The sequence below is a fragment of the Shewanella sp. WXL01 genome, assembly GCF_012263345.1.
In the GTDB taxonomy this organism is placed as follows: domain Bacteria; phylum Pseudomonadota; class Gammaproteobacteria; order Enterobacterales; family Shewanellaceae; genus Shewanella; species Shewanella maritima.
This window is the reverse complement of the sequence record NZ_JAAIKQ010000005.1, coordinates 115,343-173,013: the sequence shown is the minus strand read 5'-3', so window position 1 is coordinate 173,013 and position 57,671 is coordinate 115,343. Positions and strand designations below refer to the sequence as shown.

The following is a 57,671-nucleotide window of genomic DNA, read 5'->3' as shown; positions in this document are numbered from 1 at the left end:
CTAGGATAGCTTTGGGCTAACTCAGAATATAACTGAGTGTTGGCGCCTTGAAGCGTACCATCACGACTAATGTCGGTAACTAGCGCGTGTTTAATCCCGACCTGGCTATATTCAGCAACTAGTGATTCGAGTGATTTACCGCCGCCGGTTTGCCAGCCTGACACTGCGACAATCTTGTTCCCGTCTAGATCAATATTGACATCAAGGGCTAAACAAATTGCATCGCTGCCATATTTTTCAAACCAGCTTTTCACAAGCTCAGGTTGCTTAACGGCAAGTGAGCCGATGACCACACGTTTGACGCCCGCATCGAGTAGCTCTTTTACTTGCTCTTCTGAGCGAATACCGCCGCCAACTTGAATATCCACTTCAAGTTCACTTACAAGCTCAGATATAAGCTTAGTTTGCCTTTTATCTGGATCTTTGGCGCCAGTTAAATCAACTATGTGCAGCAGTTTAGCCCCTTGCTGCTGGTAAGATTTAAGCTGCGCCAGTGGGCTTAAATCAAACGTGGTTTGTTTGCCGTAGTCGCCTTGAAACAGCCTAACCACCTGACCGTCGATTAAATCAATCGCTGGAATAATCATGCCGTTTCTTCCTTATTCATATTTAAAAAGTTTTGCAGTATTTGCGCGCCAATTTTGGCGCTTTTTTCTGGGTGAAATTGCAGGCCTATAAAGTTGTCTTTAGCAATGGCGGCGCTAAAGGTTTCGCCATAGTCGCAACTGGCAATGGTGTAGTCACTTTGTGGTGCGCGATAACTGTGAACAAAGTACACATAGCTACCATTTGCAATGCCAGTAAATATTGGGTGGCCGCTCACATTAATTTGATTCCAACCCATGTGTGGTAGCGGCAAGCCTTGACTATCTAGCTCTTCAACTTGGGTTGGGATGACGCCTAAGCAATCAATTGACTCAAGCTGGCTTGCTCCGCGCTCATTTGAAACCTTAGTCATTAACTGCATGCCTAAGCATACGCCAAGCACTGGTTGCTCTAGGCTTTGAATTAGCGTGGCAAGGTCGCGCGCCTCAATTGCCTGCATTGCTGCAGCTGCAGTGCCAACGCCGGGCAATACTACACGGGCGGCGCTGCGAATAACTTTATGATCTTTACTCACAACCACATTGGCGTTTAAGCGCTCGAAGGCGAATTTTACTGAGCTTAAGTTGGCGCAGCCGGTATCAAGTATCACAGTCATATTTTGCTCGCTTGATTTTTCATTGCAAGACTGCTGCTCTGTTATCAGGTCTGAATTTGTCATAAAGCGCTATAACACTCCCTTGCTTGATGGCAAGATATCGCCCTCAACTTTAACTGCTTGACGTAGGGTGCGGCCAAGCACTTTAAACAATGCCTCAACTTTGTGGTGATCGTTTTCACCCTCGGTTGATAGGTGCAAGGTGCAGCGCAGCCCATCTGCAAACGAGCGGAAGAAGTGAGGCACCATTTCAGTCGCCATTTCACCCACCATTTCACGATCAAAGCTGGCATCAAACTTAATAAACGGACGGCCTGAAATATCCATCAAGCATTGGCCGTTGGCTTCATCCATAGGCAAACTAAAGCCAAAGCGGGCGATACCTCGTTTGTCACCCAGTGCCTGACGGATGGCATCACCAATGGCTAAGGCGGTATCTTCAACGCTGTGGTGGTCGTCAATTTCTAAGTCGCCATCGACTTTGACATCAATTTTAAAGTTACCGTGGGTTTGAATTTGATCCAGCATGTGGTCAAAAAAGCCGATGCCTGTGTCGATGTCACCTTTGGTCTGGCTATCTAGGTCAATGTTAACGCGAATGTCGGTTTCTTTAGTGGTACGTACAACCTGAGACTTGCGCCCTTGGTTTAGCAGTGCATCGACTATCATGTCCCAATTAAGTGTTTCACGTTGGTATTGGAAGCTATTAATGCCCATGGCGTTGGCAAGTTCAACGTCGGTTTGGCGATCGCCAATCACAAACGATTGGGTGAAATCAATTAACCCTTGGGTTAGATACTCTTTCACCAGTCCTAATTTGGGTTTGCGGCAACTGCAGTTATCTGAGTCAAAGTGAGGGCAAATTTGAACATCATCAAACTTAACGCCTTGGCTTTCAAAAATTGCCATCATCATATTGTGGGGCGCGTCAAAGTCAGCTTGCGGGAAAGACGAAGTACCAAGTCCGTCCTGGTTACTTACCATCACTAACTTGTAACCCGCTTTTTGTAGCTTAAGCAGGGCAGGGATCACTTGCGGCTCAAATACCAGTTTATCTAAACGGTCTAGCTGTTTATCGATTGGCGGCTCTTCGACTAGGGTGCCGTCACGATCAATAAAGAGGATTTTTTGCTGCTTGTTTTGTTTCATGTGCTGACCTTAATTCTTTATATTCGCAAGTTACCTTGCTAAATCTGTTCAGTTGCTGAGTTTGTTCTAGTGCTTTTTTTGTTACTGAATCGCTAACTCAGCGCCCGAATAATCGCCTGGGTTTGTGCCTCATTAGCAAAGCTAAAGCGAATGGCATCTTTTAAGCGCGGATCGCCATAAGCGCGGGCAACAATGCCTGCTTGTGTGAGCTTTTGCTTGATTTGTTCGACAGTGTCAAAACGTGCCAGTACAAAGTTGCCATTAGGCGAGATAACGTCACTGGCAATTGTGTGTAAAAACTCGGCTAGTGCAGCACCTTGCTCATTTAGTTGGCGCACCTGACCTTGCATTGTTGCAATGCCCTTTAGACTTAACGCATTAGTCGCGGCTTTTGCAACGGGCAGCGGCACCGGGTAGGGCGCAATCACCCGCATAACAAGTTCAATAATCGCTTCACTGGCTAGCATGAAACCACAGCGCGCACCCGCTAACGCAAAGGCTTTAGATAAGGTTCTTAACACCACCAGGTTTGGGTACTTAGCCAGCAGTCTTGCTGCACTTTGCTGCGGGCAAAACTCAATATAGGCTTCATCAACTACCACTATGGCATCTGGGTAACTGGCAACTGTGGCTTCAATATCGTCAATATTGATAATGCTGCCAGTTGGGTTATTAGGGTTACAGATGAATACCAGCTTTGGAGCACCGACTTGCTGCTGCCAGTTATTAGGCAGTTGAAAATCACTGGTGAGTTCAACTTCGGTTGTTGCTACGTTAAAGGTAGATGCTGATATTTTGTACATGCCGTAGGTTGGGCCAAAAATCGCAATGCTATCTTTACCCGGAATACAAAAAGTACGAATAAGTAGTTCTATCGCCTCGTCAGCGCCGCGGCTGGTGACTATGTTGCGTGCTGCCACTTGGCTGTATGCACTGTATGCGTCAATCAACTCTTGTGGCTGACACTCAGGGTAGCGATTTAAGCCGTCAAGCTCGCTGTTATTAAACGGTGATTCATTCGCGTTAATCCAAATATCACCGTTGCCGCCAATGCGTCGCGCACTTTGATATGGCACTAGATCCAAAAGCTCAGGTCGTGCTAGTGCTTGTGGGTTGAATGTTGGGGCGCTCATTATTCACCCTCCTTAGCAAGTGACGTTAAACGAATTGCTACCGCGTTTTTGTGAGCGTCTAGCTGCTCGTTGCTAGCTAGGGTCATCACAGTGTCGCCCAAACTAATTAGCCCAGATGGGGTGAGCTCTTGCACTGTGAAACGGCGGCTAAAGTCAGCAAGTGACAAGCTTGAATAGTTACGACTGTAGCCATAGGTTGGCAGCACGTGGTTAGTGCCGCTAGCATAATCGCCGACCGACTCTGGCGTGTAAGGACCTAAGAATACGCTGCCAGCAGCGCGAATGTTTTTGAGTACGTCACGTGGCGCGCGGGTTTGAATGATTAAGTGCTCAGGCCCGTACTGGTTGGATAGCTCAGCAGCTTGGTCCATATCATCAACAATAAAGCTGCGAGAATATTTCAGCGCCGCTGCGGCGACATCTTTTCTCGGCAGTTGTTCAAGCTGCGTTGCAAGCTCGTTAGAAACTGCATTTGCAATAGCTTCAGAGTTGGTAACCAATATCACTTGCGAGTCTTCACCGTGCTCAGCTTGTGATAGTAAATCAGCGGCAACAAATGCAGGGTTGGCAGCTTCATCTGCAATAACTAATACTTCTGATGGCCCTGCAGGCATATCGATAGCAACGCTAATGCGACTATCTTGGGATACTAAACGCTTGGCTTCAGTGACAAAGCGATTGCCAGGGCCGAAAATCTTATCAACCTTAGGTACAGACTCAGTACCAAAGGCCAGCGCAGCAACAGCTTGTGCGCCGCCTACCTGATAAATATCTGTGATCCCACAGGCTTTGGCAGCGTAAATGATGGCATCGTTAATTGGTGGTGGGCTAACCAGTACCCGTCGACGACAAGCAGCAATTTTGGCCGGTAGCGCAAGCATCATAACGGTGGAGATAAGCGGCGCCGTGCCGCCTGGAATGTACAGGCCAACACTGTCAACCGGCTCATTTCTCAACTCGCAGCGCACGCCAGGCATGGTTTCAACATCGATAGCACTAAAAGCTTGCGCCTGGTGAAACTTGCTGATGTTGCCCATTGCTTGTTCGATAGCTTGCTTCAGTTCTGGGCTAACATTGCTGCAGGCGACGTCAATTTGCTCATCGCTGAGTCTAAGCTCGGCAGTGATGAAGTTGTCAAACTTCTGATTAAACTCAATTAGCGCTTGATCGCCACTTGCGATTACCTTTTCGATAATGCCGCTAACACTGGCCTCAACACCTTGGTCATTAATTAAGGGTGAGCGTGCTAGTGCTTGCTCTCTAGCATCTTTATCAAGCGCTGCCCATGTGATTGGCTTCATTAATTGCTGCTCAGCCATGATGCGTTACCCCATCATCTTTTCAATTGGCATAACGAGTATCGAGCTTGCGCCCAACTCCTTAAGCTGCTCCATAGTATCCCAGAACAAGTCCTCACTAGATACTGCGTGGATTGCTACGCGGTTGCTGTCGTCGTTAAGCGGTAATACTGTTGGGTTTTCCGCGCCAGGCAGCAGCGAAACGATTTGCTCTAAGGTTTCTGTCGGCGCGTGCAGCAAGATGTATTTACTCTCGCGTGCGCTGATAACACCGTTCATGCGTGATAGCAGTTTATCGATTAATGCTTGTTTAGCTGGAGTTTGCGGCGCTGCTGACTGGATAAGGCAGGCTTTAGAACGATAGATAACGTCGGTTTCATAAAGCCCGTTGGCTTCTAGCGTGGCGCCAGTCGATACAAGATCGCAAATGCCATCAGCAAGGCCTGCGCGCGGCGCTACTTCTACAGAGCCTTTTAGCATACAGTCGCTGTAGGTGATGCCTTTTTGCTGCATATAACGGCGCAGTAAGTTCGGATAAGAAGTGGCAATACGCAAACCTTCCAGTGAGCTTGCATCCTGGTAGCTAAACTCTTTTGGAACAGCGAGAGATAGGCGGCAACCACCAAAGTCGAGTTGACGCAGCTTATTGTACGCCGCTGGCTTACCGAGTGTTTCGCGCTCGATTTGCTCTTCTTCAAGTACATTTTCACCAATAAAGCCTAGATCAACCACGCCATCCATGACTAGACCAGGAATATCGTCATCACGTACGCGAAGTAGGTCGATTGGCATATTGTCAGCGTGGGCAATCAGGCGCTGCTCATTAACGTTAAATTTTACTCCGCAGCCTTTAAGCAGCTTCTGCGACTCTTTCGATAAGCGACCTGATTTTTGAATCGCGATGCGTAAACGGTTTGAATCAGTCATTTGTACTCTTCCTTTAACTATCTAAATTTAAAATTCTTTAAAATTCAGGCATTAAAAAACCCCTGAAATTCCTTCCAGGGGTTTAAGTGATCTTTATTCACCACCGGAAGGACATGAACCTCCGGCAGTAAGCATCCGAAGGCTACCGCATATGATGGTGATGATGGATTGAAATCAATTGGATGCTCATAATAAAAACTGTCTCTAATTCGTCTTGTTCAGGCAACTCATGCGATAAAAATCAAGTTGCTTTGTTTACTTGCTAAACACGTTAACCCGAGGTTAATTTGATTGCAATAGCCAAACAGCACAAATTTAGCAATTAAATAAACCTGTGGGTTATAAGATATATTTATGCAGCTAAGGTGGTGGGTTTGATAACGGGATGATTGGTTGTCTAGTTGGGGGTTGAAAGGTCTTGTCGCGTAAGGAATGGAGCTGCATTTTTATAGTGCGCTAGTTTTAATGAGTTTTCTCGTTATCTATATCTGTTTGTGAAGTTTGCATTTATCCTAACTCAAGCTAGATTTTCGGTAATTAACTAATGTGGCGCCACCCTGCTTGGGTGAATACTTATTCGTAATTTACGCTGAATAATGTGACTGTTGTTCGATTCATTTAGAATGTCTTTAGTGCTTTACCCTTCATTAAATTGTTATTTGCTCGATAAATGACCCATCCGCTAGTTTTTGCGCTTTGTAGTTTCTGCGCTTTCCCCTTGTATGACATAATTCGCCTGATGAGCACCAATAGCACTGCTAGGTAAAAGTCGTAATCGCTCAGTTTTTTTGTTAGTTCTAACACCCGAAATTTACTGTATTAAGCGCTAATGTGAGCGTTAGAGGACATCCGTGAGTTTATCTTTAGCCAATCTTGTCGCTGATATATTTAAGCCAAACGGTGCGCTTTCGAAAAGTATTGGCGTATATCACCAGCGTGATGCTCAGCTGCAGATGGCTATTGAAGTCGCAAACTCAATTTCTGCTAAGTCAAATCTTGTACTTGAGGCGGGAACGGGTGTGGGTAAAACCTTTGCGTATCTTGTACCTGCGCTGCTTAGTGGTAAACAGGTGGTGATAAGTACGGGAAGTAAAAATCTGCAAGATCAGCTGTTTGTTAAAGATTTACCGACTATCTTGTCGATGCTCGACATTCATCAACGTGTCGCCTTGCTTAAAGGGCGTAATAATTACTTATGCCAGTTGCGGCTTGATAACACCATGGCTGATGCCGCTCGATATCAAGCCGATTATTTGGACGATTTATTAAAAATCAATCAATGGGCATCGCTCACTTCAGATGGTGATTTAGGCAAGTTGACCACAGTGTCTGAAAACTCAATTGTGCTGAATGATGTAATGAGTACCAAGGAGTCTTGCAAGGGCAAAAAGTGTGATTTTTATGATGCTTGCTTTACCCGTAAGGCAAGGGTAAAAGCCATTGAAGCGAAGGTGATTGTGGTTAACCATCACTTGTTTTTTGCAGACCGCCTGCTAAAAGACACGGGCTTTGCTGAGCTGCTTCCCGACCCTGATGTAGTGATATTCGATGAAGCCCATTTATTACCAGATACCTGCATCAATTATTTTGGCGATAACATTTCTACACGGGAAATCGACCGTCAATTATCTGCGCTTATCTCAATCCATAAGGAAGAGGTGCGAGACTCTATTCAAATTGAGCAACTGAGTTACCGCTGTTTATCGTTACTTGAGCAGTGGCAGCAAGGCTTGATTGAGCAGCAAATTGATAATTACCGCCATGTATTAGCTAACAAAAAGTTAGCAGGACTTGGCTGGCAGTTAATTGAAGAACTTAATGCCCTGCAAACAGTGCTCAGTGCTCATGTTGGCCGTTTTGAATCCCTCGATGAAGCGCTGGAAAAACTTGATAGGCTCAATGGCAGATTGGTGAGCTTTTTTGAGTGTAATGACCCTAATTCAGCCTACAGTGTGGATATTGGTCTTAACCAATTAATGCTGCGAGTGGCACCGATTAATATCGCCAAACAGTGTGAGGCATTGTTTGAGCCATCAACAAGTTGGGTATTCACTTCTGCAACCTTGCAAGTGAATCGTGAGCTTTCTCATTTCACCCGTGAAATGGGGATAGCAAGTGCCAAGCAGGTTATTTTAGACAGCCCATTTGATTATCCTAATCAAGCTATTTTATGTGTGCCACGCTATTTAGGTAAGCGTAACGCATCTATGCCCGATGCCAGCAGCGATATGAGCCAGTCTTACTATATTCAGCAGCTTGTTGACGTGTGTGTGCAGGCGATAAATGCCGCCAAAGGGCGCACCTTTATATTATTTACCAGTCATCACATGCTCAACTTAACGGCACAGTTGCTCGCCACCAAGGTGCGTTATCCGCTGCTGGTACAGGGGCAGGGCAGTAAACAGAATTTGCTGAACAAATACCGGCAACTAGGTAATGCGGTGCTATTAGGAACCAGTAGTTTCTGGGAAGGAATTGACGTAAAGGGCAAATTACTGAGCTGCGTGATCATCGACAAGCTGCCGTTTGTTAGCCCTGACAATACCTTGTATAAAGCGCGTGCGGCGAATATTGAGCAGCAACAGCAAGATCCGTTCAGTCATATTTCATTGCCCCAGGCTGTTATTGCATTAAAGCAGGGTGTCGGGCGATTGATACGGGACGAGAAAGATTGCGGCGTGCTGATTTTGTGTGACAACCGTATTGTCAACCGAGATTACGGCGCCGCGTTTTTGCAGTCGCTGCCGCCTATGTACCGTACCCGTGAGCTTGATGTTGCTTTAGAATTTTTAAAAGCAATTAATTGATCCACAAATACTTGCACATCTAGTCGCACATTTATTCGCGTGTTCTTGGCGAATGACTGCGCTTTTTTATCGATAGGCTATCAGGTATCATAGCGCTAATTTTTACTAGTCGTTTTTGATACATGAATATTCTTGCTCTTGATACCTGCACCGAGGCTTGCTCGGCTGCGCTTAGTTCTCAACAACAATTGTTTTCTCGGAGTGCTGATGCGCCGCGCGAACATAGCCAACGCCTATTGCCTATGGTTGATGAAGTTTTGCAAGATGCTGAAATTACCATTGCAGATGTAGACTTAATTGCCTATGGTCGTGGGCCAGGTAGCTTTACTGGTATTCGTATCTGCACTAGCATGACCCAAGGTTTAGCCCTTGGCCATGATATACCTGTTATCGGTATTTCAACCCTTGCCACCATGGCGCAAATGGCGATCAACATCCACGGCGCAAAGCAAATCCTTTGTTGCATTGATGCGCGAATGAATGAAGTGTATTGGGGGCAGTACATCAATCAAGATGGTGTTGCTGTGCTAGTGGCAACCGAGCAGGTAAGCTCCCCAGATGATATGGTTATTGCGCTAGATACTGAGCAGGAGATTATTGCTTGCGGCACGGGTTTTGATGCGTACCTTGAGCTGCTTGAGCGTGCCCAAGTGATTTCACTGTCTGAGCAGGTGAAATATCCTGACGCAAGCGCTATGATTAGCTTAGCTAAAGTGGGTTTTGACGCTGGCGAGCATACCAGTGTCGATGAACTTGCACCTGTTTACTTACGTGATACTGTTACCTGGAAGAAGCTACCGGGACGCGAATAGGGCTTTATGCAACTTAACTCGATTAACCAAGCCAGTAATTTCACTCAGCCAATCAGCTTATCTCAAGCCGTGGCGGGTAACCGTGCGCCTGAAGTCAAGGCGACGGTAGATGTGAAAGCGGTTAATAGGGCTAACCAGGCTCAATTTGCTAATCAAGCAGATATCATTGAGGGCGAGCTAAGCAAGTCGCAATCAGCCAAGTCGCAAAATAGCTCTGCAGAAGCTGAGCGCGGTAACTTTGAGTTAACTCAGGCGCTTAAAAGTCAGCTTGACGAGCTAATGTCTGCATCAAACGGTGCCAATCTAGCTTATGATGATCCATCAAGCACTCAGCGCGGCGCCATTAGCGAATACCTGACGACTCAGCACAGTGCAAAACGCGAAGAGATTCAACAAATGGTTGGAATAGACATTTATGCCTGAATCAGGTCTTACGCCAAACTCATCAAAACTTTCATCACACCTTTCATCACAGTCTGCGGTTCCTTCTCGGAGCCGTTTTGTTATTGAGCTTTTAGTGGCCTTAATTGTCACCAAATTGCCCTATGTTAGCGTGCCATTTAAGTGGTTCGAAAGCTTCTTCCATGAAATATCCCATGGGATCGCAACCCTAATTACCGGCGGTATGGTAAATAGTATTCAGCTATTTCCAAATGGTGCAGGCCTTTGCACTAGTCAAGGTGGGAATGCCATCTTAATTGCCTTTAGCGGATACCCAGGTGCCGCCTTGTGGGGCTACCTTATTTTCTTGTTAGCTACCTGGCGTGCAGGTATTCGTTTTACCTTGTCATTGCTTGGGCTGATAGTCATGGCAAGTTCGTTGTTTTGGGCAAGAGATATGTTGACTATCATTATCTTGCTTTGTTTAGCCGGACTTTTTTTGTTACCAATTAAGTTAAATAACAATAGTCTTTTAAATAGTTTACTGCGTATATTAGGCCTTATGATTATGCTCAACGCCGTGGCAAGCCCCACAGTGTTGTTTGGTCTAAGCGGTAAAGGTGATGCGAATATGTTGTCGCAAATGACCTGGCTACCTGCTTGGATATGGATTTTTATTTGGCTAGCGTTCAGTGGATTAATGTTGTGGCTGAGCTGGTCGAAGGTGAATGTTAACAAGGGAGTAAAACATGAAGCTTAAGTATCTTGCAGCTGCTGTAATAGGGCTGTCGCTAACCACTACTATGCCAGTTACTGCTGGGCACCACAAAGCGGGTGAACATGCACAGGTTAATGCGCAGCTAAAGTCTGCGCTGAAAAGTGACTTTCGCAGTGAATCAAATGCTAAGCGCGATAAATATCGTAATCCGGGTGCAACCCTCAGCTTTTTTGAGGTGACGCCTGAGAAAACCGTTATTGAGCTTTGGCCTGGTGGTGGTTGGTATGCTGAGATCTTAGCGCCTTATCTGGCTGATAAAGGTCAGTATGTAGCGGCAAACTTTGAAACCAATCCAAGTGAAGATAACCGCCGTACTCGCTACTACGCTAAAGCGGGTAAGAAGTTTGAAAAGTGGGTAGAAGATAACAAAGCTGTAGTGAAGAACGTAGGCTTTGCCACGCTAAACCCACCTGAGAAGACTAAGTTGGGTGAAGATAATAGTGCTGATGTGGTGTTAACCTTCCGTAACCTACATAACTGGGCAATGGCGGGTAACCTAGAGTCAGTATTTGCTGGTGCTTATGCAGTGTTGAAACCCGGTGGCGTGTTTGGTGTGGTAGAGCACAGAGCTAACCCTGGTATGCCAGCGGATAGCGGCTATATGGATCAGGCTGAGATGGTCAAGCTTGCTGAAAAAGTTGGCTTTACCCTAGCTGAAGCGTCAGAGATCAACGCCAATGCAAAAGACACTAAAGATTACCCTAAAGGTGTTTGGACGCTTCCTCCTCGCTTAGCGATGGAAGATCAAGATAAAGACAAATACCTTGCGATTGGCGAAAGCGATCGTATGACACTTAAGTTCGTCAAAAAGTAATTTGTTGAATTGATATAAGTGTTACATGAATCGATAAATAAAGAGATAAGGTGTGAAGCTATCACCTTATCTCTTCCGCAAATTGAGCTTGCTGGCATCAGTTATGGTGACGCAACAAAGCCTATTCTCTTATGTTTACATGGTTGGTTAGACAACCTAAATAGCTTTATCCCTCTGGTAAATGAGTTAAGCCTTCAAGGCATCTTGTCTCATTATCAAATTATCTGCATTGATTGGCCTGGCCATGGCTTATCTGCCCATCGACCCGGGATTTATCCGCTTCATTGGGTTGATTATATTTACGATCTACATGCGACAATCGCACAGTTAAAGCTGCGCAACAGTAGCGTTAGCATTATTGGGCATTCTCTCGGCGGTATTATCGCATCTGCTTACAACGCCGCCTTTGCTAATAGCATTGATAAGTTGGTGTTAATTGAGGCGTTAGTGCCCATGTTTGAATCAGAGCAAAATATCCGGTCGCGATTAGTTAAAGGTATTGAAGCTCAAAGTCGATTTGCTAGCAAACAACTTAGTCAAAGCGCTAAAACGGTTGATATCAATACTGCGGTGAGTGCACGTCATCAATTGACCAAGTTAGATAAGCCTTGGTGTGAATTAATCACCGAGCGTAATTTGCGCTCAACTGAGGTGGGTTTTGTATGGCGAAGCGACCCCAGACTCAAGCTAGACTCCTTGTATCGCCTAAGTTTTAGTCAAGTTGAACAACTAATGAATGCAACTGGTACGCCCAGTTTATTAGTGTTAGGAACTGACGGCTATAAACAGCTAAAATCCCTGCCGCCAAAGGCTAAGCGCTGGTTTAATGATTTGAAAACCGTGTTATTGGAAGGCGATCATCATCTGCACATGGGCAGTGCAGAACAAGTAGCGACGCAGATTCGAGCTTTTATACTAAATTAAGCCTAGATTGTTACAAAAATACTAGGTTTTTTGTTTCGAGTATGTGATTATGGGCACAAATTAAAACGCTCGTATGATTTTGTCGTAGAGTCAATAACAAAGATTTTTGGACATTTTTCAACCACAATTAAAACTCTAATTGGAAGTTGTCCCTTGCTACTGACATAGCAATGCTATGGAGTAGGATTTAATTAGGAGATTCCCGTGGACCAGCCTTGGATTAATCACTTACCTGCTGACGTGCCAGCAGAAATTAACCCTGACCAATTTACCTCGCTTGTGGACATGTTTGAGCAAGCTGTCAACAAGTATGCAGATACACCAGCGTTCATCAACATGGGCGCAAAGATGACCTACCGTAAGCTTGAAGAGCGCAGCCGCGCCTTTGCGGCGTACTTGCAAAATGAGTTAGGTCTAGAAAAGGGCGATCGCGTTGCGTTAATGATGCCTAACTTGCTGCAATATCCTATTGCGCTTTTTGGAGTACTACGTGCAGGTATGGTTGTGGTTAACGTGAATCCACTATATACCCCACGAGAGCTTAAACATCAGCTGGTGGACTCTGGCGCTAAGGCCATTGTTGTTGTGTCTAACTTTGCGCGTACCCTTGAAGAAGTGGTTGACCAAACACCTGTGCAGTCAGTCATTATTACTGGTCTTGGCGATCAGCTAAGCGCGCCTAAACGCACATTAGTTAACTTTGTCGTTAAGTACATCAAGAAGATGGTGCCTAAGTATCACTTACCTCATGCTCGCTCATTTAGAGATAGTCTGTCGAAAGGTCGCCGCCAACAGTATATCAAGCCTGAAATCACTAACGATGATTTAGCATTCTTACAATATACCGGTGGCACTACTGGTGTATCAAAAGGGGCAATGTTGACTCACCGCAGCGTGGTAGCCAATGTGCTGCAAGCAAATGGTGCTTATGCGCCAGCGTTGCAAGATGGCAAAGAGCTAGTGGTGACCGCATTGCCGCTATATCATATTTTCGCGCTGACAGTTAACTGCTTATTGTTCCTGCATAAAGGTAGTCAAAACTTATTAATCACTAACCCGCGTGATATTCCAGCCTTTGTTGCTGATTTAAAGAAATACCCATTTACTGCGCTTACGGGTGTGAACACCTTGTTCAACGCACTAGTTAACGATGCTGACTTTAAAGCGCTAGATTTTTCTAAGCTAAAACTGTCAATCGGCGGCGGTATGGCAGTGCAGAAAGCCGTTGCTGATAAATGGCAAAGCATTACCCAAACTCGTTTACTTGAAGGCTATGGTTTAACTGAAGCATCACCGCTAGTGACCTGCTGCCCGTACGACCTAGACGGATACAACGGCTCAATCGGTTTCCCCGCGCCATCAACCCTTATCCAGGTGCGCAGTGAAGAAGGTGAAGTACTCCCGCAAGGTGAAGTGGGTGAGTTATTTGCTAAAGGCCCGCAGGTTATGCGCGGTTACTGGCAGCGTCCAGAAGAAAGCAGCAAGGTAATCGATGAAAATGGCTGGTTAGCTACTGGTGATATTGGCTACATGGATGAAAAAGGCTTCTTCTACATTGTTGACCGTAAGAAAGACATGATTTTAGTCTCTGGCTTTAACGTATTCCCAAATGAAGTGGAAGATGTCGTCGCTCTGCACCCTAAAGTGATTGAGGTTGCAGCTGTAGGTGTACCTCACGATGTCAGTGGTGAGTTAGTTAAAATTTTCGTGGTAGCCAAAGATAAGTCCGTGACTGAAAAAGATTTGATTAAGCATTGCCGCGAACATTTAACAGGATATAAAGTACCAAAACTGGTAGAATTTAGAGACGAGCTACCCAAAACCAATGTGGGTAAAATTTTACGCAGAGAGTTAAGAGACGAGGCGAGCAACGCTTAAACGAGCAATGCATATGTCTGAGTTTGACTCTTCTGTAAAAAGCCGGCCTAGATAGCCGGCTTTTTGATGGAGTATTTAGTGTTAACTTTTGAGTATATTAAAACCGATGAACAGCTGAGTGAGCTTGTGGCTCAGTATCAGCAATCTCCATTGCTAGTGATCGACACTGAGTTTGTGCGTACTCGCACTTACTATGCAAATCTTGGGCTTATTCAAGCTTATGATGGTAAAACCCTCGCGCTTATCGACCCTGTTGCTGTTAGTGATTTATCGTGTTTTTGGCAGCTGCTGACGGATGAAAGCATCGTTAAATTGGTGCATTCATGCAGTGAAGATCTAGAAGTGTTTGCCCATTATGGAAAGTGCCAACCTAAGCCACTGTTTGACAGCCAAATCGCCGCCAGCATGGGTAATATGGGTTATGGACTTGGCTACGCTAAGCTAGTGCAGCAGTGCCTAGATGTGGAAATTGATAAAGGCGAATCGCGCACCGATTGGATGAAGCGCCCGTTAACCAATGCTCAGTTGCAATACGCTGCCAACGATGTGTTCTACCTTTATAAGCTGTATCCACAGCTAAAACAAAAGCTTGAGCAGATGGGGCGCAGTGAATGGTTATTTGAAGAAGGTGAGCGCATTACCCAAGGGCGTTTAGATGCGCCAGATCCAGAAACCGCTTACCTTAAAGTTAAGAATGCCTTTCAGTTAACGCCTAAGCAGCTGGCTTGTTTAAAAGTGCTAGCGGCATGGCGCCTGCAGAAAGCCTTGAGCCGCAATTTAGCACTGGGTTTTGTCATTAAAGATCATGCCTTAATTGCTTTGGCTAAAAAGCAGCCGCAAAGTGTTACTGCCCTCAACAAGTTAGTTGACCTTACTGATCACGAAAAGCGTTTTCATGGTAAAGAGCTGGTCAAACTCATTACCACTGTCGACTTTAGCGACTTGCCTGAGCAGATAGATGTCATTGCGCTACGCCCAGGTTATAAGTCTACCTTTAAGCAGATCAAAAATACTCTGGTCGAGCTGTGTGAGCACAAGCAAGTGGCAACTGAGTTTATTGCGTCTAAACGCCTTATTCATGAGTTTATGCTGTGGCTGTTTAACAATAAACAAGGTGAAACGCCGCTGTTATTGTCAGGCTGGCGTGGTGAAGTGGTAGGCTCGGCGATTGATGATGTGAGCTTTTCTGGCTGAATATAACTTAAACAAGACTGCCAAAAGCATGCATAAAAAAGGATAGCCATTGGCTATCCTTTTTTAGTTTGAGCGAGCAAAGGTGTTAACGCCTGCTATTTACCATCAGGTAAGGTCACGTTTAGCTCTAATACAGACAAGTTATTATCATCTTGGTCAAGTTGCACGTTCACTTGATCTTCATTGACATGCACGTATTTACGGATGACTTCAATAATCTCTTGTTTCATCTGCGGAAAGTAATCAGGGGCATCACGTTCAGCACGTTGGTGCGCAACAATGATCTGTAGACGGTCTTTGGCTAATGACGCGCTCGCGGCTTTTTTATTGCTTCTAAAGTAATCAAGTATCGACATAATTAGCTACCAAAAATCCGTTTTAGGAATCCTTTTTTCTCTTCTTCAGTAAAGCGAAGTGGTACATCATTACCCAGTAAACGCTCGATTGTATCACTATAAGCTAAACCAGCATCGCTATCTTGGTCAATAATCACAGGCACACCTGAGTTCGATGCTTTAAGCACAGCTTGTGACTCTGGAATGACGCCAAGCAGTTTAATTGCAAGGATTTCTTCTACATCTTCCACGCTTAGCATCTCACCCGTTTTAACGCGAGCAGGTGAGTAGCGAGTCAGCAATAACCATTCTTTAATTGGCTCAAGGTTTTGCTCAGCGCGGCGTGAGCGGCTTTGCAGCATGCCAAGAATACGATCTGAGTCGCGCACTGAGCTAACTTCTGGGTTGGTAGTGACGATAGCAACATCAGCGAAATACAGCGCCATCATTGCGCCTTGCTCGATACCTGCTGGCGAGTCACAAATAATAAACTCGAAGTCTTTAGCAAGATCGTCTAATACCTTACCCACACCTTCTTTGGTTAGGGCATCTTTATCGCGGGTCTGCGAAGCTGGCAAGATAAACAGGTTCTCGCAACGTTTGTCTTTAATCAATGCCTGGTTTAAATTTGCTTCACCATTGATAACATTAACAAAATCGTAAACAACGCGGCGCTCACAACCCATAATTAGGTCGAGGTTTCTTAGGCCGATATCAAAATCAATAACGACAGTTTTGTGACCTTTTAGCGCAAGGCCTGTGGCTATTGCTGCGCTAGAAGTGGTTTTACCAACGCCGCCTTTTCCTGAGGTGACAACAATAATCTGTGCCATGTGTAATATCCTTTTTGATGCCTAATTTAAGGCAATGATTCTACAGAAAGGCTGCTACCAGATAAGCGTACGCAACCTCTGTCTTCAATTTGGTGTTGTTGTATATGTTCTGCAAGCCAATACTTGCCGGCAATTGACACTAATTCGGGATGAAGTTTACTGGCGATAATCACACTTTGATCGTCACCACTTGCACCAGCCATTGCCTTACCGCGCAGCGCTCCATAGATATGAATGCTACCATCTGCGATGACCTCAGCGCCATTACCAACCGCGCCAAATACAACTAAATCGCTATCTTTGGCGTAAATTTGCTGACCTGAGCGGACATTTTGCTTAACTATTTTGGTGCTGCGTTTAGGTAGCTCAGGTGTCGGTGCTTGTTTGCCAGACTTAACCACAGCTAGGCCGCAGCGTTTTGCTTGTTTAACAATGTCTTCACTCGCTTCTGTTACCCCAACAATCACAAGTTGGCGCGAATTGAGAATGGTTTTAATGGCAAGTAAATCGACTTGAACGTCGTTTAGCGCTGATAAATTCAAAATGAGCGGTGCACCTAAGAAAAATTGCGGTGCCTGGGCAAGCTTTTGATCTAATTCCTGAGTGATAACGTCCAGATTATCTTGATGAATATATAAAACGGATAAGGTAAATGATGTGGCTTTAAGCTCTAAATTTGGTTTGGCCATCCCGGCGCAATCTCCAACATTCCAGCTGATAAACTGATTTTTAAAATTATTTTAGTGCGCTCCATGTTATAGTGTGCGCTGTTGACTATCAAGCATGAAACCTGGGAAAAGTGATACAAAAATGATTTGTGCAGTATATAAAAGTAGCCGTAAGCCAGACACCTATCTATACGTTGAAAAACGCGATCAATTTGATGCTGTGCCGCAGCCTTTGATGGATATGTTTGGTGCGCCAACATTTGTGATGTTACTGCCGATAGAGAAGACCAAAAAACTGGCTCTAGCTGATATTGATAAGGTTAAATCTGAGCTGAAAGACAAGGGTTTTTATCTGCAATTACCACCGCCAAGCGAGAACCTGTTAGAGCAGCATCGTCTTGACTTGGGCTTAAGTGAAAAAGTAGACCCAGATACTGTGTTTGCTCGCAATGCAGAAGATAAATAACCGCCATGGCTTTTTGGGAAGAACTTAGCCTTGAGCAAATGAACAATGAGCAATGGGAGCTGTTGTGCGACGGTTGCGGCAAGTGTTGTTTGAATAAGGTGATTGATGATGATACGGAAGAACTGTATTACACCAATGCTGCGTGTCATTTATTAAGCCACAAAACAGGTAGCTGCGATAAATACCCAGAGCGTTTTAAGCATGTACCTCAGTGCACTGCAATTACTAAAGATAATATCGCTAGTTTAGATTGGCTGCCCGATAGCTGCAGTTACCGCCGCCTGCATATGGGTAAAACGTTGCCAAGTTGGCACCCGTTACTGACAGGCTCAAAAGCGGCGATGCATCAAGCTGGTATGTCTGTGAAAGGTAAAGTGGTCGATGAGCGCAAGATTAAATATCTTGAAGATCATATTGTGCTTTGGCCGCTTGTTTCAAAAGATTAAACATAGCAATGTTAAATACACAAAAGGGCGCATCTGCGCCCTATGTTTTGTTTGTTACTTTTTATCCCAATGGATATTGAGTCTAGCTTTTAGCCGCTGGTTTAAGCGCAGGTATCAGCATTAGAACCAAAGTAAGTAGATAAACCAAAAAACCTAACATCATCCACTGGGTCATGGTCACGCCCATAAATGACCAAGGGATGTCGCTACACATGCCGCGAGGTTCGAAGAAAAATGGCATCCATTTATCTAATGGCATGAAATCAGGAAACTCGGCAAAAAACGAGCAGGTAGAAAATGGGTTCGGGTTGACTTGCATTTCGTTTAGTTCATTTGCAAGTTTAAGGCCCCAGGCTGCAGATACTGCCCAAGTCACTAGCCCAACCAACCTAACCAACCACACTTTGGGTGCAATCATACCTATTAGACCTGCAGCCATGATCCCAAGCACAGCCACGCGGATATAAATACACATGACACATGGGTCTAAGTGCATCACATATTGAAAAAATGCCGCTGCTAACTCTAATGCTAGGCCTGATATAAACAGTATTGTCCATGATTGGCGAGACTGACTAAAGCGTGTGAGAAAACCCAAAACTACCTTCCTTTAAATATAAAAAAACACCCTCAAACAGAGGGTGTTGGCAGTATATATAAGTCAATCCTGAATGTTAAGGGCAATCCTAGTGATGGCCGCCTACAGCTTCAGTGATTTCTTTAGCGCTGTGATGCTCAATCCAGTGCATGTTGTATAGCACTTCAGTCATGTCGGTTAAGAAACCTGACTGAATAGTCATGATACCGACAATCGACAATACGATGGTGTACGGTAACGCCATCCACACCATACGGCCGTATGATAGGCGGATAAGTGGAGCAAGTGCAGATGTTAACAAGAACAGGAATGCAGCTTGGCCATTTGGTGTTGCTACAGACGGTAGGTTGGTACCAGTGTTAATCGCTACTGCAAGTAAGTCAAACTGATCACGGGTGATTTGCGCATTCACTAACGCAGCTTTTACTTCGTTAATGTATACCGTACCCACGAATACGTTATCACTTACCATAGATAACAGGCCGTTTGCGATAAAGAAAATTACCAGCTGCATGTTGCCTTCAAAGTGCAGAGCCCATTCAATTACAGGCGCAAACAAACGCTGGTCGATAATCACACCAACAACGGCAAAGAATACGGCTAGCAGCGCGGTGAATGGCAGCGCTTCTTCAAATGCTTTACCTAGTGCATGCTCATCAGTGACACCATTAAATGCAGTTGCCAGAATGATAACTGAAAGACCGATTAGACCAACAGATGCCAAGTGGAAAGCAAGACCAATAATAAGCCACACGCCAACACACGCTTGTACGATAAGCTTCATTTTATCTGCTTTAGTACGGTTAGTGTCTTCGTATTCTGCGTAGTCACTTAAGATTGTGTGGACACGTTCTGGTAGTTGTGCGCCGTAACTAAATAGCTTGAATTTCTCAACCATGAAACATGTTGCCACACCCGCAACAAATACTGGCATGGTTACAGGGGACATACGAATAAAGAACTCTGCAAAGTTCCAGTGTGCTTGAGCTGCAATAATTAAGTTTTGCGGCTCGCCGACCATAGTACAAACACCACCTAGTGCGGTACCAACGCCAGCGTGCATAAGTAAGTTACGTAAGAATGCACGAAAATCTTCGAGCTCTTGATCGTTTAGCTGACCAGATTGTTCTGAAGTATGGTCGTGAGATTTGTTGCAGCTGAAGTCTTTACCTGATGCGACCTTGTGGTAAATCGAGTAGAAACCAACCGCAACAGCAATGATTACTGCGATTACAGTTAATGCGTCAAGGAAAGCAGATAAGAATGCTGAAGCAACACAAAACATCAGCGATACAACAATCTTTGAACGCACCTTGGTTATCATTTTGGTAAATACAAAAAGCAGTAACTGCTTCATAAAGTAAATACCGGCGACCATAAAGATAAGTAGCAGGAGAACTTCTAGGTTAGCTTCAATTTCATGAAGTACTTGTGAAGGAGAGGTCATGCCGATAAAAACGGCTTGAATGGCGAGCAAACCACCAGGTTGTAGTGGATAGCACTTAAGAGCCATTGCTAGGGTAAAGATAAACTCGATAACTAATACCCAGCCAGCAACAAACGGGCTAACCAAAAAAAACAGAATAGGGTTAATTACTAAAAAAGCTAAAATTGCGTATTTATACCATTTTGGTGAATTTCCCAAAAAGTTATTAAAGAACGCTTGACCTGTGGTTGCAGGCATAGTGCCTCTCCAATTTATAGTGTTGTTGGTACTTCACATACTCAAATGTGGATACAATCCGTTGAGCAGAGGTTAAATATTGAACTGTCTGTTCAGTCAGCAAACTAACTTTACTTAACATGTAGGTTATTCAATATTATCCAGCGGCGTCGCGGTGCAACGCGCTAACCCAGACTGCATGGGCTGCTAACACCTTGGCATGTATGTTTAAAATTCGGGGTAGTTTAGCTTAAATTAATCTTAATTGTAATATTACAAAACGAGGGCTAGGTTATACTTTTAACTAAAAATCATATTGTTCGGTGAATTTTTATGCGTTAGGTCTTGTCGCTGAAATGGATTGTGAGCAGGCTGTTGATTGTAAATATTTCGGTGTGATTTAGCGCAAATTTTACGCCGTCATTCCCCTTTACCAAAGTCGCCGGCTTTTAGCGGATAATCATTGGATTTGAACGATAAACGGTAGAGTATAGAAAAGTGCTTTGTTGGTGATTCAATGGTATCTAGGTCACTGAATACATCATTATATATTTCACTTCATAAGCTATAGGCGCGAAGTTCATAAAGTAGTAGCGTTTAGGCAATTGTGTCACTCGTTCACAAAGTCAAATTAGCATCCATTTAAAACTTACTATCTTTCGGATTAAGAATTTGACCAGGCTTATCAATCAAAGGTTTTTATTTTCTTGTTGTCTGGTATGATCAGTGCAATTTTGTCGCCATAGGATGTTTTAGACTGATGATTATCAATGCCAAAGGGCCCGCAAGCTTTGCTGAGAAATATATTGTGCGCTCAATTTGGGAAAATAAATTCCCGCCAGGGTCTATTTTACCGGCAGAACGCGAGTTGTCAGAGCTAATTGGTGTCACCCGAACAACATTGCGTGAAGTACTACAGCGTCTTGCTCGTGATGGCTGGTTGAAAATCCAACACGGTAAGCCGACTCAGGTAAATAACTTCTGGGAAACATCTGGACTTAATATTCTTGAAACCATTGCAGATCTAAATCCTGATGGTTTCCCTACGCTGGTTGACCAATTGATGTCAGCTCGTGCCAATGTCAGTCAAATCTATTTTAGAGCGGCATTTCGCTATAACCCGGAAAAAGTGGTTGAGGTTTTAGAGACAATCAAAGATCTACCCGCAGAAGCTGAAGCCTATGCAGATTTTGACTACAAACTGCACCACACGTTAGCATTTGCATCGGGTAACCCACTATATGTGCTTATCCTTAATGGTTTTAAAGGCCTATATAGCCGCGTTGGTGGTTACTACTTTGAAAATCAGGAAGCACGCGATCTTGCATTTAAGTTCTATGAAGACTTAGCAGTATTAGCCAAAGACGGTAATTACCAAGACGTGCCAGCCTTGATGCGCGAAAACGCTATAGCAAGTGGCGCAGTATGGCAAAAGCTGCGTGATGATATGCCAGCAGACATTGCGCTAGATAATAACTAAGGTCTGTTGTCAGTCTAAAAGAAAAGCCAATCAAATGATGATTGGCTTTTTTTGTCGATGTGATTCGTAATAGCTTGTTTTGAAGTCGATAACTAGATAATCACTGACGTGGCAGGCGAGGGCGTTTCAGTTGACTCTGGCTCTTTCGGGCATGTGGCGATGATGCTTGCGTGCCCTGTATCACTCACTTGCTCAAGCGTCACTTTAAACCCCCATAGGCGATGTAAGTGCTTTAGTACTTCTTCCTTGCTATCTGCAAGCTGTATTCGGTTATGGGGCGTGTATTGCAAGGTTAAAGATCGGTCGCCATTGACTTCAACCTTTGTCACTTGAATATTGGGTTCAAGGTTTGACAAGTTATATTGTTGCGAGAGTTTTTCTCGAATATCTTGATAGCCTTGCTCATCATGGATTGCTGATACAGTAAGGTGATTTTTCACGTCATCGTCAACAACTCCAAATAGTTTAAAGTCGCGAATAACTTTGGGTGACAAGTACTGACTAATAAAGCTCTCGTCTTTAAAGTTCTCCATGGCAAACTGTAGAGATTTAACCCAATCGCTGCCTGCTAAGTCCGGAAACCAGTATTTATCTTCCTCGGTTGGGTTTTCGCAAATCCTACGAATGTCGACAAACATGTTAAACCCAAGCGCATATGGATTAATGCCACTATAGTATTGGCTATTGTATGGTGGCTGCGCAACGACGGCAGTATGGTTTTGCAGAAACTCAAGCATGAACCTATCGGTGACTTTTCCGTCATCATAAAGGTGGTTCAAAATGGTGTAGTGCCAAAAGGTTGCCCAACCTTCATTCATTACCTGAGTTTGTTTTTGTGGGTAAAAATATTGCGCCATTTTTCGGACGATGCGCACTATCTCTCTTTGCCAGGGGGCGAGCAACGGTGAGTGTTTCTCAATAAAGTACAAGATGTTTTCTTGTGGCTCTTCTGGGAATGGCTTATCGGTTTCCTGTTTTGTTTGGATATCGCTTTTTGGGACAGTGCGCCACAGATCATTCACCTGACTTTGTAAATATGCTTCACGTTCTTTTTGACGATGTTTTTCTTCTTTAAAAGAAATCTCACTCGGGCGTTTATACCTGTCGACACCATAATTCATCAAAGCATGGCATGAATCCAATGTTAGCTCGACCGCTTCCACGCCATATTTTAACTCGCACTGATGAATGTAGTTTTTAGCAAACACCAGGTAATCAATGATAGAGCTTGCATCTGTCCAGGTTTTAAATAGATAGTTGTTTTTAAAGAAACTATTGTGTCCAAAACTGGCATGTGCCATCACCAGTGCTTGCATGGTAATGCTGTTTTCTTCCATTAAGTAAGCAATACAAGGATCTGAGTTGATCACAATCTCGTATGCAAGCCCCATCTGGCCGCGCTTGTAACCTTGCTCGGTTTCAATAAATCGCTTACCAAATGACCAGTGGGTATACCCAATAGGCATGCCTATGCCGGCATAAGCGTCAATCATTTGCTCAGCGGTGATCACTTCGATTTGATTAGGGTAATAATCTAATCCGTAGTGGTCGGCTACGCGTTCAATTTCCGACATGTAATCTTCGAGTAAATCAAATGTCCAGTCGGGTCCATCGCTTAGCTGAGAGTGAGGCGAGGCGGTTTTGTCTGTTGTCATTGTTGGCCTCCTTTATGCGGTTTGCTTTTTAAATAGCGCTTTAAATACTGGATAAATGTCATCGGCCTCACGGATATGCTGTACGGCGATGTTGTTAAATTGCTCCTGTAATGACTGATATGCAGCCCAAAGTGTTTGATGCGGGCGTTTAGTGATTTCGATGTAACTGTAGTAGCGCACAGTTGGCAGAATGTGTTTTTCTAGCAACTCTTTGCAGTGGGGCGAATCATCTGACCAATTGTCACCATCTGATGCTTGCGCTGCATAGATGTTCCACTGACTTTCTGGGTAACGTTTTTGCTGGATTTCATGCATTAGCTTAAGTGCGCTTGATACAATAGTGCCGCCAGTTTCTTGTGAATAGAAAAACTCATGCTCATCGACTTCTTTGGCTTGGGTATGGTGGCGAATAAACACCACTTCCAGGTTTTTATAAGTGCGAGTCAGAAACAGGTATAACAAGATATAAAAGCGCTTAGCGATTTCTTTTGTAGCTTGATCCATTGAACCGGAAACATCCATCAAGCAGAACATCACAGCCTGACTGGTTGGTACTTCACGCTTGGCATAATTATTAAACCTAAGGTCAAAAGTGTCGATAAACGGCACTTTATCAATTTGCTTTTTAAGCAGCGCGATTTCATCTTCAAGGCGTTTGATGGTATCGGCATTGCCACCCGGTGTATCAAGCAACTCTTGCAACTGTTGTTTGAGTTGGGCAAGTTGCTTCTTTTTACCGGCGGTCATGGCGATGCGTCTTGCTAATGACGAGCGTAACGAGCGAACAATGTTAATGTTCGCTGGTACGCCATCGTTAGTAAAACCAGCGCGGTAGGTTTGGTACTCAACAAGTTTACTCAACTGCGTTTTTTGCAGGTTGGGCAGTTCAAGATCTTCAAATAGCAACTCTAAGTATTCATCATTAGAGATTTGAAAAACAAAGTCGTCCTGGCCTTCGCCAGTATTTGATGCATCACCTTGACCACTACCTTGTCCGCCCCCGCCTTGTGGTCGTTCAATTTTATCGCCGCGGTTAAATTGATCGTTACCCGGGTGCACTCGCTCACGAATGCCCCCTTTACCTTGACGGAACGTTGGCTCACTGATATCACGGGTCGGGATAGTGATTTGCTCTCCCTTGTCGATATCAGTGACGCCGCGCTTGGTCACCGCATCGCTAACGGCTTTCTTGATTTGCTTTTTATGGCGTTCAATAAAGCGTTGGCGATTTACGGTACTCTTGCCCTTGGCGTTAAGTCGTCTGTCAATAAAATTGGCCATAATTGCCTCCTACAACTGATAGTCATGTTGATTTCTTCAGTTGTGTTAAGAGGACTTACGCACGCGTAAATACCATTCTGACAACAGGCGAACTTGCTTTTGGGTATAGCCTTTCTCCATCATGCGATTAACGAAGTCATCGTGTTTACGTTGATCTTCGGTGGAAGTTTTAGTGTTGAACGAGATAACGGGCAACAGGTCTTCGGTATTGGAGAACATCTTTTTCTCAATCACAGTGCGCAGTTTTTCGTAACTGGTCCAGGTTGGGTTGTTGCCTTCGTTATTGGCGCGAGCACGTAGCACGAAGTTAACTATTTCGTTACGGAAGTCTTTTGGATTACTTATGCCTGCGGGCTTCTCGATTTTCTCTAGCTCCCCGTTAAGTGCAGCGCGGTCAAACAGCTGACCGGTTTCAGGATCACGATATTCTTGGTCTTGAATCCAAAAATCAGCATAGGTGACATAGCGGTCAAAAATGTTTTGCCCGTACTCTGAGTAAGATTCCAGGTAAGCGGTTTGAATTTCTTTACCAATAAATTCCACATACTTAGGAATGAGGTAACCTTTAAGGAACTCAAGGTAGCGCTCACTTATTTCACTCGGGAATTGCTCTTGCTCGATTTGTTTCTCTAATACATAGAATAGATGTACTGGATTGGCAGCAATTTCTGAATTATCAAAATTAAAGACCTTTGATAAGATCTTAAACGCGAAACGCGTTGATAGGCCTTGCATACCTTCATCAACACCGGCGTAATCACGATACTCTTGATAAGACTTGGCCTTAGGGTCGGTGTCTTTCAAGCTCTCGCCGTTATATACCCGCATTTTAGAAAAGATTGACGAGTTCTCGGGCACTTTTAATCTTGAGAGCACAGTAAACTGCGCCAGAGTTTCTAATGTACTTGGCGTGCAGGGGGCTTTGGCAAGCTCGGAGTTTGCCAGTAGTTTGTTGTAGATTTCAATTTCTTCAGATACCCGTAGGCAATAAGGCACTTTGACTATGTATACACGGTCTAAAAACGCCTCGTTGTTTTTGTTGTTTCTAAAACTTGCCCATTCTGATTCGTTGGAGTGGGCTAAAATAATGCCGTTGTAAGGTAAGGCCGATAAGCCTTCAGTGCCGTTGTAGTTACCTTCTTGAGTCGCGGTAAGTAGTGGATGCAATACCTTAATCGGCGCTTTAAACATCTCAACAAATTCCATCACACCTTGGTTGGCGCGGCAAAGCGCACCAGAATAGGCATAAGCATCAGCATCGTCTTGGGAGAAGTGTTCTAACTGCCTGATATCCACTTTACCGACGAGTGAGGAAATATCCTGGTTGTTCTCATCGCCCGGTTCTGTCTTGGCGATTGCCGTTTGGTCCAGTACTGAAGGGTAGATTTTTACTACCTTAAATTGACTGATATCGCCACCAAATTCGTGCAGGCGTTTTACCGCCCAAGGCGACATGATTGTTTTAAGGTATCGATGGGGAATACCGTACTCATCGCACAGTAACTTACCATCTTCATCGGCATCAAACAGCGCAAACGGATGATCGTTTACTGGGCTTCTAACGCCGTTGGAACTTAGCACGTAGATCGGAATTTTTTGCATCAAGGCTTTTAGCTTTTCGGCTAATGAAGATTTACCACCGCCAACAGGACCGAGTAGATAAAGGATTTGCTTCGACTCTTCCAGCCCTTGAGCCGAGTGCTTCAAGTAAGACACTATTTGTTCGATTGCTTCTTCCATGCCATAAAATTCTTCAAAAGCTGGATAGCGGGAAATTAAGCGATTCGAGAATATACGGCTCAAGATAGGATCTTTGGATGTGTCGATGACTTCAGGCTCACCAATTGCCATAAGAAGGCGTTCAGAAGCTGACATATATGCGCTTTTGTCTTGCTGACAAATGTTCAAAAACTCTTCTAAAGAATACTCTTCTTCAAGCTTTTGTTCGTAACGTTGTTGATAGTGCTCGAAAATACCCATTGCAGCCCCCTAAATAAATTTTTGTCAACTTGATGCTCTGAAGTAGAGCTAGACAATCAATTTAAAATTGAATTTTTGGCTAAGGTCTATTACTACCCAGTACGTCCTTGTCTTTGTGATTGATCAGATAGTTTCGGTGTGAATTACATGTTCTAAAAACCTTGCCACCTATATCCAGTGTAGGTGTTATTTTGCTTCTTGCTAGTAGAGTTAAGTAAATTTAATTAATAAAAACAACAACAAACAGTAGCAATTGCAACAATAGCAATTGTAATGAATTAGACTGATGACTGAAAAGATGTGTGGAAAATCAACACATAGAAGGAACTGAGGAAGGGGGCGAAAGCAATAAAAAAGGAGCACTAGGTGCTCCTTTAACGGCGTTGGGTATAGATATTAACCTGCGAAGTTTTGGTTAACAAATTCCCAGTTAACTAGTGCCCAGAAACCGTTCATGTATTCAGGACGAACGTTACGGTAGTCAATGTAGTAAGCGTGTTCCCATAGATCCACAGTCAGTAGTGGAGTAACGCCGTCTTCAGTTAGCGGAGTTGCCGCATTTGAAGTGTTAACGATGTCTAGAGAACCGTCAGCTTTTTTCACTAACCAAGTCCAAGAAGAACCAAAGTTGTTGATTGCTGAGTCAGTGAACTTAGCTTTGAATTCTTCAAACGAACCAAATGCAGCGTTGATAGCGTCAGCTACTGCACCTGTTGCCGCGCCGCCAGCGTTTGGTGCTAGGCAGTGCCAGTAGAATGTGTGGTTCCAGATTTGAGCAGCATTGTTAAAGATACCGCCTGATGAGGTTTTAACGATCTCTTCCAGAGATTTACCTTCGAACTCGGTACCTGGAATTAGGCCGTTTAGTTTTACAACGTAAGTGTTGTGATGCTTACCGTGGTGAAAATCTAGCGTTTCTGCTGAAATATGTGGTTCTAGTGCGTCTTTAGCATACGGTAGTGCTGGTAATTCGAAAGCCATTAGTCTCTCCATGGATTCAGGTTATCGTATTTTATGTTTTTACCAGAGTACGGATATTACTATCTCGTTATAGGTAACATTGCTCGCCAAACATTGTACTCCATATTTATGTGATGTGAATCATTGTTTAATGAATATTTTTGATAAGGGTTATCGGTTAAATCTATGGTTTAAAAGTTAACCTAAAACCCTACAAAATTTGGGATTTTTGTTCTTAATCAAGGTATCGTACAATACGTTAAATTTCATAAAGCCGTTGTTAGGAATTAAAATGGAAACTGTAGATAAAATTAAGCAGCAAATCAGCGAAAACCCAATCATTGTTTATATGAAAGGCTCACCTAAGCTGCCAAGCTGTGGTTTCTCGTCTCAAGTTGCACAAGTCATGATTAACTGTGGTGAGCAGTTTGCTTTTGTTGATATTCTTCAACACCCTGATATTCGTGCTGAGCTACCTAAGTATGCTAACTGGCCAACATTCCCACAGCTGTGGATTGAAGGTGAGTTGATCGGTGGCTGTGACATCGTGACTGAAATGTACCAAAAAGGTGAACTACAGCCGTTAATTAAAGAAACTGCTGACAAGTACCGCACTGAAGATGAAGCTGAATAACAAAACGCTTTAGCGTAAACAGCCTATTGAATTGTCATTAGGTCATTTATTAAAGCCGGCAATATCGCCGGCTTTTTTTGTGCAATATCAACACTCGACAGGTTAGGTAAACGGCGACACTCACTTTATTTCAAGCTAAAAATGTGATTTATTTCACATATATATTGTGTATGCTAAAAGGTATGTGTACTTGTTAGCGCAGCATAAGCATAAGCATAAGCATAAGCTGGGGCTAACATCAGCGAGTTTTAGGGATAAAGCATGTCAAAAGTAGATAGAAGTCTGTGCCTTACCGGTGAACATGTGATTCTAGAGCCACTTAGTTTGGATCACGTGCCCGCACTTATTAATGCTGCAAATGATGGTCAGTTGTGGGAGTTATGGTTTACCAACGTGCCTGACAATGACAGCATGAAAACTTATGTGGAAAAAGCGCTTGAGGCCGAATCGATTGGTCAAGCATTGGCTTTTGCTGTGCGTGATAAGGTTTCAGGCAGCGTTATCGGATGCACACGAATTTGTAATTGGGATCAAGCTAACCGACGTTTAGAAATTGGTTACACCTGGTATGCCAAAAGTTTCCAGCGCACAGCCGTCAATACGGAGTCCAAGCTACTGCTGCTAAATTATGCGTTTACGGCATTAGACTGCATCGCGGTCGAGTTTCGTACCCACTGGCACAATAAGGTTTCCCGAGCTGCAATTGGACGTCTTGGCGCAAAACAAGATGGCATATTGCGCAATCATAGAATTCAAGCTGACGGCACGTTGCGCGACACTGTGGTGTTTTCGATCATAAACAGCGAATGGCCAGCCGTAGAAGCCAGCTTGAAATCAAAGTTAGCCGAGCATGGTAACTCATAGAATTTTGTATAGCTTAGAATCAATTAGGAGAACAACAATGACAACACGGATAGCCGCATTGATACTTGCTTGTGCTGCTTTGCCTGTAATGGCAAGTGAGGCAGAAAACGCTTTTACTAAAGAGGTGTTAGAGTGCGCCGCTTACTATGATATTAGCTCTCAGGTGATTTCTTCTATGGATGCGCCGCAAATGGCTGCCGTAGCCGACCGTTTGCAGTCATCTGCTGATAAAGCCGTTTTGATAGCTAACGACTACATGGCGCCAGAAGAAGTGTCTAAAGGTGTTGAAGCGCATAAAGAGCAGCATATGCAAAAGATGGCGGGCGCAAGTTTAGGCGTGTTGATGAAACAATACAAAGATACATGCAAGAGCTTAGTTGATAACCCACAGCAGCGTTTAGATTACTGGACCATGGCAACCATGTAAGGCTGATATCGCTCGCAGTATTCTTCCAGTGCAAGTTGTTGATTATAATAGTAAATGAATAGCGGGTTAAACATAAAGAACGGCACCATTCAATGGTGTCGTTGTTATTCAGGGTGGTTTGACAATAGAGTTGTCGCTAGCGACTAGTCAATTGGTAAGCATTGAGTAATCGCTCAAACATGCCTTTTTGCTTTATACGCTTAAGCCACTTGCTAAGCTGCTGGCGTGATACCTTAGACTGTGGATTTAAAATTACCCCGTGCTGATATTGCTGATCACGAAAATTTGAAACGAGCAATTTAGTCTTGGCGTCCGGAAATTCTAAATAATAGTGTTGCAAGTATGACCATGTCACGGGAGCGACCTGTGCACGCTTTAACAAAATGCTTTCGATTGATGCGTGGTTCGAGTTAACAAATTGCACTCGAAAGTCTTTTTCTAGTGCACTGGCATCGGGGTTTAATGCCGCAAACTGGTAATGATAGCCACGAACCAGACTTAGGGTTTTATTTTTGATTGATTTGAAGAATTGTTGACTCTTTGCTGTAGACTTAAGTGCGATAAATACTTCACCGTCATCAACATTAAGGGGAATAAACTCATGGGGGAACGTTTGCCATCCCCATTGAGGACTTTCAAACAGCATTAAGTCAAAGCGGTTGATACTGTACGCAGAGGTGCGCTGCTCAATACTAGTTGGTACAAAGTTAAACTCTACCTCATTTTGTACCTGATTAAGCGCGGCAATCAAATCTATGGTTAATCCCGAAAAATGCCCATCATTTTCTTGGGTAACATAAGGCGAAAATTCATAGCCGCCAACATTAATGATGGGTTTAGCGCTTGTTGAAAATGGCATGGTAAGTACCACTAACAGAAGCGCGCTAAGCATTGTTCTCAAGATTAGATCCTAAATATTATTTAATTTGGTATTTGTTGCTAACTCTTACTTAATAGCTGTTAGGTACAATTGCTACGTACAACTTAAGTTTACTGTACGAGTAATTGTAACAGTTAAACCTGATCACTCAATTTTGTTTTTCGCACTATTTACATTGTCAGTTTCGATCGCATTATCAATCAGTGGTGCTGTTTTTTCATCGACTTGAATCGCAATTTCATGCTCAATTTTCACATTTAGGTTTATTTCAATAGGCTCTTCAGGTGGTGCTAGGGTCACCGTTGGCGTACACGCCACCAGTAGCATGCCGGTGATACTGATATACAGAGCTATATGCTTTCTCATTAAAAAGATCCTTTTAATTTAACGCTCGATGTTAGCAGCACTGGACGTAAGATTAGTTTCTATTTGCTGCTCAAGTAAATAGGGTATCTGTAAGCTTTGGTAAAGCGAGTACAGGTTTTCTTGATGTTGATAGTTTAAATGCACAGGTCGGCTATAGTTTTTGGCTTTGCCTTGCACTGAAACTGATAACTTGGCATCACCTGTGTCTTGCATATCAAATGTTCCAGCAAGGTGATGATAGTTCAAATGGGCAAGGGCTTGCACGGCAGTTTCTAATTGGGGCTGGGTTCGAACAAGCTCAGTTATTGCCTCATTTTGTTGTAGCTCAATTAGACCACCCGGTTGTCTTGCTGCCAAATTACCCCCACTAATGGTGAGCTTTCCTTTATCTAGTTTAGCGGGCAATACACCGTCAAAAATACCGGAAATATTGAGATTACTGATAGGCTGTTGTTTGAGCAAAGCATCGGCACTGACGCCTTGAACTAAGATATAGCCATTGGACTCATCATGCAGCTTGATTACGGCTTGCGGAATGATAAAACGACCATCGAGCACCTTGCCCCTCGCCGAGAGTTTCACATCAGACTGACTAAGACCGGTTAATCGCTGCAGCCAATTATTGGGTTCAGTTTGGCTATCGCGATTAAGCATAATATCTGCGCCAATTTGTACGTTTTCAAATTTGAGGCTTGAATGAAGCTGATTTACTGAAAGCAAAGCTTTCGGACAGTGTAACTGGCTCTGAGTATTAGATTGCATTTGAGTACTCGATACCCAATCAAATTGGCAGTCCAGTTGTAGTTGGCCATTGTTAATACGATTGTCACTGACCAGAGCACTGACTTGATTTGCGTGTTGTTGTAGTTTGAGCTCAAAACTATTCTGATGAGGGTATTGGGTCAGGGCAAAGTTTGCTTTAATTCCATAATTACCAGTAAGCTCGTAAGGCTGTGCTAGCGTATTAAGTCGCAAGCTGTCGATTGTGTCTATAGCGCTGCTATCTAACTGCCACTGGCCAGCAAATGTTGGGTTTTTATTTAGATTTACCCAGTGTTTAGATTGTGGTTTTAACGCGCCGAGTTGCCAGCTTTCGTGTGTACTCCAAAGCCCTCGAGTCAAATTGATATCTTGCGCGATGGATAACTTATCTAATGCAATCAATCGATAATTTTTACCTGAGCGCGCTTTTCTATCTAGGGCGATACCAGTGAACTGCCAACTTAATTGGCTACTCAATGTGGTTTGATCTTCTTTAAGTTTGATGCCTGCTCTAGGTGATGTTTGCGAGAGGGCAATGTTGTCGACCTTGTAGTAGCTAATCTCACTAAGGCTAGTGTCTCTGGCGATACTTAAGCTATTGATATCTAGCAACCATTTACCAAAATCAATATTGCTTTCAACCTGACTCCCTTTAAACCTTAAGCTAGCTGGGTCTGTCACAGTAAACTTGGTTGCACCGATAACCCCGCTTAACACTTCGCTGTTAAAAGTGGCCGCAGAAAGCTTGATTTCACTACCAGGGTCAAGCGCTAACTCTATATTTTGGGAGTGATTAAGTCTGAGTGAGCCGCCAATATTGAGATCTGGTTGATTGATGGATAAATGACTTGATTGCAGCGCTTGGCTTAGTAAATCGCTTAAAGGGTAGGTGTGTGAGTCAGTATTAGGGGCTAGGCGCTTCAACGAGCCAGTTAGACTGAAGTTTGCAGACATGTCTGTTTCGTTACCTTGGCTCATTGCTAGTGAGTTAGAGGTTAGTGAGTTAAAGGTTAGCGACTTCAAGACAAGGCGCAATGATTCGTCATCATTACATAAGCTCAATGACGCTTTATCTTGTTGAAGGTAAAGGTTTGCTGTGTCGCGGTTAAACTCAAATTTAAGTGGAGCGTGAAGAGCAAGCTTAGTATCTGGTAGCTGTTTTAGGGTCGCATGCAAGTAGGCTTTCACATCGTGTGGCAAGTCGAGCAGCTTCCAAAACCCCTGATTGGCGATCAGTAGCTCGTTATTGGGTTCGAGCTCGAATGGGGCAAGGCTGAAGCTGTGCTTAGGCGAGACTCCTTGAATGACGAGAGGCCGCAGCATGTTAATTTGATGTTCGGACATCAGTTGCATGCTTGTGTGCGGCTTTAGCCAAACATTATCGTTAAAACTAACACTGGCATTATCAAGCGTATGCTTAGTGTTCACCAAACCGCTTTGGGGATTGAGCAGGGCTTGCCCTTGCAATGTTCCATGCAAGCTTGCTCGCATTTGTGACATTTGATGAAGTGGAGTTAGCGCTTCAAGTATCGATTCATATAGTGGGTTTAGTTCATGTCCTTGGGCTAGCTTTGCTTTTGCATAATCCAATAAATAGCGCTGAAGCTGCTCTAGTGCTGCGATGGTATGAGAAACTTCAAGGTGGTAATTTGCGCTAATGCTATTTTGTCTGTTCCCCGCGCTATCGCTAAGGCTATGACGAGCAGTGAGCGATATAAGTTGATGGTGGTTAATGCTGGCAGTCGCAGCGAGTTGATGCTCATCGCTATGCAAGTTAGTCAGGGCGATATTGAACGGTCGATTGTGTTGACTGTCAGAGATTTTGGCAAAGTTGAGCGATAGTTCATCGATACTAAGCGCTGGAAGCTTTTCAAGCTGAGTTAAATCAAATGCATAGTCAGTGTTTTGCTTGCTTACATCACTGACGTTTTGCTGCTCAGCTTTTTGTTTAATGCTTGGGTCATTTACGTGCACATAGATACGTTTAGCACTGATACTTTGTATTTTATCAAGCTCAAATGAAGCGCTAAGCAACATACTTAAGCCCTGATTTAGCCTGATGTTTAGCTCTTCAACCGCAATATAGTTATGCTGAAACTGTAAAACGAGTCTGGGAATATGCAGCTGATTTAGATTAATAGATTCAGTGTCTAAGTTAAGCACTCTGATATTGTAGGGTGCTAGAATACGGTTGATGACTCTCACCGATAAGGTTTGCTGCGGCGTGTAATCAACCGATACTGACCCGGATTGAGGCTCGTGAGGAGGCTGCTGTATCCAAAAGTAAGCAGCCAATAGCGCGACTAATATGAGTGAAAACAGAAGTAATAATCGCCTAAACATGACGCGCCAAGTTTGTCCCTAAATTTTCACGTTAGTTTAGCATGTTCGCCAAGCTACTGGCATTAATGGTTATTTATTTAAGCTGTAAATAAGAGCCAAATAATTAAGCCTCACCAAGGATGAGGCTTTACTAATTCTGCGTCACTCACTTTAATGCTTAAGCTAGTGTCAATTTTGCCAGTATATGGTGGTGGTCAATGTATGGCTTGCGCCAGCGGCAAGTGTTACTTGATCTTCTAACACGTTGGCCGCCTCAAGACACAACATACTCAAGTAGTCATTGTCGTTAAAGCGACTGAGACGCTGAGATTTATCTATCCAAGGATTCCACAGCACAGCCGATTGACTGTTTTCGCGCTCGACTACGATACGCCCCTCTGGCGTAGTAATGACTTGGGCAGCACTTAGATTGGTGTAAACCCTGTCTGTTTCGCGAGTGAACTCAACCAGATCATCATTTTGAGCATAAGGCCCTTTAGCAAACTCAATGTATTGAGATTCAGCTAAGCCACTTACATAGGTGTTATGAATATCACTTGTAGGGAAGTAGGTATGCAGCGCTTGGGTAAGGCTAATTGGATAATCGGTTAAGTTGGTATTGGTTAAGCTCACTTTGAGCTTGCTGCCAAGTTCAAACACCACCTGCAATTTGGTTTCATGGGGCCAGAAGTTTCGATGCTCAGGTTTAACGTTTAGCTCCATGGTGACAAAAGCAACTTGATTGACCATTTTTACTGATACTAAATCCCACTGGGTTGTGCGAGCAAAACCATGCTGGGGGAATCCTTCAACTTGGCTTTGACCAAACCAGGGCCAACAAATCGGTATACCGCCGCGGATCCCGTTGCCCGGCTGATAATCATCGGCACTGGACACCCATAATAAGGGCTGTTGACCCTTGGGCTGAAATTGGTCAATTTGCGCACCTTGAAGATAAATGGTGGCAAAACATAGATCAGTATCGATTTCGACGAACTTAAGTCCATTTACGTGAGTTTTAGTTGTAACTGAGCCCATTGGTATTCCGTTATTTGCTGGTTTGGCGAATGAACCGTAATAGTCTGTTATTGGCAGGCATGGATACATCGTCCACAAGACTGAATCCTTGCGCTGATGCTAACTGAGTTACCCACTCGATATCGCGGATCCCGCGCTGTGGATCTTGCTCGGCTAACCAAGCATCAAAGTTAGCGTTAGATTCGCTGGTGTATTTGCCCTGATAATTAAATGGCCCATAGATAATAAGCTGACTACCACTTTGTTCAAGCAAGGTCCCTAGTCCGCTAAACAATGCTTCGACCATTGTTTTTGACATGATATGCAAGGTATTGGCTGTAAAAACGCTATGAACTTGCTCATTCAAGGTTGGCCAGGGTTTGGTTACATCGAGCGCTACAGGAAATTGGAGGTTATTGAGCTTAGCAAGCTCAACGCGGCGTTTGATATTATCTAGGTATATTTGTTGATCGCTTGGTTGCCAACGTATATGTGATAGCAGCTCACTAAAGTAAACACTGTGCTGACCTGTACCACTGCCAATTTCCAATACGCATTGTTCGTTAACTAGCCATTTGGTTAATTGCTCGAGTATGGGTTGTTTATTGTTTTCGCACGCCTGTGAAAAAGGAAGCTCGTTGAACATTAGCTTAGGTCAACCTTTTCCATTTCTAATTGCTGTAGAGCAATAACCGCTTGGGTGCGATTGCGAACGCCCAACTTTCTAAAAATGGCTGTGGCATGAGCTTTAATCGTTGCCTCTGACACGCCAAAATCATAAGCGATTTGTTTGTTGAGTAACCCTTCGGCAAACATTTGTAGCACTCGATATTGCTGAGGTGTAAGTTCTGACAGTTTAGAGGCGACTTTTTCTGAGTCGTTGTTTTCAATCTCAACCAGCTTAGTGTTTTCTGGTAACCAAATGTCACCATATAACACGGCCGACAAGGCATCCGTTAGGGTTTCCATTGAGGCTGATTTTGGAATAAAGCCACTGCTGCCATAATGAATTGCGCGGCTAATTGTGGTGATGTCTTCATGGGCCGAGACCACTACAACCGGTATTTCTGGGTAGTGGCTACGCAAATGAATCAGGGTTGAGTAACCATGGGAGCCGGGCATTTGCAGGTCGAGTAAAATCAAATCAAATTCAGTTGATTGATCTAAAGTCTGTTGCAGTGCGTCTGCACTATCAGCTTCGACCCACTGAGTGTTGGTAAAAGTGGCTGATAGCGCTTGGCGTAGGGCGTTTCTAAATAACGGGTGGTCGTCCGCAATTATTATCTTTAAATTTTCTAGCTTCATGGACTTATTATTTTTTGCGTGCTCGTGAAGATAACTTCAATGTAGCAAATGGTGGTTGCACATTCTATGACTAAAAATGAATATAAGCTGAAAAATGAGCTAAATAGAAGTGTTATTAGACTTAGGTCTAATGCTGAAAAAGCAGAATAATCACAATAGCTTAGTTTTACTGCATCTGAAGTCACTTCCATAATGGTAAACTAAGTTCAAGATGTGGCCGTAACTTTACGTGGTTAAGCTTAGAAAAGCTTTTGCGTTGAAGTGGCAGTGATCCAAAGAAGCTTTGGTTTAAAAAGAATGTCCGCAGAGCACGGACATTCCCCATTATTGGCCGCTTCGCACAGTGGTAATGGGCTTTACCTAGACGTAGCTTCACTTAGATAGTGGTAAACCTTAATTAGAGTTTAACTGGCCAAACTTGAGTCGGCTGACGGTTTTCGTCGACTGCTACAAAGGTGAATACGCCGCGAATAGCGTGCTCGCGGTGCTCTGTGTACATATCCTCTACGTAAATATTGACTTCAACTTTTAGTGAGGTGTTACCCACATGGATCACACGAGCAATCAGCTCCGCTAGCGTACCGGCAGGGATCGCCTTTTTAAAATCAATCTTGTCCGAACTCACTGTTACCAGCGACTTACGACAAAACCGGGTCGCAGCAATGAACGCAGTTTCGTCCATCCATGCAAGCGCATCTCCGCCAAATAGGGTGTTATGGTGATTGGTGTTTGAAGGAAAAATCGCCTTAATGACGCGGGCTTCTGATTGCTCAATTCGCTGTTGAATTTCTGGTGTTAAGTAAGACTGATCGCTTGGCGCTTGAGAAGACATAAATACAACCTAGAGTTATGAACGACTGCAACACGTCTGAGGTACTCAGACGCAGGGCATGGATAGAAAAAGCGCAGATTATAAATGCTTCTTAGTTGTTTTTCACGGCTGTTTTATCTGGACCTACCTTACTCAAGCAACTTGGGCCTGTTGATCTTTCAAGATTATTTTTGCAGCTGCTTGTTGGAAATTTATACAAGGCAACGACTTTTATGTGTGGTTATTCCACATGAGTAAGTCGTTAACACAGTAGAAATGACAACAAGCGCTGCCGGAACGGTTCGTTTAAAAGCACTTTTCTCTGCGTTGCGAGCCACTTGTTTAGTCGACTAAACTGCATAGCTCGCGTCTTGATTAAAGTGTTTTTAATTCGAACAAATTCTAATCAGCAAAGATCAACAGGCCCTAGGTATTAGTAGCGCAGGATTTTGCTACTTACTATTGTGGGCGAGTGTGCATTCTCGGTTTGTTGCATTGCAGGAGGTGATAAATGAATCACGTAAAATCGGTTGAACTCGGTTTTATCATCGATTGGCATACCCGGTTTTGCCCCAAGCAATTTTGCAAGCTCATGGGTGGTATTACTGTGACCTACAACCAAGTGTTTTCCTGGCATAGCTGATAATTTCGTTGCAAATTCGCTCAAGGCTCGAGGGTTGTATTGCTGAATGACGAGTCCCTGTAATCGCGCCGCAGGCGTAGCGGTATGAATGGTGCGCTGGTAGTTTGTGCTGTATACCGAGGTGAGCTTTACATCTTTAAAAAGCGTGGCGAGAGTCTGTGCTCTTTTCTCGCCGGCTATAGTAAGCAGCGGGTCGCGTCCAGGTTGTTTTTCACCGTGGCGAACTAAATAAACTGTGGTCGTCGCCTCATCGTGCGTTAACTCATTTATTGGTAGGGCTGCGTTGGCGTGGCTATTGATAAGCGTCATCGCCACAGTCAAAGCCGCGCAGCATACTTTCATGATGTTCATTTATGTCTTTACTTATTCGCCATTAATTTATTCGCATACTCACGTCTTCACTTCTTCATTTGGCCACTTAGTCAGCTAGATAATATTCAACAGTTGATACCACACGTACACGTTTAATGTGAGGCGTGTTTTTATCACGGTTGCTAATACTAAATTGACCTTGTCGAGCACGTTTAATTTTTCCGAGTTGGCTGTCTGAGTCGGTGGCAAATTTTTGCGCGACAATACGTGCGTTCTTAGTAGACTCTTCTACCATTTGCGGCTTTACATCATTAAGTTTGCTAAATATATATTCGATACGCATGTCGTAATTATTTTGCGCAAACACAATACCTTGTTTACCTAACTGACTAAGTTGACTGATCGCTGCTCGGGCGACATCAATTTGCTGAGTGTACACGGTGATGGTTTGCAGTGCCGTATAACGAAATTCAGTTGGTCCGCCGTTACCATATTGCTGAGCAAGTTTATCGTTAACCGATGGTGGCGAAATAGTCACGCTTGCTTCTGGCAGTCCCTGAGCTAATAGAAACTGCTTAACTTGCTGACTTTGCTTATCTATTTGTAAGTATATGGCGTCGAGATCGTTGCTTGCTGCCGTGAATTGAATTGGCCAAATCACAGTATCAGCAGCAAACTCTTGCTCTGCTAATCCTTTAACAGTAACGGTACGATCAAGCAGCTTGTAATTAATTGCTGTTTGTTGGATTTGGTAACCAAATGCGACGATTGCTGCAAAAAACAAGCAACCAAAGATAGTTGCGCTAGACTTTGATGATGAAGTCATTTTTCGCCCTCGGTAATGATCAAGTTGATAGAAAAGGTGTCATTGATTAGACCATAATTATTTAGCTTTGATAACTATGAAGTGCGTTTGCTTGATAAGTGTTGTGTCAGCAACCCTCTTTGAAAGAGTTATTTAGTGCTGAGTTAACAGTATTTGCCCCAAATTAGTTGCCTACTATTTAATGGCTGTTGTACAAGGATGTATCTATGGACGCAATAATTCCTCAAGTTTATAGCTCAAGTCCAGTCGCCTACTGGCGTAGGCAGATTTTCAGCCGTGTGTTTCGTATTATCGCCGTACTTTGCATACCCGTTTATTTAACCAGTGTCTATTTATCTGTTGTGCTTGGTTTATGGAGCATGGTGGTGCTAGATACCGTGGTTTATAGCATGTTCTTGCTCGCTATCTACCTTCCTAAGTTACCCGATAAGCAAAGGTATTTAATTGGTTGTAGTGTTGGTTATATCATCGGTATTGGCTTTACAGTAGTTATTGGCCCTTCGGGTGCTGGGTTATTTTGGTTGTTCTGTTTCCCCATTCTTGCCGTGTTACTCCTTGGTAAAAATGCCGGAGCCAACGCGTTGTATATCAATGGTTTTACATTGGCAATTGTTGGTATGGTGTATCACTTGGGCTATACCAAATGGCCAGAAACGGTTGGCTATGACATTTTTATTTACGTTGTCGTAATGATTAATTTTATGGTGACTAATGCTATTTGTACTCTGATGGCGGGATTCATTTTGAGGCACGTTGAAGAGAGACTTGGGCAGCAAGCCTTGACCAGTAAGCTGTTGTGTTTGGCGCTCGCAAAATCTGCTGAGTATCAGGATCCATTTTTATATGGGCATGTACTTCGTGTAGAGCAATATATTGATATCCTCTCAAAGGAAATTTTGCAGTCCAAACAATGCCCTGATGAATTTACTCATGAGATAGTCGAAGACTTGCGTTGTGCCTGTATGCTCCATGATGTGGGGAATATTGATGTAAACCAACAGTTTTTATTGAAAGCTGGCCGAGTTAACGCTGATGAGTTTGAGGAACTAAAAGCTCACACGATAACAGGTTGTGAATTTATTAAACAATTACAGGCATATGGACAAGGTTCAGAGATTATGGCTCTAGCCAGGCAATTAAGTCGCTCTCATCATGAAAACTGGGACGGCTCAGGTTACCCTGACGGTATTAACGGTGCTCATATTCCTTTTGCTGCAAGAGTCTTACGTGTATGCGATGCCTACGATGCCATGACGTCTCCTCGGCATTACAAGAGTGCCAGTAGCCATAAGGAAGCGGTTTATCAATTGGTTAAAGGTAAATCGGTGCAATTCGATCCATTAGTGATTGAACACTTTTTAAAAGTTGAGCAGCGATTTGAGCAAGTAAACAAAGGGCAGCATCACTAGAGTATTAGTCATTAGATGACTAACTTGGAGCTCTAAAGTGTGCTAGCAAGAATATTCACATACTCGAGTTGATAGACATAAGTTGCTACTTGTTGGTTAGCTACTAAGTTTTAAACCGATGACGCCAAGCACTATTAAACATAGGCTAATGCACTTTAACAGCGTAAATGACTCGCCAAAGTAAATAACACCGACTATCGCGCTGCCACAAAGCCCAATTGCCACCCAGATTGCATACGCGATACTCAGTGGCAGTTGTTTCATCGAATATGCAAGCAAACAAAAGCTAACCACGAGTGCAATAACTGTAATAGATGAGGTCAATGGTTTGCTTAGACCGTTTGATAGCTTTAAGCCAACAGCCCAAATTATTTCAAATAAACCTGCGAGGATCAGCGCCGTCAAATACATGATCAGTTTCCTAATATGTTTGGGCCGTCCCAAGGTGAAGGTGAGCGGTGAGGTCGTCCTCACTTCATGTGCGAGTTAGGGTTATTTGCTTAACCCTAAAATTGTGAACAATGACATCGGCGGTTGACGATATTATTGTTTGCAATAAAAAACACTTAAGGCGAAAACCTTAAGTGTCTATCACTTATTTACCTACCACTTTAGCAACGAGTTGCTTATTTAGCAGCGAGCTTTTGCATACGCTCTCTTGAAGCCTGAGCAAGCTTGCGCAGCAAAGCTTCTGAATCTTGCCAGTGCAAGCAAGCGTCAGTAATACTTTTACCGAAGGTAAGTGGTTTGCCTGCTTCGACTTTTTGGTTACCTTCCTCGATAAAGCTTTCAGCCATAATACCTGCGATTGCGGTAGAGCCATTTCGCATTTGCTCCATAATGCTATCTGCTACACTTAGCTGATTCTTATGGATTTTTTGGCTATTGCCATGACTAAAATCTACCACCATACGCTCGGTTACACCCACTTTTTCAAGTTTAGCGCGAGCATCTTCAATATCTGCCGCGTGATAATTAGGCTTGCTACCGCCACGCAAAATTATGTGACCATACGGGTTGCCGTGAGTGCGGTAAACTGCCATTGCACCGTCTTTATCTGGCGAGTAGAAGATATGTGGAGCTTGTGCCGCACGTACCGCATCAACCGCAATCTTGATATTGCCGTCAGTACCGTTTTTAAAGCCTACTGGGCACGATAGAGCAGAAGCCATTTCGCGGTGGATCTGACTTTCAGTGGTACGTGCGCCAATTGCGCCCCAAGTAATAAGGTCGGCAATATACTGACCATTCACCATGTCTAAAAACTCAGTGGCGATTGGCAGTTTTAACTCGGTAATTTGCTGCAGCAGGTGGCGAGCAAGGCGTAGCCCTTTGTTTGGGCTAAAGCTGCCGTCGAGATCTGGATCTGAAATCAAACCTTTCCAGCCCACAATTGTGCGAGGCTTTTCAAAATACACCCGCATCAAAATACATAAGTCATCCTTTAACTCATGATGAAGCTTGGCTAAGCGCTGCGCGTATTCGAGTGCCGCTTCTGTATCGTGAATTGAGCAAGGGCCTACAATAACTAACAGGCGTTGGTCTTTGCCTTCAATGATGGCTTCAACCTGGCGACGCTGCTCAACGAGATAATCAGCCGCATCTTGAGTCAGTGGGTATTCTGAGGCGAGTTGCGCTGGAGAGATGACCTTACATAAAAGTGATGTACGTAGTTCGTCTGTCTTAATTGTCATTCATTCTACCAATAAAAAAGGGTGATGCTTTTAACATCATATTGCTCTGGATTATAACTAATACAGCCAAGTTAAACACCGCTAAAAGCTCAATAAGCGATGCATTTTGTAAAGAAAAAATGGTTATTTGATAGAAGTAACGCTTATTTCGTGCAAATTGGTAAAAAAATAGCCAGTACAAAAGGTACTGGCTAGATGATTCGTTATTGAATTACAGCATGGGTAATTAATTATTGCTTACACTAGTGCTTATGAATTCAATACGCTTGTTAGCATTAGAACATGTGACGCTCAAGTCCAGTTACATCAATAATCTTGGCGGCAATCTCTTCGACCGAATGATTGGTCGTATTAACAAAAGGAATTTTCTCTTTCTTGTACATCATTTCTACTTCTTTGACTTCAATACGGCATTGGCGTAATGACGAGTAGCGGCTGTTTTCCAATCGACTTTGACGAATTTCATGCAAACGCTGCGGATCAATAGTTAAGCCAAATAGCTTCTTTTTATTGCGCTTAAGCTCAGGTGGTAGCTTTAAATTGTCCATATCGTCTTCTGTAAATGGATAATTCGCTGCTTTAATACCAAACTGCATAGATAGGTACAGACTTGAAGGAGTTTTACCGCAGCGGGATACGCCAAGTAAAATGATGTCAGCTTTATCCATGTTCTTCATGGTTTGGCCATCATCATTATCTAAGGTGTAATTAATGGCGTCGATACGGTTTTCGTAAGATTGATTGGCTTTACCGTGTGTGCGGTTGATCACAGGTTCAGCTTTTATACCGAGTTGTTGTTCGAGTGGCGAAACAAAGGTGTTCAAAAAATCGTAATCAAGGGCTTCGCTGGCGAAAATAATGTCGCGAATTTCCTGATTGACGATGGAATGGAACACAATCGGTCTAACCTCTGTTGTAAAAAAACAATCGTTGATTTGCTGTTTTACTTTTTCTGCTTTGGTTGTGCTGTCGACAAATGGAATCGTAAGTGCTTCAAATTCAACTGGAAACTGTGACAGAACTGCATGGCCAAAAACTTCTGCAGTGATTGCGGTTCCGTCGGAAATATAAAATACTTTTGGTGTCATTTCGGTCTCTTGTAGTAATAAAATTACAAATAAAATTATACATTTACGCTTGCTGAGTGGCAGTGTAGAATGCCGCTGCCCTCGTGTGAAGTGGCCATTGAAATTAAACTTGCGGAGAGATAACTGTGCAGCAATACATACTCTGGTATCAAGAATTAGGTATGGGTGATGTTAACAAGGTAGGCGGTAAGAACGCTTCTCTTGGTGAAATGATCAGTAACCTTGCCAATGCTGGTGTTCAAGTACCTGGCGGGTTTGCTACAACATCACATGCGTTTAACGAGTTTCTTGAACAAAGTGGTGTTAACCAGAAGATTTTCGACATTCTAGAAACATTGGATGTAGACGACGTAAATGAATTAGCGAAAGTTGGTGCACAGATCAGACAATGGGTTATCGAAACCCCGTTCCAACCAGAACTAGAAGCAGCCATCCGCGAAGCTTATGACAAGCTATCAAGCGAGACTCAAGATGCATCGTTTGCCGTTCGCTCATCAGCAACTGCAGAAGACATGCCTGACGCGTCTTTCGCCGGTCAACAAGAAACTTTCCTAAACGTGAAAGGTTACGATGCTGTATTACTTGCGATTAAGCATGTATTTGCATCGTTATTTAACGATCGAGCAATCTCTTACCGTGTTCACCAAGGTTATGAGCACCAAGGTGTAGCGTTATCAGCAGGTATCCAGCGCATGGTGCGCTCTGATAAAGCATCATCTGGTGTAATGTTCACCATGGACACTGAGTCTGGCAACAATGACGTAGTATTTATTACTTCATCATTTGGTCTAGGTGAGATGGTTGTACAAGGTGCGGTGAACCCAGATGAGTTCTACGTACACAAACCAATTTTAGCGCAAGGGCACAAAGCCGTTGTGCGCCGTAATATCGGCAGCAAGTTAATCCAAATGGTGTACTCAGATGATGAGTCACATGGTAAGCAAGTTAAGATTGAAGACGTTGCGCCAGAAATGCGCCGCGAATTCTCTATCAATGACGAAGAAGTTCAAGAGCTAGCTAAGCAAGCTTGTATCATCGAGAAGCACTACGGTCGTCCAATGGACATCGAGTGGGCTAAAGACGGTAATGATGGCAAGCTTTACATCGTTCAAGCACGTCCAGAGACTGTTCGTAGCCGTGAAGATGTGCAGCTAATTGAACGCTACCACCTGAAAACTAAAGGTGAAGTAGTAAGCGAAGGTCGCGCAATCGGTCATAAGATTGGTAGCGGCGTAGCGAAAGTTCTAGCTTCAATTGATGATATGGACCAAATCCAGCCAGGTGACGTACTTGTTACTGACATGACTGACCCAGACTGGGAGCCAATCATGAAGCGCGCTAGCGCGATTGTTACTAATCGTGGCGGCCGTACTTGTCACGCGGCGATTATCGCTCGTGAGCTAGGTGTTCCAGCTGTTGTGGGTTGTGGCGATGTCACAGACCAAATTAAGAGCGGTCAAGTTGTGACTGTATCTTGTGCAGAAGGTGACACTGGTTTCATCTATGACGGTAAGCAAGAGTTTGATGTGGTTACTAACCGCGTTGACGCACTGCCAGATCTACCAATGAAGATCATGATGAATGTAGGTAACCCTGACCGTGCATTTGACTTTGCTCGTCTGCCAAACGAAGGTGTGGGTCTTGCTCGCCTTGAGTTCATCATTAACCGCATGATCGGTATTCACCCGAAAGCATTGCTTGAGTTCAACGAGCAAAGCGCTGAGCTACAACAAGAAATCAACGATATGATCGCAGGTTATGCATCACCAGTTGAATACTATGTTGAGCGCCTAGTTGAAGGTATCGCCTCTATCGGTAGCGCATTCTATCCGAAGAAAGTTATCGTACGTATGTCAGACTTTAAGTCTAACGAGTACGCTAACCTAGTTGGTGGTGAGCACTATGAGCCGGAAGAAGAAAACCCAATGCTTGGTTTCCGTGGTGCTAGCCGTTATATCTCTGAGTCGTTCCGCGACTGTTTCGCACTAGAGTGTGAAGCAATCAAGCGTGTGCGTAACGAGATGGGTCTGAAGAATGTTGAAATTATGATCCCATTTGTGCGTACGCTTGATGAAGCGCGTCAAGTAATCGAGCTACTTAAAGAGCAAGGTTTAGAGCGTGGTAAAGACGGTTTACGCGTGATTATGATGTGTGAGCTACCTTCAAATGCACTGCTTGCAGAGCAGTTCCTTGAGTACTTCGATGGTTTCTCTATCGGCTCAAACGACTTAACTCAGCTAACACTCGGTCTTGACCGTGATTCAGGTATCATCAGCCACCTGTTTGATGAGCGTAACGAAGCGGTTAAAGCATTGCTATCTATGGCAATTAAAGCTGCTAAAGCTAAAGGTGCTTACGTTGGTATTTGTGGTCAAGGTCCATCGGATCACGCTGACTTTGCAGCATGGTTAGTAGAGCAAGGTATCGACACAGTATCACTTAACCCAGATACAGTAATTGATACTTGGTTATACCTAGCTGAAGAGCACGCATAAGCTAAGTTTGTAAAACGAAGCTTAATAAAGTTGCGCTGATAAAATTGCTCAGCGAGTCACACAATCGCGATAACGCAATTTGATCAAGTTATTAAAAAGCCGCTTTTTAGCGGCTTTTTTTTGTTTATAATGGCTGTCATAAATCGATAACAACAGTGCGCCATGTTACCTCTACTATCACACCAGCAAACCTTAGAACCTGTCTACTTATCGTTTCTCGATGAGTTAGCCCAAAGTGCCTTTGAGGGCGATATCGACTCACGCTATAGCGCCCGTATGGTGCAAGCGACGGACAACTCAGTTTATCAATTTTTGCCTCAGGCGGTGATTTACCCAGCTCATCAACAAGACATTGAGCTGTTACTGAGCCTAGCGGCAACTGAGCGTTTTAAGCAGGTAACATTTAGTGCCCGTGGCGGCGGAACAGGTACCAATGGTCAGTCTCTGACACATGGACTGATTGTTGATGTATCACGCTACATGAATAAGGTGCTTGAGGTTAACGCGAAAGAAGGGTGGGCAAGGGTACAAACTGGCGTGGTGAAAGATGCGCTGAATGATGCGCTGCGTCCACATGGCTTCTTTTTTAGCCCTGATCTATCAACGTCAAATCGCGCAACTGTTGGCGGTATGATCAACACTGATGCATCAGGAGCGGGGTCATTAGTTTATGGTAAAACCTCTGATCATGTTCTCGGGCTAACCAGTGTACTAGTTGATGGCTCGGTATTATCGACTGAGCCCGTTGCCAAGGCTGATATTCGCTCAGAACCGCAAAACCTCGTTGATCAGCTTACCAAACAAGTGGCGGATGCTTGTGAGGATAAACGCGGGCAAATCTTATCTCAGTTTCCTGATTTAAACCGCTTTCTCACTGGTTATGATTTAAAACATGTGTGGAATGATGAGCTATCTCAGTTTGATTTATCCCGTATTTTAACTGGCAGTGAAGGCACATTAGCCGTTATTACCGAAGCTAAGCTAAACCTTACGCCGCTGCCGAAACAAAGGGTGATGGTTAACATTAAGTACGACTCGTTTGAGTCAGCATTGCGTCATGCGCCGTCATTGGTTGCTGCTAAAGCAACCGTGGTTGAGACTATCGACTCCAAAGTACTTAACCTTGCCCGAGAAGATATCATTTGGCATTCAGTATCAGAGCTGATCAGCGATGTACCTAATAAGACGATTGAAGGTCTTAACATGGTCGAGTTTGCTGGTGACGAGCAAGATGTTGAGGCGAGACTCGCAGCGCTAGAAACTACCTTGTCGAAGCAACTTGAAAATCAGCAATATGGCCTGGTTGGCTTTCAAATAACCAAAGATAAATCTAGCATTACTCAAATTTACGCCATGCGTAAAAAAGCGGTTGGTTTACTTGGTGCAGTAAAAGGTCGCCGCAAACCATTAGCGTTTGCGGAAGATACCGCAGTACCGCCTGAGAACCTTGCTGACTTCATCATGGAGTTTCGCGCATTACTAGATTCTCACAACTTACAATATGGCATGTTCGGTCACGTAGATGCTGGTGTGTTGCATGTAAGGCCTGCGCTGGATATGTGCGATCCACAAGATGAAAGGCTGTTAAAGACCATCTCAGATGAGGTTGCCGCGCTCACGCTTAAATATGGCGGGTTGATGTGGGGCGAACACGGCAAAGGCGTGCGTGGTGAGTATGGGCCAGATGTGTTTGGCGATGAGCTATTTGCCTTGCTTGAACAAATTAAAGGCTGGTTCGACCCTGATAATCGCTTAAATCCCGGTAAGTTAGTGTCGCCGCCGGGTTTTGGCCCGATGCAATTTAATGTTGATAGCGTCAAACGCGGCACTTTTGACAGACAAATACCGGTAAATGTGCGCGAAGCTTATCCTGATGTGATGAACTGCAATGGTAACGGGCTTTGTTTTAACTACAGTCATTACTCACCAATGTGCCCATCATTTAAGGCAACAGGCGATCGTATTCACTCACCGAAAGGGCGAGCAGGGCTGATGCGCGAGTGGCTACGTTTGCTTGAAGCCGAAGGCGTTGATGTACTAGAACTTGCCAAATCTAAGCCGCTCGGCATGATGCAGCGGATTCAAAACAGTCTGCGCAGTGACCGAGATTATGATTACTCTCATGAAGTGATGGAATCGCTCAAGGGGTGTTTGGCATGTAAGGCTTGTTCGAGTCAGTGCCCGGTAAAGGTGGATGTACCTAAATTTAGGGCGCAGTTCTTTGATATTTACTACAAGCGATATATGCGCCCGGCAAAAGACTATTTAGTTGGCGGCATTGAAGACTCATTACCACTCATGGCTGCAATGCCAAAAATCACTAACTTTGCATCGCAAAATAGCTTAAGCAAATGGCTGATTAAAAAGTCCATTGGTTACGTAGACTCGCCATTACTGTCAGTGCCGACCCTAAAACAGCGCTTAGATGGTCATGCTAGCCGTGGTTATGATTTAGAGGACTTGCAAGCACTAACTGAAGAGCAAAGAGCGCAGCACGTGCTTGTTGTTCAAGACCCATTTAATAGTTTTTATGATGCAGGGTTAGTGTACCGTTTTATTCAATTAGTTGAAAAGCTTGGGTTAAAACCCGTTTTACTGCCATATAAGCCAAATGGCAAACCAGCGCACATTAAAGGCTTTTTGGCTAAGTTTGCCAAGATGGCAAAAGACAGTGCTGACTTTTTAAATCAAGTACACCAACTTGGTATGCCGATGGTGGGGTTAGATCCTGCTTTAGTGCTGTGTTATCGCGACGAATATCAGCAAATACTGGGTGACAAACGCGGTGATTTTGAAGTGTTACTGCCAAACGAGTGGCTTGTCGATGTGGTGGCAAAGCAGCTAGAAAATGGTTCGCCAAGTGAACTATCCAGTGAAGAAAGCGAGTCTAAACTGCACTTTACTTGGTATAGCCACTGCACTGAGTCAACGGCTAAACCTAATACCGCAAAAGAGTGGCAAGCTATTTTCAAACACTTTGGTGCTCAGCTTGAAACCGTGAACCTAGGTTGTTGCGGTATGGCAGGGACTTACGGCCATGAAGTTGATAACCTTGAACGCTCTAAAGCCTTGTACGAAATGTCGTGGAAGGAGCAAATTAAGCAGCAGGCAGATAAAGGACAGATATTAGTGTCTGGTTACTCATGCCGCAGCCAGGTTAAGCGCTTTGATGGATTTAAGCCTAAACATCCAATTGAAGCCATACTAGAGCTAGTGACTCAAGACTAAGGGTTCAAATGACTCAAGGCTCAAATGACAAGTTCGATCAAAGGACTGATAATCAGCATGATGTAGGTGAGCAGCTTAACTCACTGACTAAAGTGGCTTTATGTAGTGATGAAGTGCTGTTTACTATTCAGGCGAACGGTGACTGGCTTTATCGCAATGAACCACTGCCGAACAAGTTTGCCCGTATGTTCAGTCAAATTCTTTGCTGTGAGCAAGGTGAGTTTTACTTAATTACGCCAGTTGAGAAAGTCAGAGTTGAGGTGCAAGCTTATCCGCTGCTTGCCGTCGATTTTGACTCATCGGTCAATGACAAAGGTTTATTTACACTTACCACTAACTTAGATACCCAATTCACGGTTAAGCCTCAAGATATTACTGTGACAGATGATGCTATTGTTGCCAACGCAGAAAGAGGGTTATCTATTCAGTTTAATCGCGCGAGTTACTATCGCTACATTAATGAAATTTTATCTATCGACTAAATTTAGTGTGGTTTTCGTATAGACTTATATTAACGCGCGTACAAGTTTCACTCTAACCAGAAGTCATGAGGAGGTGGTGATGAAGCGTTATGAAAGCCTGAGCTATTTAGTTTCCCACTTGAACATCTCTCTTCAGCAGGAGTTAGATGATAGGTTAAAGCGTTATCAACTCGATATTAAGCTTTGGCCGGTGCTGTTTGCTTTGTGGGAGAAGCAAGGCCAGACGCAAACTGAGCTGTCAAAGCGTTGTGACGTTGCCAATTACACTATGACGCGGCTGCTTGACCAATTACAAGTTCAAGGCTTAATCACTCGCCATCAAGAAGCGGATAATCGCCGCGCATTTCAAATTTATTTAACTGACGATGCCAAAGCGCTAGAGCAAGATCTAGTGCAAGAGGCCGAATGGGTCAATGAACAATTCCTAGCGGCGTTAGATGAGCAAGAACAAGCTACATTGATTGCACTGCTTAATAAGATAAACGGGTTTAAGCAAGCGGAATAACTGTAGAGTAGTTTGTGACCGTTACCAGTTTAGTTAAAAATCATCTCTACCTGTTTTACTACTCTCGCAAATAAAGCGTTCAAAATTCTTTGAGCATCATTTACCACAAGCTTTATGCAACGTGATCTAAATAACTTTCTACGCGGTTACGACCGTTTTCCTTTGCTCTGTACAGCGCTTTGTCTGCTTGGATCAATAAGTCTTTAAATTCTGTATGTTTGTCGTGAGCATTAATGAACCCAAAACTGGCTGTGCAGATTAATTCTGTTTGCTCGCCCTCAGCTTGAGCCCCCGGAGTTAAGACACCAAGGTTAATCTTGGTATCAGCTATCGCTTTGCGCAGTTTCTCGGCTTTAGTACGACAAAGTTCAAATGTAGTATTTGGCATTAATACCACAAATTCCTCGCCGCCAATACGTGCAACGCTGGCATCTGCAGGGCTATTTTCGATTAAGGTTTGGCTAACGGCTTTCAAACATTTATCACCATTGATGTGACCGTATTTATCATTAATCTTTTTGAAGTGGTCAATGTCCAATAGCACCAATGAAAACGGCTTATTCGACGCTTGGTACTGTGCAAATAAGTGGTTGCCCGTGATAAAAAATTGGTGGCGGTTCATCAATTGCGTGAGCGAATCTGTAGAGGCTTGAAGAACGAGTTGTTTCTCATTTGAGTCAATTTGCTTGGCAAAGTAGTTGAGCACAAAAATTACCTCAATCATATTTACCAAAATGACTGATTGATACAGCATATGATTTGTTGTTTCAGTTAGCAGCAGTAGTGGGTCAGCATTCGTGGTGTTTTCGCAATACAAAAACAGAATGACCGCTATAACGCTAAGCAACAGTTTTTCAGCGCGTTCATTGAGTTCAAAGAGTAAAAACACTCCTGTGGGCACTAAAAAGAAATACAGATGGAAACCGCTGTCTTTCGTCATGTAAACAAAGGTACAAACTAAAAGATGCGCCATCAGTACGCCAAAAAACCAAATTTTAGCTAGTTTGGCTTGCTGCAACAGGCTGAAAGCTAAAGTTGCAAAATACGCACAGGTGAAGCCGAAGTTTATTAGCCCGACTTGTAGGTTGTTAATTGCAAAAAGGAAAAACAGCGTGTAACCAAAGGAAATCCCAGTGGTGATCAGCGCAATAATGTTGGTGGTTTTAATGCGGTTGGCTGATGAAAAAGCTTGTCCTTGAGTGCCAAGGTTTATAAGAGGAGCTAACGGCATAAGCGAATTGATAATAAATTGTTAATATCTGCTTAATGTAGCAGTTTAATCGCGCTATTGCATTAGCATGGGGTTGTTTGACGTATGCGGTGGTGTTGTATGTAGACCATAGCAGTCTTTGAAGAAAAAACGCGGCCAGTGGCCGCATACGATTGAATAGATAAGCTTATTAGTTAGCTTAGGTACTGACGACAAATTACTTTTGAGAACACATGCCTTTCAATACAATATCGTCATAAGAAACAAAGCCTAAAATCTTACCATTCTCGATAACTGGCGCTTTATTAATGTCAAAGCGCTCAAACAAACGGGCTGTGTATCTTACATCCATTTCTGCAGGGACAGAGAACACTGGTTTATTCATAATTTCATAGATGTTGGTCCGCTCAGGCGACTTATCAACGGCAAGTACCTTACGGGCAATGTCCGACAGTAACACCATGCCATATTCGTCGTGATCGTGGCGCTTTTCAACGATTAAGATATTGACTTGATTAGTGGTAGCAACATTAATTGCCTCTGCCACAGTGCGCATGCCATCGACATAAGCGAAATTATTATTGAGTACATCTTTGTTAAATACTGGCTTACGAGTATTCATATTTGGTCCTCTATCTCTTTGCTGAGTTCTTCTACCTGATGGGCGACGCCGACCGCGTCCTCAACGTCTAGTTGAATAGCAATACCTTTACCTGAATTAGTGTCGAACTCACCAACGGTAGATATGGTTTCAAGAATGTGGCGGCTCATGTGCTCTTCAACGAGAAATAAAATCACATCTCGTTGGATGTCTAAGCCCAGACCCATAAAGGTTTTACGTTTCTTGATACCCTCACCACGGGCATGGTTGATGACCGTAGCGCCGGTCGCTCCGGCTTCTCTCGCGGCATCCATCACTTTATCTGTGCAATCGTCGTCAACGAACGCGATAATGAGTTTAAAGCGCATCTTGTTGCTCCTTAGCAGACTTGTCTTTATTAATAAATTCGACCAACTGGGCGTAGCCCATTACTGTGATCATTGGAAATAAACTGGCAAATGCGATTAATCCAAAGCCATCAATTAGCGGGTTACGACCCTCAACATTGGTAGCAAGTCCTAATCCTAATGCTGCTACAAGTGGTACTGTGACCGTAGAGGTGGTTACGCCGCCGCTATCATAGGCGAGGGGAATAATCATTTTGGGTGCGAAAAACGTTTGGATCACTACGATGACGTAACCCGCCATAATGTAGTAATGAATTGGGTCGCCCACCACGATGCGAAAGCAGCCAAGCGAAATCCCCATAGCCACACCAATCGCCACAGAGATCCTAAGTCCCTGAATGCCAATGGTTCCACCGGATACTTCATTAGCCTTAATCGCAACCGCAATCAATGAGGGCTCAGCGATTGTGGTACTAAAGCCAATGGCCGCAGCGAAGATATATACCCACATGTAATCTTGCCAAATATAAGGGCCGCCGCTGCCATCAGGGTGTAAAAAACTCGGGCTAGTTAGCTGATCTGCCATCGACTCACCAATAGGGAATAGCGCCATTTCTAAACCCACTAAGAAGAATGTCAGTCCAATAATCACGTAGATAAACCCGAGAATAACGGTTTTGACATTGGTAATACGGCGCTTTAATACCCCAAGCTGAAATCCAAATAAGATAACCGCAATTGGAATAACGTCGCGAGCAGTCAACAGTAAGGTTTCAAATAATTGTTCAATCATTAGCTGCTCCTTACTAGCTTAAAAAGACCATGCCGTAAATCAGCACGAATATCATCGGACTTAGGCTGGCAAAAGCGATCAAACCAAAACCATCCAACATGGGGTTACGCCCTTTAATGACGGTGGCTAGACCGACACCCAGCGCGGTGACCAGAGGCACAGTAATGGTTGAGGTGGTGACGCCGCCAGAGTCATAAGCGATACCAATAATATTGGCTGGCGCAAAGCTTGTCAGCACCATTACCAAAATGTAGCCTCCAATAATCAGATAATGGATAGGCCAACCTTTGATAATGCGAATAACACCAAGCAAAATCGCCAACCCAACAGACAAAGCAACGGTAAACCTAAGCCCCATTGCGTAATCATCCATGGCTTGCTCAGTTGAGCCGATAGCGCCTGATTCTGCGGCAACCTCAGCCGCTTCATTAGCGACCGCGGTTAATGCAGGCTCAGCCAGCGTAGTACCAAAGCCTAACGAGAATGAGAAAATGACTAGCCAGAACAAGCTACCTTTTTGTGCAAGTGCATGGGCAAGTGACTCGCCGATAGGGAATAGCCCCATTTCTAAGCCAAATACAAAAAACGTTAAACCGAGTACGATAAATACTAGGCCAATCAGAATACTACCTAAATGGTCGGGAGCTTGTTGCAGCACAAATACTTCAAAAAAGCCGACAACGAGGATGATAGGAACAAGATCTTTAAAGCTTGAAAATAATGCGCTGAATAGCTTCATTATTGCGGGCATGCATTCTCCTGCTAGGCAAATTTTAAGGTTAATTTAAGTTTGCCAGCTGTTAACTTTATTGCAACAGGAGGTGGTGGGTATTTGTTATTTATTTGATGCAAATCAAAAACATTTTATGTTGGAGTTTGCTAGGCAGGAAGTGAAGTGCAAGTTATTATTTTGCTGTATTGCAAGTTTGTGCGGGATATTTGTTTACTTAAGCGTAAATGTATCAGAGCCAATATGATGATTGCTTGTAAAGCAGTGATTTGATAGTGTCATCAATTCACGGAAGATTATAAAAAATAGGGAATATTAATGCCTTATAAACTCTTACTCGCCTTATCGATGACTTCTGCGTTAAGCACATTTGCTTTTGCTGAATCCAATGACCTACCTAGTAGCCCTAGTTTAAGTGAGGTATATGGGCTGTACCAACAAGCTGTCGTTGATAAGGACGCCACCCAAGCGCTAGTTTTAGCTCGCCAAGCCCACGAGATTGGTCTGAGTTCACTAAATGAAATGGACATCACGCTAGCCTACTTAAAGATGAACCTCGCAAATTTGCTGATTTCTGAACAGCAGGACATTGACCAAGTAGAGCCTCTATTCGAACAATCATTGGCTATATATCGACATGTTCACAAAGACGATGCGATAGAGCTTATCGATCCCTTGTTAGCACTCGGCGAAGCCACTAAGGATAGTAAACTTGCTAAAGTGCTATTTGATGAAGCTCTTGATATAACGGAGGATGCAGGTAATCCGGTGCTTCATGCGAACGTATTAATGGCAGCGTTCAATAGCTTGGTTAACACTCGCTATTACTCACGTTCTGTATCAAGGTATCCGTCTAAAGCGTTGGTTATTTACGAGCAGCATGTCCCTGAAAATGCTGAAGCTAGAATTGAAGCAACATTTTTAGCGGCCAAAGTTAAACAAGCGCATGGTGACTTGAAAGATGCTGCTGAGCACTTTGATGTAGTGATTAAATCGGTTAAAGGGTTGGGATATACACATCCATACGAGTTAGCTTCTCACGCGCAATTAGTGTCGGTATATGAACAACTCGGTAAAAGAGAAGTTGCAACCCAACACTGTTTAGCTATCGGGGCTATGCAACCTTGGGATATGAATCAAGATCAGTTGCCATTACACAGAGTCCATCCTGATTACCCTCTGAGTTACGCACAGAGGAGTAAAGAAGGATGGGTACAAATGGAGCTGGTTATTGATGAAAATGGCTTTGTCAGGGATATTACAATTGAAGACTCCCACGGTGGTTCGAAGTTTGAGAAAGAAGCGATTAAAGCGGTAAAGCAATGGCGCTACGCTCCAAAGTTTGAAAATGGTAAAGCGGTAAGTGCGACAACACGTACTCGCTTAGATTACACCTTGTCTCGATCGTAACCAGCTTAGTTGAATTGGACATGACAAATACGGTAAAAGTAATCGCCCCAACAAAGCAGGCGTTAGCTACCGAACTTGGGGAACACAGTATTTATTTGTTCATTGAATATCATCGACCTACTTTAATTGAAAAGAAAGTGGGATGATGAAGTTTATGATTGTACTCGTCCAAGACATTGTCATGGAAAACTAATCTTCGTTATTCTTTAAAGAGCTGAGCTAAGGTGTTAGTTCAGCTCATATTGAAAATTCACATCCTGTACTGAGATTCGGTGTTAGTGTATCGGTTATTAAATACTCAGTTAAAAGTTTAACCACAATATACAAACTCCAATAGCCGTTGCTAGTGTTGCTGCCTCCATAAGGCGCTTACTGTCGATAAAATGCTGTTTGCCCTGTTTAAGTGTTGCCATCAATTCATCTTGTTTATAAACGCGGCAACTTAATAAATCCGATTGACCATCCAATAACAGTTGAAGTTTACATGAACTGCCATTGCTGAGTTTGATCTTGTGGGTACTGTTGACGCCAAAATTAAATTTGCGTGATACTAACTTACCATTCACAAATACACTTTCTAGTCCACACCAGTTGCTGACTTTTAGCAAGATATCTTGTTGATTAAACTGATAATTAAACGTCACCATAAATCCCACCTTGTCAACTAATGCCATGTTTGTCATGGCATGCAACGAGCAAATTCAATAGTCAAAGCTTGGTAGATATCAGCTGGAATTCAAGCAATAAAATGTCATAGATTGCTATCTTGTTGCTGCTAAACAAAATTTATTTTTTCTACGTGCTGTCTTGATTTTCTCTGTTTTTGACCTTGGTAAAAATAGATGACGCATCGAGTTGATTGGGTTTGCTTTTTGACGTGCTTGGTTCAGGAAAAGGAAGGTGCTTGTTTCTCGCCAAGCTTAAAGCTGTTGAGGTAATACAAAAAACTGGTGCTAATTTAGCTAACTGCAAAAGGTTACTTGAATACGCGCGGAAATTGTATTAAAGCGTTGCTAGCTCGCTTAAGCGCTATACACAGGCAGTATAGTTTTACGCATTAATCACAAGGTACACGCTTAACAGATCTTTCCAGGTGATAATACCAATTACCTTGTCGTCCTCGACAACAGGTAAGCTGCCAATCTTGTGCTCCAGCAATACTTCAGTGGCTGTTTTGATACTTGTATTGGGAGATATCGTGATTGGGTTGTGGCTCATCACCTGATGTACGCGCTGTTCCAGTGTACGCGTGTCTCTGGCAAACTCCGCCGCTGTACCAATACGCGGACTAAGGGCTGCGAGATAATCACGATAAGATAATAAACCAACAAGTTTGTTATCTTCTAATACAAGCAAGTGATTAAAGCTAACGTTCTCGAAGATGGTGCGAATGACATGCAGGCGATCATCAAGGTCAACGGTGACAATGCGCGTTGTCATGATATCTTTTACTAACGCCGAATTGGCACTTTTAGCTGCTAGGGTTGAAATTTGCTCTGCATTTAGGGTCATATGGTTTCACCTATGCTAAACCGCATAATATAACTTGTTTGATAATCATACAGTTAAGCATAGGACGGCGACTAGTACTTTGACAATGTTTATTCGCTTATTGTGTCGGGCATAAATACTTCTGACGTTTGTTGGGCTTAAGCTGGTTTACATCAACAAGGACCAAGCCGTCGATGCAGTCACCAAAATCGGGATCTGTGCCAAAGTCGATAAACTTAACTCCATCATTGTCACATAGCTCTGCATATTGCTTGAATAGCGTGGGTACTGATACGCCCATATTGGCAAGTGTCCTTTTTAAAATTTTAAAGTTTTCGCTATAGTTAGCGCCGCAAAAAACTTGCGCTAGTTCTCGCTGTTTTACTTGAGGTAATTGGTAAGGCTTGAATGAGTGAGCTAGCCCTTGAGTATCGGCAAATTGACTTTGATAGAAGTAAGTCATTAGCTCTTTAGCGTGTTGAGGGTAGCTTGCACTAAGAGATACAGGTCCAAACAGATAGCGATATTGCGGGTTTTTAGTTAAAAAAGCACCTATGCCTAGCCATAAGTATTCTAATGAGCGACGTCCCCAGTATTTAGGTTGCACAAAGCTTCGGCCAAGCTCTAGTCCTCGCTCGAAGTATGGCTCAAAGCTTGATGAGTACTTAAATAGCGTTTGGCTATAAAGCCCTAAACTCGAATTATCGACGCTACTTTTTGCACATGCAAAGCGGTATGCACCAACAATTTCTAAGTCGTCTTTATCCCACAAAACCAAGTGCAGATAGTGGCTGTCATATCGGTCGATATCACGCTTTTTGCCCGTTCCTTCACCTACAGCGCGAAAGGCGACTTCTCTAAGCCTGCCAATTTCGCGCATTATTGGACTACTCTGTTCGTGGCGATATAAGTAGATTTGCTTGTTATCGGGTGTTTCTCCTAAATGCTCACATTGCTTAAGTGCGTGCTGAATAGCCTGTTTTGACTCCGGGTGCGCGATGGCTTTTTGGGTATTAAAAATAGGGTCGCGACCTTTACCCACACGATAGAGGTGATTTTTAAGTAACTTGACCTGGGTTTTAATTGGAAAGTCTTTTTGGCTGACCACTTCTTTCGCGATAAGCTCACCGATTTTTACCGGTAGTGTTTTATTTGTTTGCTTAAACATCTCTTTTACCAATAGCAGGCTGGCTAATGGCTTGTAGATCATCGAAGTGCTGTAAAAGGCCGCTGAGTTCTTGGCGTTGACATAGATAGGTAGCAGGGGAGCATCACAGCTCCTTGCAATTCGTAAAAATCCAGTATGCCATTTTAAGTCCGTGACACCGTGTGGACGCAGACGCGATACTTCACCTGCA

Annotated in this window: 55 protein-coding genes and 1 other annotated feature (2 of these 56 running past the window's edge); of the genes, 20 read left to right on the top strand and 35 right to left on the bottom strand. The window is 43.7% G+C overall.

What is annotated here, in order from left to right:
- From hisA to hisG, 6 genes are all read right to left on the bottom strand, one after another.
- Nucleotides 1-587: the 5' portion of a 1-(5-phosphoribosyl)-5-[(5-phosphoribosylamino)methylideneamino]imidazole-4-carboxamide isomerase gene (hisA, locus tag G3R49_RS13595; RefSeq protein WP_167870035.1), read on the bottom strand. The gene continues 151 nt to the left of window position 1, outside the view; 587 of the gene's 738 nt are visible here — the first part of the coding sequence; it begins with the start codon at nt 585-587; its stop codon lies beyond the left edge, outside the window.
- Nucleotides 584-1,201: an imidazole glycerol phosphate synthase subunit HisH gene (gene hisH / locus G3R49_RS13590; RefSeq protein ID WP_245335373.1), complete on the bottom strand. Its 618-nt coding sequence runs from the start codon at nt 1,199-1,201 to the stop codon at nt 584-586. Before hisH ends, hisA begins: the two co-directional genes overlap by 4 nt.
- Nucleotides 1,202-1,270: 69 nt before the next feature.
- Complete coding sequence (gene hisB / locus G3R49_RS13585; RefSeq protein WP_167870033.1) at nt 1,271-2,350, bottom strand: bifunctional histidinol-phosphatase/imidazoleglycerol-phosphate dehydratase HisB; 1,080 nt, start codon at nt 2,348-2,350, stop codon at nt 1,271-1,273.
- Between the two features lie 92 nt (nt 2,351-2,442).
- A complete protein-coding gene (hisC, locus tag G3R49_RS13580) occupies nt 2,443-3,483 on the bottom strand; it encodes a histidinol-phosphate transaminase (RefSeq protein WP_167870032.1) in 1,041 nt (346 codons plus the stop codon).
- Nucleotides 3,483-4,784, bottom strand: coding sequence for a histidinol dehydrogenase (hisD, locus tag G3R49_RS13575; RefSeq protein ID WP_167870091.1), 1,302 nt, complete (start codon nt 4,782-4,784; stop codon nt 3,483-3,485). The genes hisC and hisD overlap by 1 nt, the downstream gene beginning before the upstream one ends.
- Before the next feature lie 24 nt (nt 4,785-4,808).
- The gene (gene hisG, locus G3R49_RS13570; RefSeq protein ID WP_167870031.1) at nt 4,809-5,708 is read right to left on the bottom strand and encodes an ATP phosphoribosyltransferase; all 900 of its coding nucleotides are present in this window, start codon (nt 5,706-5,708) and stop codon (nt 4,809-4,811) included.
- A gap of 50 nt (nt 5,709-5,758) precedes the next feature.
- Nucleotides 5,759-5,875, bottom strand: a sequence feature (His leader region).
- A 684-nt stretch (nt 5,876-6,559) separates the two neighbouring features.
- Here hisG and G3R49_RS13565 point away from each other — a divergent pair.
- The 8 genes from G3R49_RS13565 to rnd all read left to right on the top strand — a co-directional run bounded on the left by G3R49_RS13565 (nt 6,560) and on the right by rnd (nt 15,296).
- A complete protein-coding gene (locus G3R49_RS13565; RefSeq protein ID WP_348633931.1) occupies nt 6,560-8,515 on the top strand; it encodes an ATP-dependent DNA helicase in 1,956 nt (651 codons plus the stop codon).
- A 122-nt stretch (nt 8,516-8,637) separates the two neighbouring features.
- A complete protein-coding gene (gene tsaB, locus G3R49_RS13560; RefSeq protein WP_167870030.1) occupies nt 8,638-9,327 on the top strand; it encodes a tRNA (adenosine(37)-N6)-threonylcarbamoyltransferase complex dimerization subunit type 1 TsaB in 690 nt (229 codons plus the stop codon).
- A gap of 6 nt (nt 9,328-9,333) precedes the next feature.
- A complete protein-coding gene (locus G3R49_RS13555) occupies nt 9,334-9,750 on the top strand; it encodes a hypothetical protein (protein WP_167869941.1) in 417 nt (138 codons plus the stop codon).
- Complete coding sequence (locus tag G3R49_RS13550) at nt 9,743-10,468, top strand: M50 family metallopeptidase (protein ID WP_167870029.1); 726 nt, start codon at nt 9,743-9,745, stop codon at nt 10,466-10,468. The genes G3R49_RS13555 and G3R49_RS13550 overlap by 8 nt, the downstream gene beginning before the upstream one ends.
- Nucleotides 10,458-11,300 carry a class I SAM-dependent methyltransferase gene (locus tag G3R49_RS13545; protein ID WP_167870028.1) on the top strand — a complete coding sequence of 281 codons (843 nt, stop codon included), beginning with the start codon at nt 10,458-10,460 and terminating at the stop codon, nt 11,298-11,300. Before G3R49_RS13550 ends, G3R49_RS13545 begins: the two co-directional genes overlap by 11 nt.
- Nucleotides 11,301-11,318: 18 nt before the next feature.
- Nucleotides 11,319-12,224 (top strand): alpha/beta hydrolase, encoded by a 906-nt coding sequence (locus tag G3R49_RS13540; protein ID WP_348633930.1) that lies wholly within the window; start codon nt 11,319-11,321, stop codon nt 12,222-12,224.
- 204 nt (nt 12,225-12,428) lie between these two features.
- Nucleotides 12,429-14,102 carry a long-chain-fatty-acid--CoA ligase FadD gene (fadD, locus tag G3R49_RS13535; RefSeq protein WP_167870027.1) on the top strand — a complete coding sequence of 558 codons (1,674 nt, stop codon included), beginning with the start codon at nt 12,429-12,431 and terminating at the stop codon, nt 14,100-14,102.
- A 78-nt stretch (nt 14,103-14,180) separates the two neighbouring features.
- Nucleotides 14,181-15,296: a ribonuclease D gene (gene rnd, locus G3R49_RS13530; RefSeq protein WP_167870026.1), complete on the top strand. Its 1,116-nt coding sequence runs from the start codon at nt 14,181-14,183 to the stop codon at nt 15,294-15,296.
- Nucleotides 15,297-15,391: 95 nt separating this feature from the next.
- Here rnd and minE read toward each other — a convergent pair whose 3' ends face one another.
- Genes minE through minC form a run of 3 tightly spaced genes read right to left on the bottom strand, consistent with a single transcriptional unit; the run spans nt 15,392 to nt 17,153 of the window.
- Nucleotides 15,392-15,652, bottom strand: coding sequence for a cell division topological specificity factor MinE (gene minE, locus G3R49_RS13525; protein ID WP_167870025.1), 261 nt, complete (start codon nt 15,650-15,652; stop codon nt 15,392-15,394).
- Nucleotides 15,653-15,654: 2 nt separating this feature from the next.
- On the bottom strand, nt 15,655-16,464 hold the full coding sequence (gene minD, locus G3R49_RS13520; RefSeq protein ID WP_130602681.1) for a septum site-determining protein MinD: 810 nt from the start codon (nt 16,462-16,464) through the stop codon (nt 15,655-15,657).
- 26 nt (nt 16,465-16,490) lie between these two features.
- Entirely contained in the window at nt 16,491-17,153 is a 663-nt protein-coding gene (gene minC / locus G3R49_RS13515; RefSeq protein WP_130602683.1) for a septum site-determining protein MinC, read from the bottom strand.
- Nucleotides 17,154-17,274: 121 nt separating this feature from the next.
- Here minC and G3R49_RS13510 point away from each other — a divergent pair, with 121 nt between their 5' ends.
- Complete coding sequence (locus tag G3R49_RS13510) at nt 17,275-17,598, top strand: YcgL domain-containing protein (RefSeq protein WP_130602685.1); 324 nt, start codon at nt 17,275-17,277, stop codon at nt 17,596-17,598.
- A 5-nt stretch (nt 17,599-17,603) separates the two neighbouring features.
- The gene (locus G3R49_RS13505; protein WP_130602687.1) at nt 17,604-18,044 is read left to right on the top strand and encodes a YcgN family cysteine cluster protein; all 441 of its coding nucleotides are present in this window, start codon (nt 17,604-17,606) and stop codon (nt 18,042-18,044) included.
- An 82-nt stretch (nt 18,045-18,126) separates the two neighbouring features.
- Here the strand turns inward: G3R49_RS13505 and dsbB are convergent, their stop codons facing one another.
- Both dsbB and nhaB read right to left on the bottom strand, forming a co-directional pair.
- Nucleotides 18,127-18,642, bottom strand: coding sequence for a disulfide bond formation protein DsbB (gene dsbB, locus G3R49_RS13500; protein ID WP_167870024.1), 516 nt, complete (start codon nt 18,640-18,642; stop codon nt 18,127-18,129).
- 88 nt (nt 18,643-18,730) lie between these two features.
- Nucleotides 18,731-20,326, bottom strand: coding sequence for a sodium/proton antiporter NhaB (gene nhaB, locus G3R49_RS13495; protein WP_130602689.1), 1,596 nt, complete (start codon nt 20,324-20,326; stop codon nt 18,731-18,733).
- A 739-nt stretch (nt 20,327-21,065) separates the two neighbouring features.
- Here nhaB and fadR point away from each other — a divergent pair.
- Complete coding sequence (fadR, locus tag G3R49_RS13490) at nt 21,066-21,785, top strand: fatty acid metabolism transcriptional regulator FadR (protein WP_167870023.1); 720 nt, start codon at nt 21,066-21,068, stop codon at nt 21,783-21,785.
- Between the two features lie 92 nt (nt 21,786-21,877).
- Here the strand turns inward: fadR and G3R49_RS13485 are convergent, their stop codons facing one another.
- The 4 genes from G3R49_RS13485 to sodB all read right to left on the bottom strand — a co-directional run bounded on the left by G3R49_RS13485 (nt 21,878) and on the right by sodB (nt 27,682).
- On the bottom strand, nt 21,878-23,440 hold the full coding sequence (locus G3R49_RS13485; RefSeq protein ID WP_167870022.1) for a SpoVR family protein: 1,563 nt from the start codon (nt 23,438-23,440) through the stop codon (nt 21,878-21,880).
- Between the two features lie 12 nt (nt 23,441-23,452).
- Nucleotides 23,453-24,721: a YeaH/YhbH family protein gene (locus G3R49_RS13480; RefSeq protein ID WP_167870021.1), complete on the bottom strand. Its 1,269-nt coding sequence runs from the start codon at nt 24,719-24,721 to the stop codon at nt 23,453-23,455.
- 45 nt (nt 24,722-24,766) lie between these two features.
- Entirely contained in the window at nt 24,767-26,701 is a 1,935-nt protein-coding gene (locus G3R49_RS13475) for a PrkA family serine protein kinase (RefSeq protein ID WP_167870020.1), read from the bottom strand.
- A gap of 396 nt (nt 26,702-27,097) precedes the next feature.
- A complete protein-coding gene (gene sodB / locus G3R49_RS13470) occupies nt 27,098-27,682 on the bottom strand; it encodes a superoxide dismutase [Fe] (protein ID WP_130602699.1) in 585 nt (194 codons plus the stop codon).
- Nucleotides 27,683-27,953: 271 nt separating this feature from the next.
- Here sodB and G3R49_RS13465 point away from each other — a divergent pair, with 271 nt between their 5' ends.
- The 3 genes from G3R49_RS13465 to G3R49_RS13455 all read left to right on the top strand — a co-directional run bounded on the left by G3R49_RS13465 (nt 27,954) and on the right by G3R49_RS13455 (nt 29,586).
- The gene (locus G3R49_RS13465) at nt 27,954-28,295 is read left to right on the top strand and encodes a Grx4 family monothiol glutaredoxin (RefSeq protein ID WP_130602701.1); all 342 of its coding nucleotides are present in this window, start codon (nt 27,954-27,956) and stop codon (nt 28,293-28,295) included.
- Nucleotides 28,296-28,556: 261 nt separating this feature from the next.
- Nucleotides 28,557-29,159: a GNAT family N-acetyltransferase gene (locus tag G3R49_RS13460; RefSeq protein ID WP_167870019.1), complete on the top strand. Its 603-nt coding sequence runs from the start codon at nt 28,557-28,559 to the stop codon at nt 29,157-29,159.
- Nucleotides 29,160-29,196: 37 nt separating this feature from the next.
- A complete protein-coding gene (locus tag G3R49_RS13455) occupies nt 29,197-29,586 on the top strand; it encodes a hypothetical protein (protein ID WP_167870018.1) in 390 nt (129 codons plus the stop codon).
- Between the two features lie 136 nt (nt 29,587-29,722).
- Here G3R49_RS13455 and G3R49_RS13450 read toward each other — a convergent pair whose 3' ends face one another.
- The 9 genes from G3R49_RS13450 to G3R49_RS13410 form a co-directional block, all read right to left on the bottom strand.
- The gene (locus G3R49_RS13450; RefSeq protein WP_245335366.1) at nt 29,723-30,445 is read right to left on the bottom strand and encodes an ABC transporter substrate-binding protein; all 723 of its coding nucleotides are present in this window, start codon (nt 30,443-30,445) and stop codon (nt 29,723-29,725) included.
- A 165-nt stretch (nt 30,446-30,610) separates the two neighbouring features.
- Complete coding sequence (locus tag G3R49_RS13445) at nt 30,611-30,832, bottom strand: YnbE family lipoprotein (RefSeq protein WP_130602709.1); 222 nt, start codon at nt 30,830-30,832, stop codon at nt 30,611-30,613.
- An 18-nt stretch (nt 30,833-30,850) separates the two neighbouring features.
- Nucleotides 30,851-33,937, bottom strand: coding sequence for a YdbH domain-containing protein (locus G3R49_RS13440; protein ID WP_167870017.1), 3,087 nt, complete (start codon nt 33,935-33,937; stop codon nt 30,851-30,853).
- A 168-nt stretch (nt 33,938-34,105) separates the two neighbouring features.
- The gene (locus tag G3R49_RS13435; protein ID WP_167870016.1) at nt 34,106-34,954 is read right to left on the bottom strand and encodes a D-hexose-6-phosphate mutarotase; all 849 of its coding nucleotides are present in this window, start codon (nt 34,952-34,954) and stop codon (nt 34,106-34,108) included.
- A gap of 10 nt (nt 34,955-34,964) precedes the next feature.
- Nucleotides 34,965-35,579, bottom strand: a complete 615-nt coding sequence (locus G3R49_RS13430; RefSeq protein ID WP_167870015.1) for a DUF938 domain-containing protein — start codon at nt 35,577-35,579, stop codon at nt 34,965-34,967.
- A complete protein-coding gene (locus G3R49_RS13425; RefSeq protein ID WP_167870014.1) occupies nt 35,579-36,238 on the bottom strand; it encodes a response regulator transcription factor in 660 nt (219 codons plus the stop codon). The genes G3R49_RS13430 and G3R49_RS13425 overlap by 1 nt, the downstream gene beginning before the upstream one ends.
- Nucleotides 36,239-36,635: 397 nt before the next feature.
- On the bottom strand, nt 36,636-37,070 hold the full coding sequence (locus G3R49_RS13420) for an acyl-CoA thioesterase (protein ID WP_130602719.1): 435 nt from the start codon (nt 37,068-37,070) through the stop codon (nt 36,636-36,638).
- 412 nt (nt 37,071-37,482) lie between these two features.
- The gene (locus tag G3R49_RS13415; RefSeq protein ID WP_167870013.1) at nt 37,483-38,043 is read right to left on the bottom strand and encodes a phosphoglycerate mutase family protein; all 561 of its coding nucleotides are present in this window, start codon (nt 38,041-38,043) and stop codon (nt 37,483-37,485) included.
- A 67-nt stretch (nt 38,044-38,110) separates the two neighbouring features.
- Nucleotides 38,111-38,830: an SIMPL domain-containing protein gene (locus G3R49_RS13410; protein WP_130602723.1), complete on the bottom strand. Its 720-nt coding sequence runs from the start codon at nt 38,828-38,830 to the stop codon at nt 38,111-38,113.
- Between the two features lie 206 nt (nt 38,831-39,036).
- On the opposite strand from G3R49_RS13410, the gene G3R49_RS13405 reads away from it, so the two are divergent.
- Nucleotides 39,037-40,239, top strand: coding sequence for an HD-GYP domain-containing protein (locus G3R49_RS13405; protein ID WP_167870012.1), 1,203 nt, complete (start codon nt 39,037-39,039; stop codon nt 40,237-40,239).
- 96 nt (nt 40,240-40,335) lie between these two features.
- Here G3R49_RS13405 and G3R49_RS13400 read toward each other — a convergent pair whose 3' ends face one another.
- From G3R49_RS13400 to G3R49_RS13390, 3 genes are all read right to left on the bottom strand, one after another.
- The gene (locus tag G3R49_RS13400; RefSeq protein ID WP_167870011.1) at nt 40,336-40,650 is read right to left on the bottom strand and encodes a multidrug efflux SMR transporter; all 315 of its coding nucleotides are present in this window, start codon (nt 40,648-40,650) and stop codon (nt 40,336-40,338) included.
- Nucleotides 40,651-40,865: 215 nt separating this feature from the next.
- The gene (locus G3R49_RS13395) at nt 40,866-41,933 is read right to left on the bottom strand and encodes a 3-deoxy-7-phosphoheptulonate synthase (protein WP_167870010.1); all 1,068 of its coding nucleotides are present in this window, start codon (nt 41,931-41,933) and stop codon (nt 40,866-40,868) included.
- A 275-nt stretch (nt 41,934-42,208) separates the two neighbouring features.
- The gene (locus G3R49_RS13390) at nt 42,209-43,021 is read right to left on the bottom strand and encodes a pyruvate, water dikinase regulatory protein (RefSeq protein ID WP_167870009.1); all 813 of its coding nucleotides are present in this window, start codon (nt 43,019-43,021) and stop codon (nt 42,209-42,211) included.
- Nucleotides 43,022-43,146: 125 nt separating this feature from the next.
- Here G3R49_RS13390 and ppsA point away from each other — a divergent pair, with 125 nt between their 5' ends.
- The 4 genes from ppsA (at nt 43,147) to G3R49_RS13370 (ending at nt 49,731) form a co-directional block, all read left to right on the top strand.
- Nucleotides 43,147-45,516 (top strand): phosphoenolpyruvate synthase, encoded by a 2,370-nt coding sequence (ppsA, locus tag G3R49_RS13385; RefSeq protein WP_167870008.1) that lies wholly within the window; start codon nt 43,147-43,149, stop codon nt 45,514-45,516.
- A 162-nt stretch (nt 45,517-45,678) separates the two neighbouring features.
- Entirely contained in the window at nt 45,679-48,744 is a 3,066-nt protein-coding gene (locus G3R49_RS13380; protein ID WP_167870007.1) for an FAD-binding and (Fe-S)-binding domain-containing protein, read from the top strand.
- Between the two features lie 8 nt (nt 48,745-48,752).
- Nucleotides 48,753-49,226: a DUF1285 domain-containing protein gene (locus tag G3R49_RS13375; RefSeq protein ID WP_167870006.1), complete on the top strand. Its 474-nt coding sequence runs from the start codon at nt 48,753-48,755 to the stop codon at nt 49,224-49,226.
- 79 nt (nt 49,227-49,305) lie between these two features.
- Complete coding sequence (locus G3R49_RS13370) at nt 49,306-49,731, top strand: MarR family winged helix-turn-helix transcriptional regulator (protein ID WP_130602737.1); 426 nt, start codon at nt 49,306-49,308, stop codon at nt 49,729-49,731.
- 112 nt (nt 49,732-49,843) lie between these two features.
- Here G3R49_RS13370 and G3R49_RS13365 read toward each other — a convergent pair whose 3' ends face one another.
- The 5 genes from G3R49_RS13365 to G3R49_RS13345 all read right to left on the bottom strand — a co-directional run bounded on the left by G3R49_RS13365 (nt 49,844) and on the right by G3R49_RS13345 (nt 53,433).
- The gene (locus tag G3R49_RS13365; RefSeq protein WP_167870005.1) at nt 49,844-50,962 is read right to left on the bottom strand and encodes a GGDEF domain-containing protein; all 1,119 of its coding nucleotides are present in this window, start codon (nt 50,960-50,962) and stop codon (nt 49,844-49,846) included.
- A gap of 196 nt (nt 50,963-51,158) precedes the next feature.
- Nucleotides 51,159-51,563: a CBS domain-containing protein gene (locus G3R49_RS13360; RefSeq protein ID WP_130602741.1), complete on the bottom strand. Its 405-nt coding sequence runs from the start codon at nt 51,561-51,563 to the stop codon at nt 51,159-51,161.
- A complete protein-coding gene (locus G3R49_RS13355) occupies nt 51,560-51,910 on the bottom strand; it encodes a P-II family nitrogen regulator (RefSeq protein ID WP_167870004.1) in 351 nt (116 codons plus the stop codon). Before G3R49_RS13355 ends, G3R49_RS13360 begins: the two co-directional genes overlap by 4 nt.
- Entirely contained in the window at nt 51,900-52,682 is a 783-nt protein-coding gene (locus G3R49_RS13350) for a DUF1538 domain-containing protein (RefSeq protein ID WP_167870003.1), read from the bottom strand. Before G3R49_RS13350 ends, G3R49_RS13355 begins: the two co-directional genes overlap by 11 nt.
- Nucleotides 52,683-52,695: 13 nt before the next feature.
- Nucleotides 52,696-53,433, bottom strand: coding sequence for a DUF1538 domain-containing protein (locus tag G3R49_RS13345; RefSeq protein ID WP_130602747.1), 738 nt, complete (start codon nt 53,431-53,433; stop codon nt 52,696-52,698).
- Nucleotides 53,434-53,730: 297 nt separating this feature from the next.
- Between G3R49_RS13345 and G3R49_RS13340 the strand changes: the two genes are divergently transcribed.
- Nucleotides 53,731-54,822: an energy transducer TonB gene (locus G3R49_RS13340; RefSeq protein ID WP_167870002.1), complete on the top strand. Its 1,092-nt coding sequence runs from the start codon at nt 53,731-53,733 to the stop codon at nt 54,820-54,822.
- Between the two features lie 302 nt (nt 54,823-55,124).
- On the opposite strand, the gene G3R49_RS13335 is transcribed toward G3R49_RS13340, so the two are convergent.
- The 3 genes from G3R49_RS13335 to G3R49_RS13325 form a co-directional block, all read right to left on the bottom strand.
- On the bottom strand, nt 55,125-55,469 hold the full coding sequence (locus G3R49_RS13335; RefSeq protein ID WP_167870001.1) for a hypothetical protein: 345 nt from the start codon (nt 55,467-55,469) through the stop codon (nt 55,125-55,127).
- Between the two features lie 403 nt (nt 55,470-55,872).
- On the bottom strand, nt 55,873-56,334 hold the full coding sequence (locus tag G3R49_RS13330) for a CBS domain-containing protein (protein ID WP_167870000.1): 462 nt from the start codon (nt 56,332-56,334) through the stop codon (nt 55,873-55,875).
- Between the two features lie 97 nt (nt 56,335-56,431).
- A protein-coding gene (locus G3R49_RS13325) for a GNAT family N-acyltransferase (protein ID WP_167869999.1) crosses the window boundary here: on the bottom strand, nt 56,432-57,671 show its 3' portion. It continues 515 nt past the right edge of the window; 1,240 of the gene's 1,755 nt are visible here — the last part of the coding sequence; its start codon lies off the right edge, out of view; the stop codon is at nt 56,432-56,434.

Bases quoted from the DNA above. Each gene is read 5' to 3' on its own strand.
- G3R49_RS13510 (WP_130602685.1), top strand. From the start codon at position 17,275: ATGATTTGTGCAGTATATAAAAGTAGCCGTAAGCCAGACACCTATCTA.
- G3R49_RS13430 (WP_167870015.1), bottom strand. From the start codon at position 35,579: ATGTTCAACGAGCTTCCTTTTTCACAGGCGTGCGAAAACAATAAACAA.
- G3R49_RS13440 (WP_167870017.1), bottom strand. From the start codon at position 33,937: ATGTTTAGGCGATTATTACTTCTGTTTTCACTCATATTAGTCGCGCTA.
- G3R49_RS13450 (WP_245335366.1), bottom strand. From the start codon at position 30,445: ATGCCATTTTCAACAAGCGCTAAACCCATCATTAATGTTGGCGGCTAT.
- G3R49_RS13370 (WP_130602737.1), top strand. From the start codon at position 49,306: ATGAAGCGTTATGAAAGCCTGAGCTATTTAGTTTCCCACTTGAACATC.
- G3R49_RS13455 (WP_167870018.1), top strand. From the start codon at position 29,197: ATGACAACACGGATAGCCGCATTGATACTTGCTTGTGCTGCTTTGCCT.
- fadR (WP_167870023.1), top strand. From the start codon at position 21,066: ATGATTATCAATGCCAAAGGGCCCGCAAGCTTTGCTGAGAAATATATT.
- G3R49_RS13345 (WP_130602747.1), bottom strand. From the start codon at position 53,433: ATGCCCGCAATAATGAAGCTATTCAGCGCATTATTTTCAAGCTTTAAA.
- G3R49_RS13335 (WP_167870001.1), bottom strand. From the start codon at position 55,469: ATGGTGACGTTTAATTATCAGTTTAATCAACAAGATATCTTGCTAAAA.
- G3R49_RS13465 (WP_130602701.1), top strand. From the start codon at position 27,954: ATGGAAACTGTAGATAAAATTAAGCAGCAAATCAGCGAAAACCCAATC.
- minC (WP_130602683.1), bottom strand. From the start codon at position 17,153: ATGGCCAAACCAAATTTAGAGCTTAAAGCCACATCATTTACCTTATCC.
- G3R49_RS13555 (WP_167869941.1), top strand. From the start codon at position 9,334: ATGCAACTTAACTCGATTAACCAAGCCAGTAATTTCACTCAGCCAATC.
- G3R49_RS13400 (WP_167870011.1), bottom strand. From the start codon at position 40,650: ATGTATTTGACGGCGCTGATCCTCGCAGGTTTATTTGAAATAATTTGG.
- G3R49_RS13420 (WP_130602719.1), bottom strand. From the start codon at position 37,070: ATGTCTTCTCAAGCGCCAAGCGATCAGTCTTACTTAACACCAGAAATT.
- minD (WP_130602681.1), bottom strand. From the start codon at position 16,464: ATGGCACAGATTATTGTTGTCACCTCAGGAAAAGGCGGCGTTGGTAAA.
- G3R49_RS13435 (WP_167870016.1), bottom strand. From the start codon at position 34,954: ATGGGCTCAGTTACAACTAAAACTCACGTAAATGGACTTAAGTTCGTC.
- G3R49_RS13415 (WP_167870013.1), bottom strand. From the start codon at position 38,043: ATGAACATCATGAAAGTATGCTGCGCGGCTTTGACTGTGGCGATGACG.
- G3R49_RS13410 (WP_130602723.1), bottom strand. From the start codon at position 38,830: ATGACTTCATCATCAAAGTCTAGCGCAACTATCTTTGGTTGCTTGTTT.
- G3R49_RS13365 (WP_167870005.1), bottom strand. From the start codon at position 50,962: ATGCCGTTAGCTCCTCTTATAAACCTTGGCACTCAAGGACAAGCTTTT.
- G3R49_RS13475 (WP_167870020.1), bottom strand. From the start codon at position 26,701: ATGGGTATTTTCGAGCACTATCAACAACGTTACGAACAAAAGCTTGAA.
- G3R49_RS13405 (WP_167870012.1), top strand. From the start codon at position 39,037: ATGGACGCAATAATTCCTCAAGTTTATAGCTCAAGTCCAGTCGCCTAC.
- hisG (WP_167870031.1), bottom strand. From the start codon at position 5,708: ATGACTGATTCAAACCGTTTACGCATCGCGATTCAAAAATCAGGTCGC.
- G3R49_RS13480 (WP_167870021.1), bottom strand. From the start codon at position 24,721: ATGGCCAATTTTATTGACAGACGACTTAACGCCAAGGGCAAGAGTACC.
- G3R49_RS13505 (WP_130602687.1), top strand. From the start codon at position 17,604: ATGGCTTTTTGGGAAGAACTTAGCCTTGAGCAAATGAACAATGAGCAA.
- G3R49_RS13355 (WP_167870004.1), bottom strand. From the start codon at position 51,910: ATGCGCTTTAAACTCATTATCGCGTTCGTTGACGACGATTGCACAGAT.
- G3R49_RS13340 (WP_167870002.1), top strand. From the start codon at position 53,731: ATGCCTTATAAACTCTTACTCGCCTTATCGATGACTTCTGCGTTAAGC.
- G3R49_RS13360 (WP_130602741.1), bottom strand. From the start codon at position 51,563: ATGAATACTCGTAAGCCAGTATTTAACAAAGATGTACTCAATAATAAT.
- G3R49_RS13350 (WP_167870003.1), bottom strand. From the start codon at position 52,682: ATGATTGAACAATTATTTGAAACCTTACTGTTGACTGCTCGCGACGTT.
- hisC (WP_167870032.1), bottom strand. From the start codon at position 3,483: ATGAGCGCCCCAACATTCAACCCACAAGCACTAGCACGACCTGAGCTT.
- G3R49_RS13550 (WP_167870029.1), top strand. From the start codon at position 9,743: ATGCCTGAATCAGGTCTTACGCCAAACTCATCAAAACTTTCATCACAC.
- G3R49_RS13330 (WP_167870000.1), bottom strand. From the start codon at position 56,334: ATGACCCTAAATGCAGAGCAAATTTCAACCCTAGCAGCTAAAAGTGCC.
- G3R49_RS13425 (WP_167870014.1), bottom strand. From the start codon at position 36,238: ATGAAGCTAGAAAATTTAAAGATAATAATTGCGGACGACCACCCGTTA.
- hisB (WP_167870033.1), bottom strand. From the start codon at position 2,350: ATGAAACAAAACAAGCAGCAAAAAATCCTCTTTATTGATCGTGACGGC.
- G3R49_RS13485 (WP_167870022.1), bottom strand. From the start codon at position 23,440: ATGACAACAGACAAAACCGCCTCGCCTCACTCTCAGCTAAGCGATGGA.
- hisD (WP_167870091.1), bottom strand. From the start codon at position 4,784: ATGAAGCCAATCACATGGGCAGCGCTTGATAAAGATGCTAGAGAGCAA.
- G3R49_RS13395 (WP_167870010.1), bottom strand. From the start codon at position 41,933: ATGACAATTAAGACAGACGAACTACGTACATCACTTTTATGTAAGGTC.
- G3R49_RS13460 (WP_167870019.1), top strand. From the start codon at position 28,557: ATGTCAAAAGTAGATAGAAGTCTGTGCCTTACCGGTGAACATGTGATT.
- nhaB (WP_130602689.1), bottom strand. From the start codon at position 20,326: ATGCCTGCAACCACAGGTCAAGCGTTCTTTAATAACTTTTTGGGAAAT.
- sodB (WP_130602699.1), bottom strand. From the start codon at position 27,682: ATGGCTTTCGAATTACCAGCACTACCGTATGCTAAAGACGCACTAGAA.
- G3R49_RS13390 (WP_167870009.1), bottom strand. From the start codon at position 43,021: ATGACACCAAAAGTATTTTATATTTCCGACGGAACCGCAATCACTGCA.
- tsaB (WP_167870030.1), top strand. From the start codon at position 8,638: ATGAATATTCTTGCTCTTGATACCTGCACCGAGGCTTGCTCGGCTGCG.
- hisH (WP_245335373.1), bottom strand. From the start codon at position 1,201: ATGACTGTGATACTTGATACCGGCTGCGCCAACTTAAGCTCAGTAAAA.
- G3R49_RS13445 (WP_130602709.1), bottom strand. From the start codon at position 30,832: ATGAGAAAGCATATAGCTCTGTATATCAGTATCACCGGCATGCTACTG.
- G3R49_RS13545 (WP_167870028.1), top strand. From the start codon at position 10,458: ATGAAGCTTAAGTATCTTGCAGCTGCTGTAATAGGGCTGTCGCTAACC.
- G3R49_RS13375 (WP_167870006.1), top strand. From the start codon at position 48,753: ATGACTCAAGGCTCAAATGACAAGTTCGATCAAAGGACTGATAATCAG.
- G3R49_RS13380 (WP_167870007.1), top strand. From the start codon at position 45,679: ATGTTACCTCTACTATCACACCAGCAAACCTTAGAACCTGTCTACTTA.
- minE (WP_167870025.1), bottom strand. From the start codon at position 15,652: ATGTCGATACTTGATTACTTTAGAAGCAATAAAAAAGCCGCGAGCGCG.